Here is a 43,536-nt window from a genome sequence, read left to right as displayed (position 1 = left end):
TTTTACTCGGTACTTTTGACGCAGCGCGGGCCGCAGCGAGTCGATCGCTGCGGCCGCCTTCGCCTCCTGTGACGGGTCCCACATCGATGATCCAGTCGCTGTCGGCTGCCAACGGACATGTTGTGCCCCACCAGGACTACCGTATTGCCCGCATCGACGCGGAGTCGTGAAGCTGCTTGCCGGGCTTTTCCACATCGGGAGGATCCTGGCCAGTCATCGGCTCATCGAGGACGTAAAGCGTCCTGCCACGCTGCGCACGCTGGAATTCCGTTGCCAGCTTTACGCGCTGGCCTTCGCCGCCCGACGGGGCGGTCGCAGACTGGTCGAGCCTGATATATTCGAGGCCCATCTAGCGCAGAACTCCGAGCGCCCGACGGAGAGCCTTATCATCGCCAAACGAAGGCGTCGTCGACGGTCGGTTAGCCCCACGTCCCCGCTCTACGACCAATGTGTTAGTCCATTACGCTAGTGGCGGATGGGAACGAGCGCGTGCCGGTGGGATACTGGGTACACACCGAATCCTACCATGCGATACGAAAGACCGACATGACGTTCCGATCTGAAGGGCAAGGCGCTGCCGTCGTGTTCGGTGGCTCCCGCGGGATTGGCGCCGCGATCGCGCGGCAGCTCGCGGACGACGGCTTCGCCGTTGCGATTACCTACCTCGGCAGTGCGGACCAAGCCGCAGCCGTACGAGATTCAATCACAGCCGACGGGGGTCGGGCGATCGCCATCCGAGCCGACTCTCGCGATGTCTTTGCCGTCCGTGCGGCCATCGCCGCCGTTACTCTGGAGTTGGGTCCGCTCGACGTCGCCGTTGTGAACGCCGGAGCTTTGCGCCTGAACCCGATCGCCTCGTTTCCGCTGGAGGATTTCGATCTGTTGGTAAACGTCAATATCCGCGGCGTCTTCCTTGCCATCCAGTGCGCGATCCCCGTGCTTCGAGACGGCGGGCGTATCATCACCATCGGCAGTAACGCGGCGGTACGCAGTGGTTCTTCGGAGGGCAGTATCTACGCCATGACCAAGGCCGCGGTCGCCAAACTCATTGAAGGGCTCGCGATCGAACTGGCACCCCGTGGCATCACGGTCAATAACGTGCAACCGGGTCCGATCTCCACCGACATGACCGCCGGAGTTGCCGATCGCATCGTCGACAGAATTCCGCTGAGACGCATGGGTAAGCCGACCGAGATCGCGGCCTTGGTGTCGTATCTGGCGAGCAGCGATGCCGGTTACATGACGGGCGCGAGCTTGACGATCGACGGCGGGTTCGTCCTATGAGTGCGCTTCTGATAGTGGCGATGCAATCATCTCGCGAGTTTGACGTCGAGGGCATCCGCCATACGGGCGAGATCCGCAACGCTGCGCGCGCCCATCTTCTTGGTCATGATACCGCGGTGAATCTTGACCGTCACCTCGCTCACCTGTAGTCGAGCTGCGATCTGCTTGTTCATCAGCCCGGCCGCAACGAGGATGAACAGTTCGCGTTGACGAGGCGTCAGCGAATCGTGTCGCACTTGAAGATCGGCTACAGCACTCAGCGCATTGCGTCTCTCGCGGTCCTTCGTCAACGCCCGCGTGACCGCGTCCAGCATGTCCTGGTCTCGAAACGGCTTGGTGAGGAAATCGACCGCGCCGGCTTTCATCGCTCTCACCGACATCGGAATGTCCCCGTGCCCGGTCATGAACACGATCGGAACGTCGAGTCCGGCTTTGGTGAGCATGTCCTGAAAGTCGAGACCGCTTACGCCCGGCAGTCGGATGTCGAGGACGAGGCAGCACGGGACATCGGGAATTCCTGCCTCCAGGACCTGGGGCGCCGAACTGAACACTTTGACGTCAAGCTCCATCGACCGGAAAAGGTAGGTCAGCGCCACCCGCATCGATTCGTCATCATCGACCACAAGTACCAGCTGTCGCGCAGGAGAGCGGTCGCTCATTCCGCCGCTCGCGATAAGCCAATAGGCTCGCGCCGGGGCGCGTCAGAGCAACCATCGAGCGGTAGCGCGAACCAAAAAGTCGCCCCCGGGAGACCGGCATTGGTGGTCGCCCAGATTTGTCCCTGGTGCGCCTCGAGGATAGACCGGCAGATCGGCAATCCCATGCCGAATCCGTTTGGCTTGCTGCTCACGAACGGATCAAACAGATACTGGGCGTCGACGGGAATGCCGACGCCACTGTCCTCGACCGCGACGAGAGCGCGACGATGGCTGTCCAGCGAGGTTCTCACAAGGAGCACGCGGGGACGACCGGCAACCTGACGCATCGCCTCGATCGCGTTGACGAGGAGATTGAGGACGACCTGCTGCAGTTGCACACGATCCGCCATGACGGGCGGCACGTCAGCAAGATCGCACCGAAGTTGAATCCGGGCGCCGCGGAGTTCGTTCTGCAGGATGGATGCCGTTTCGGAAATAACGACGTCGAGGCGGACCGGTGCGCGTTCGGGGTCGGACTTGGTCATCAGCGCTCGGACACGCTGGATGACCGCGGCCGCCCGGTTGCCGTCCTTGACGATCCATTCGGCTGCGCCGCGCACGTCCTTCAGGTCCGGCGTGGCACGGTCGAGGAAGCGAAGGCATGCCTGGGCATTTGCGACGATCGCGGCGAGCGGTTGATTGACCTCGTGAGCGATGGTGGCGCTGATCTCGCCCAGCGTGGCGACACGCCCGGCATGCGCCAGCGCCGTCCGCGCGGCGTGCAAAGCCTCCTGCGCCTCCCGCGCGTCGGTGATGTCCATCAGCGCGCCGACGATTTCGCTCGCTCCGGCTTCGTGACTCACCCGGTGCGCGACTACCCTCAGGAGCTTGACGGAAGCGTTCGGCAGTAGCAGGCGGACTTCATAGTCCCAGGTTTCGGCGCCGTGCAAGGCGCGATCGAGCTCGCTGACCCATTTGCTGCGATCGTCGGGATGAATGCGCTCGAGCAGAAGGTCGGTCGTGAGCTCGATGCCATTTTCGACTTCGACGATCCTGTAGGCTTCTTCGGACCAGAAATGCTCGTCTGTCGCAGGATCCCAGGCGAAACTGGCGGTCTTGCTCAGAGACTGCGCCTCTGCGAGATAGATCTGGCTTCGTTGCAATGCGATTTCGGCGCGCTTGCGGTCCTCGATGTCGGTATTCGTGCCGTACCAACCCTCGATGTCGCCAGCCCGGTTGCGAAGCGGCTGCGACCGAAACAGAAACCAGCGGTAGATGCCGTCGAACCGACGCATCCGTGCTTCGACCTCGCCTCCCCGCTCCGTGGCGAGCATGTTTTCCCATTCGCTCTTCTACCTTTCCAGATCGTCCTCATGGATCACGTCCATCCATCGCCAGTCCCGCGCGCTATCGGGCGACAGGCCGGTATAGTCCAGCCAGCGCTGATTGAGATAGCGCGCAGCACCGTTCGGATCGGTGCGCCAGGCCAATGTCGGAATGGAGTCGAGGGTGAGCCGCAGCTCGCGCTCCGCAGCCGCGAGGCGCGCTTCCTTGTCGCGCAGCGCGTCCTCGGCGATCTTCCGGTCATCGATGTTGAACCCAATCGAAAACCACCGCACGATCCGGCCTTGGTCGTCGGTTAGCGGCGCCCGCCGGATGCTGAACCAATGGAAGGAGCCATCGGCGCTGCGGATCGGCGCTTCGGTGGCCATCGGCTTGCCGCTCGCCAAAGCCATGCGCCAAGCGGCGCGCTCTGGATCGTCAGAACGGAACAATTCGCCTCCGCGTTCTGCCGCCTCGGCCAAAGTCAAGCCCGTGTAATCGATCCATGTTTTGTTCACGAGGCTATGGACGCCATCGGGCCGATAGATCGACAGCATCGCGGGTATTGAATCGATCGTCAGTTGCAACTCCCGCTGTGCCTCGGCAGCTCGCCGCTCGCTGCTGCGCAGTTCCGCCTCGACGCGTCGTCGGGCGTCGACCGCTTTGCGGTGTGAATCGCATAGAAACGCAACGAACAGTGCCGCCACGACGAAGAACACCAGTTGCGGAATATCGCGCGCCTGGATCGCGAAGCTGCGCACCGGTGGAAGAAAGAAATAGTCGAATGCCAAGAGCGTTATGATGACGGATGTGACGGCGGCGGCCATTCCGCGACGCCAGGCTACGAACATCACGCCGCAGGAGAATAGCGATACCGGCGGAGCGACCGCAACGATACTCTGCAGGATGAAACCACCGCACACGGTGATGGCTACGACAAGGGTGGCGATGGTGCAATCGATGCCGAGTTTGGTCGCAACGGGTCGGATCAGCATTAGGTCGGATCCTTCCCACTTAATTCGGACCGCGTTGCAACACTAGCCCGATCTCGGAGAGCGCAACAAGATACAGCTTTCCGCCCGCCGCTTTCGTTCTTCATCGGAGGAAGGCAGGTGGGCGATACCGCCGTACTAGATGACTGGGCTCGGGCGGGTCAATGCGCCCAACGCGTGAAGACGTAATCGTGAGCCATTACCCGCGCTTCGTGGCAGGCGAAGCAGGTCCGATGCTGTTCCTCGTCGGCGGGCGCCCCGTCCACGAAGCGGCCAAACCCCCAGCCGCCCGTAGAGGCGTATTTCTTGGAATCCTTTACCATGACCTGCACGGTCGTTGCGTCGCCCGGCACCGAGGCCGGCTCGAATTCGTCCGATCTGACACGCTTCCAGGCCACCTTCACCAGCACCGAACCGTCCGGAAACGGCATTTGCCGCTTTCGATACGCATCAATGGCGGTGGCGTTGCCGACGACGGCGCGCAGTTCGTTCAGCGGTTCGGCTTCCTCGGCGGGCGCGATCAGTTGCCATTGTCGATATCCCTCGGGAAGCGTCACCCCGTAGATGGGCGATGGGTCGCCCATCGTCTTCGTCTCTGCTGCCAGAGCGACGAAGGCGATGGCGGACGCCGACGCCAAGAGGCCGACAAAAAGCCGTTTCATGCTGGGCCCATTCCGTTCTTACGCGCCGGTGGCGACGTCCATGATCGCCGCCGCGAACGCCTCAGGCGCCTCCTGGGGCAGATTGTGCCCGATGCCGCCGGCGATCAGCCTATGGGCGTACTTACCCAGAAATTTTTTCGCGTAACTCGACGGATCGGGGTGGGGCGCACCGTTGGCGTCGCCTTCGAGCGTGATCGTCGGTACCGAGATCGACGGCGCGGCGGCCAGGGCCCTCTCAAGATCGTGGTATTTCGCTTCACCATCGGCAAGTCCGAGACGCCAACGGTAATTGTGGATCGACACGGCGACGTGGTCCGGATTGTCGAACGCGACGGCCGATCGTTCGAAAGTGGCGTTATCGAACGTCCATTTCGGCGAGGCGATCTGCCAGATCAGCTTGGCGAATTCGCGACGGTATTTGTCGTAGCCCATCCGGCCACGCTCGGTGGCGAAGTAATACTGGTACCACCATTGCAATTCCGCCTTCGGCGGCAACGGGGTCTCGTTCGCCTTCTGACTGCCGATGAGGTAGCCACTGACCGACACCAGGCCGACGACGCGCTCCGGCCACTGCGCCGCCACGATATCGGCGGTCCGGGCGCCCCAGTCGAAGCCGCCGATGACGGCACGCGGGATTTTCAGCGCGTCCATCAGATCGACGACGTCGACCGCAAGCGCAGCCTGCTGCCCGTTCCTCGGCGTGTCATCGGAGATGAAACGTGTGGCGCCATATCCGCGCAAGTGGGAGACGATCACCCGGAAGCCCTTCCTGACCAGCGTCGGAACGACGTCGACGAATGCGTGAACGTCGTATGGCCAGCCATGCAGGAGAATCACGACGGGGCCCGTCTCCGGACCTGCATCGACATAGGCCACATTCAGCACGCCCGCGTCGGCATGCTTCAACGGCCCGAATGCGCCATTGTCGGAGGCTCCGCGCTGCGGGGCGACGGCCAGGCCAGCGGCCAGAACGGACCGGCTGAGGGAAGCGGCGGCGATCGTCGAGGCCGCAGCTTTCAGGATTTTCCGACGATCCACGTCGTGGACGAAAGACATGATGCACTCCTCGAAATGTATCCGGACAGTCCGCAATTTGCGCGACCGCGGCTGTCCCGAAAATTGTCCCGAAGTCTGTCCGACTACGCCTTTGGTATGAGTGTGCTGTCTCTAGGGTCAGTTGTCGGCAGTCACCGAGGACGGCTACCTCAAAGTCGAGCGCCTCAACGCGGCGAGTTTGAAGTTGGCCTCGTCAATTGGATAGCCCGGGAGGGACCTGAAATGTTCGCACCGTTATCCCGTCGCCGGTTCGTCGCCGGCGCGGCCTTGGCCGGGGTTGTCTCCGTAGCGCCGTCGATCGTTCGAGGGGAGACCGCCGTCGCTCATCGGCCATTCAAAGTCGCCGTTCCCGATACCGACATAGCGGAGATGAAGAGGCGCATTGCCGGCGCGCGCTGGTCGGATGCGGAGCCCGCCCCCGATGAGAGCCAAGGCGTGCGCCGGGAGACGCTGCAGCCGCTGATGGACTATTGGGCAGGCGCATACGATTGGCGGGTCGTCGAAGCCAAGCTGAATGCTTTGCCGATGTTCATGACCGAGATCGACGGTTTGGACATCCACTTCATGCACGTCCGCTCGCGCCACGATGATGCGATGCCTTTGATCCTGACGCACGGATGGCCGGGCTCCATCCTCGAATTCCTCCAGGTGATCCGACCGCTCACCGACCCGACCGCTCATGGCGGCACGGCAGCAGACGCCTTTCATCTCGTCATTCCGTCGATCCCAGGATTCGGCTTCTCCGCAAAGCCAACGAAGGTCGGCTGGGGTTCCGATCGGGTTGCTCGCGCCTGGTCGGCGCTCATGCTGCGGCTGGGCTACGGCCGTTACTGCAGTCAGGGGGGAGACTGCGGCTCGGTGATCTCTCAGAGAATGGCCTTGCAGTGTCCCCGGCCTCCTCGGCATTCATCTCAACATGCCGGCCGTGGTACCGGCGGACATAGCCAGGATTCTTGCGGCTGGCGACCCCGCACCGGCAGGGCTGTCCGCCGAGGAGCGCGGCGCTTTCGACCAGTTGCAGACGTTCTATCGCGATAGCGCAGCTTATGCGGCGATGATGAACACGAAGCCGCAGACGATAGGCTATTCATTGGTGGACTCGCCGGTCGGCATGGCCGCCTGGATGTATGAGAAGATCGCGCAGTGGACATATAGCGGCGGGAAGCCGGATCGCGTGCTTGGCCGCGACGCCATCCTCGACGACCTCTCACTCTATTGGCTCACCGGCACCGGCGCATCGCGCCGCTCGCATCTATTGGGAGGATCACTCCAACAATTTCAACGCGCGTGGCATCATCGAGAAACCGGTCGCCATAAGCGTGTTTCCTGGCGAGATATACCGCGCGCCGAAATCCTGGGCTGAACGTTGCTACACGAACCTGTTCTATTTCCGCGAAGTCGGCAACGGAGGGCACTTCGCCGCTTGGGAACAACCTTATCTATTCGCCGACGAGGTACGCGCAGCGACTCGCCTGTTGCGCTGAACCGAGCGGAAGCCGCAATACTGGGTCGGGGCTTGAAATTCGGAAGCCAGAGCGAACCAACGCATTGACGATTGGATCTTCGCATTCGCCAAGCTTCGAATGCGTTATCGATTGTGGTTCTGGGCGTGCGCATCTGCCCGGACATCTACAACTTGGGTAGCGCGCGCTGCGCGCCTTCCGGCAGTTGAACCGTCGCACGGTCGCCGGCCGAGACGCGCCCGCCCGTTCTGACGACGCCCAGCACGCCGCACCTGAACGGCGGTTCCGATTGGGGAGACGAGAGTACGTGGCGCTTCAGGCCGGCCTTGAACTTGTCGATCAGCACGCAGGGAGCGCGGAGGCCGGTCAGCTCCACGACGGCTTCGGGACCGAGCGAAATGCGGGTCTCGAGCGGGAGCGCCTCCAGGTCGAGTCCCGCCGTCGTGATGTTCTCACCAAGATCGCCCGGGCCGACCTCATAGCCGGCATCGTGCAGAAGTCCGAACAACTCTTCCGGGATCAGGTGCACCTGCCGGTTGTTGGCCAGCCTGGGATGCCGTCGTGCTATGTACCGATGCCGCACGAATTCGCCTGCGTGCGCGTCGCCTTCGACGCCGTGATTCCGAATCAGAGTGATGTGGCTCTGCACGGGCTTGCTGAACCGGTGGCGGAACTCCGCGGAAACGGCGGCGACGGTGCCGTATAGTTTGTTTTCGGAAGTCGCTTCAAACACGGGTCCCGTCACTTGGCCGCGCCGACCGTGTCGGCCATCCGGGCGCCGCGCGCTCCGAGTGGTTTCGGAGCGCCCGTGGTGGTATCCTTGGCAGTCTGATGTTCCATCTCCGCGTTAAGCTCTGCTCCGAGCAGGATCACGATGGCCGAGATCCACAGCCAGGTCATGAAGCCGATCACGGCCCCGAGCGAGCCGTAGGTCGCGTTGAACGTGCCGAAGCTCGACGCGTACCACGAGAACAGGCCGGATGCCGCGAGCCAGAGCATCGTGGCTGCAGCGCTGCCCCAGGTGATCCAGTGCCAGCGCGGCGCTTCGCGGCTGGGACCGAAGCGGTTGACGAACGAGATGGCGACGGCGAGTGCTACGAACATCGCGGGCCAGCGGGCGATCCGGACGAGCAGATCGGCGAAATTCGATAGGTATAGATAGTCGAGCACGACCGGCAACGCGACGACTGCCGTCAGCGCGGCCAGCACGAAGGCGATGCCGGCGATCGTGAAGGAAAGCGAGAGGGCGTTGAGCTTGACGAAGCTGCGCTTCTCCTGTTCGCCGTAGACGATGTTCAAGGTATCGAACAGCGCCTTCATGGCAGCGTTCGCGCTCCAGAGCGAGATGACGAGGCCGACGGCGAAGGTCATTCCAAGAGCCTGGTTGCCTTTCGACGCCACGCGCGTCAGCTGCTCCCGCGCGACGTCGATGGCGCCGCCGGGGACGAAGCCGGCGATGTCATCCAGATGCTTCGCGATCGCGCCGGGATCGGTGAAGATGCCGTAGATCGCGACGAGAGCGGCCAGTGCCGGGAAGATCGCGAGGATGCTGTAGTAGGTCATGCCGGCCGCCAGCGCCAGGATGCGGTGGTCGCCGATGTTGGCGTAGACCCGCCAGAGAATATCCTTCCAGCCTTTGGCCGGAATCTCGGCGGGCGATGTTGCCTGGCGGCCCCGGTCGCCGCCTTCCAACACGAGGCCGGCGGGCGACGTGTCCCGCTTCATGTCGGATTGAGGAAGATCCGCGGCGGGTCCGGACCTCTCGCTTTTCTCAGGCGGCACTAGGCGGTCCACCAGAAAAGCCGCCGCCAAAAGCCCGAGCGCCGCAGCGATGCTCCAGCCGTCCAGGCTGGAGCGCGGTCGGCGTCCGGTCGTTGCGTCGTCCATCTTTCCTCGCGAAGATCGCGTCACAGGCGGCTAACCCGCTCAGGCGGCCTTTTGGTTCACGCTGCGCAGCGCCATCGTGTTGAGCTTCTCGTCCGTCGCCTTCTCCTCGTCGAGGTTCTGCTGAAGCACCGATGCGCAGTCGTCGCGGCCGAGCATCTTCGCCCAGGCGATCAGCGTGCCGTAGCGGGTGATCTCATAGTGCTCGACGGCCTGGGCTGCCGCGATGAGCGCCGCGTCCAGAACCTGCTTGTCGTCGACGTCGCCGGCGACCTCGCGGGCTTCCTTCAGGATACCGTCGATCGCCGGGCAGTCGACGCCCTGGACCTCGACGCCGTGCATCTGGAAGACCTTCTCAAGCCGCGTGATCTGGCCCTTGGTCTCGGACAGGTGGGTCTGGAAGCCGTTCTTGAGGCCGGTGTCGGTCGCCTTCTCGATCATGTCGGGCAGGTTCTTCTCGATCTGCTGCTCCGCGTAGTAGATGTCCTTGAGCGTGTGGACGAACAGATCGTTGAGCGTCTTGATATCCTTCGTGAAAAATCCCATGGCGTCCTCCTGGATGGATTTCGCCCGACAACGAACGGTTTGGAATAGCGTTCCTGTGGCTGGAGCCTGACAGTTCACAGGCGCGGACGACGATGTCCTAATACAACGGAGCCGTCGTCGGCTTGGTCCGAGAGGTCTCACCCGCCGACTCCGATCGCGGATTTTGCAGCACAGGACGAGACCCGACAAGGTAGCGCCGATAAGGTTTGAGACCACGATGACCCAATCGCCGCGAATGACGCCGTAGACGATCCACAAGGCAAGACCGAGCGTCAGTGCCGTTAGCATGCCCAGCGAAAGATCTTTGGTCGATCCGCGCGGCCAAGCCTTCCGGACCTGAGGGACGTACGAAAGAGATGCGAGGAAAGCGGCCGCTGCGCCGATGTACGTAGAGAAGGCGTTCAAGGCGGGGCGCGTCTCCGGGTGAAGTGATACTCTGCCGTTCGGCCAGACTGGCGCGTGGTTATTTCGGCTCGATCTTCAGCTTGGGGTCAGTCGGCTGCACCTTTGCGCTCGCTTGAGCGGCGGCCGTCTGGGTCGTGGCAGCGGTGTCGGCGTGCACGGCCCCCGAACCCTTGTCGCCGGACCAATAAAACACGACGACGCCGGCTAAAACGAGCGTCCCGCCGACCGCCAGCCATCCGTTTTTCTTGTCGCGCATGTGGCCTCCGATCGCCGATCTAATGGAGAGACGCTTCCTTGGTTCCATGACAGTTCGATGAACTTGGAACCCACTCCGGCGTTACGATGGCAAGTGCAATTCGAACGGCGCGCGGGCGCCGCCGCGGACGAGGTTATGGCGGTACTGACGGTAAAGCCTACAAAAGAGGACGTGCTCATCGCGCGGACGGTGGCGCGCAATACCAATCATCGCGCCGAGGTGGTCTCGCGCGGGCTGACGTGGGGCGCCGACGAAAAGATCCTGCTGGCGCTGGCCGTCGTTGGTTGGGTCGCGTCCCGGGGGCGGTCCGAGCAGGTGCAGCGGGCCGGCAATCACGCCCTCCTCGTCACGGTCGCGACAGCACTTTTCCCGCACGGCCTAAAGGCGGTGTTCGATCAGACCCGGCCGGACCGCGAGACGGTGTTAGGCCATGTGCACGGCGTCTCGTTGTCGGGCAAGCGCGAGGATGCCTTCCCGTCCGGGCACGCGCTGCACATGGGAGCTCTCGCGTCAGCCGCAGCCACTCTGCCGCCCGGCCCGCGGCGAGCGGTCCGGACGCTTGCGGTCGGCCTCTCCCTGACGCGCATCGTCGTGCTGGCGCATTGGGCCAGCGACGTCGTCGCCGGCTTCGCGCTCGGCGCCGTCATCGAACGTCTGCTGCGTTTTTGGACCGGCTATCCGCTTCGCCGATCGAAGGAGGACGAACATGCCAATCCTTGAGGACGTGAAGGAGTACGTGCAGCGCGCGACCGGTCTCGGACGGCCGGGCAAGAAGGAAGCTCCTAACCTTGCGCGGCCGCGGAAGCCGCACGCGGTCCGGTTCAAGGACGACGGTCTCGTTCCGAACCACCCGCGCTGGCCGTTCGTGATCTACAAGGGCGTCGTCGAGTTTCCCGACGCCCACGATCCCGCGGCAGTCTTTGAAGACCTCTTCGAGGCCAATGGCTGGGGCGACTCCTGGCGCGACGGCATCTACGACTATGTGCACCATCACTCCCGTATCCATGAGGTGCTCGGCATCGCCCGGGGAAAGGGCCGGGTGCGCTTCGGCGGCAACAAGGGCCGTATCTATACCCTCAACGCCGGCGACGTCGCGATCCTGCCGGCGGGCACTGGCCACCAGTGCTTGTCGGCGGAGAGCGACTTCCTGGTGGTGGGCGCCTACCCACCCGTCGGCACTTACGACGAGTGTACGAAGCTCGAAGACCGGCCGCGCGCGCTGAAGACTATCCCCAAGGTGCGTCCGCCGCGCAAGGACCCGGTATACGGAGCGCAGGGACCGTTGCTCAAACTTTGGAAGAAGCCAAAGTGAGCGAATACGTCATCCGCTTCCTTGTCGGAGGCGTCGTCGTCTCGGCCTTCGCCATGCTCGGCGATCTGTTGCGGCCGAAGAGCTTCGCGGGCCTGTTCGGAGCGGCTCCGTCCGTCGCCCTAGCCACGCTTGGGATGGCGGTTAATGCGCACGGCACGAAGTATGCCGGGGTTCAGAGTTTCTCGATGATGGCCGGAGCCGTGGCGCTCGCGGCCTACAGCATCGTCGTCTGCCAGCTTCTGATCCGCGCCCGGCTGCGGGCGCTTCCGGCGACGGCTCTCGCACTGGTGGTCTGGTTCACGGTCGCTTTCGGTCTCTGGTCGATCGGCGGAGGCTCGTCATGACGGCCCCGATCGAAATCGCGACTTCGTCGCTGCGGGAGAGCCGATGGTATGAATATCTCGTCCGTTTCGTGCTCGGCGGCATGGCGACGGTCTTTACCGGCGTGATAGGTGACCGCTACGGTCCCTCGATCGGTGGCCTGTTCTTGGCGCTGCCCGCCATCTTCTGCGCCAGCGCGACACTCGTCGAGAAGCACGAAATCCGGCGGATGCGGGAGGCGGGCCTTTCCGGCGAACGCCGCGGACGCGAAGCAGCGGCGCTGGACGCCGCGGGCGCGGCGCTCGGCGCGCTGGGCATGTTCGCATTCGCCGCCGTGTTCTGGTCGTTAGTGGATTACAGCGTGGCAGGTGCATTCGCTGGCGCGTCGCTCGCTTGGTTGTCGACCTCGGTCGCGGCATGGTTCGGACGGCGCAAGTCAAGAATTGCTCGACGAATCCGATAACTTTCGCCTTTGGGATAAGCCTCGCGTATCGCCGCGGGTCATCCGGCCGTGTCAGTTTGGCGGAGCTTGCCCATTTCGGCGCGGTTTCGGCGGCAGAGCCTTGTTGTCCAGCCTCCATTCGGTTTTATGGAACCTACTCGCAGCGGGAACGATGTCCGAGGGCCACCTATTGTCCGTGCGAACGAACGGAAGGACCCGTACCATGGAATTGAATGGCAAGAAGATCGCCATCCTCGCCGCCAACGGCTTCGAACAGGCCGAACTCGAAGTGCCGCGGGACCGTCTCAAGAAGGTCGGCGCGACGGTCGACATCATTTCGCTGGCCGCGGGCGAGATCAAGGGCTGGGACAAGAAGGACTGGGGTCAGCCGGTGAAGGTCGACAAGACCCTCGACGAGGTTTCGGCGGACGACTACGACGCGATCGTCCTGCCTGGCGGTCAGATCAATCCCGACCTGCTCCGCGTCGAGCCGAAGGCACTGAAGTTCATCAAGGACATCTTTGACGCCAAGAAAGTCGTAGCCGCAGTTTGTCACGCGCCTTGGCTCCTGATCGAAGCCGGCATCGCGAAGGATCGTAAGATGACCTCGTTCAAATCCATCAAGACAGACGTGGTGAACGCCGGCGCCAAATGGGAGGATTCGCAGGTCGTCGTAGACCAGGGCGTGATCACGTCGCGCAACCCCGGCGACCTTGAAGCTTTCAGCGCAAAGATCATCGAGGAAGTCAAGGAAGGACGCCACACGAAGCGCAGCGCGGCCTGACCCATGAAAAGTAGCAAGATAGCGGGCGACGCGGGATCCGAAATTCGCGTCGTCGTTCTCGACTCCGGAGAAGAAGCCTTTTCGGCGCTCACGAAGTTCGCAAACGACGCGGGAGTCACCGCGGCGTCTCTGACGGCGATCGGCGCGTTCGAGAAGGCAACGATCGGATGGTTCGATTTCGAGAAGAAGACCTACAAGAAGATCGAAGTCGAGCAGCAGTGCGAGGTTCTCAGCGCGATCGGCGACGTTGCGATCGGGGACGACGGCGAGGCCAGCCTGCATGTCCACGTGGTCCTCGGGCTTGCCGACGGTTCGACAAGGGGCGGACACCTCATGGCCGGCTTCGTCCGGCCAACTCTCGAGGTGGTCATGACCGACACGCCGGCCCATCTGAGACGGAAAAAGAAGCCCGATCTCGGCATTGCGCTGATTGATCTCGAAGCTTCTTCGAGCACCGAAAAAAGTCCGTGATTTTTGCGAAATCGGCCGCGAAAAACCCCGCAAATGCGGGGTTTTTGTTCCGCTGAGGTAAGCCCACGCCTTCTCGGGCGGATTAATTGCCATCGCCATCGAACGCTCCGCGATGGCAAGCTCGCCACACACTCGCTGCCCGGCCCCCGCAGCTACATGCGCAGCAATTTCGGAACCACCCGGCGCTAACAAGCTTCTTCCCGGATGGATGCGAAAGCCAGGAAGACGAAAGAATACGCGTCCAACGCGCGTGACGGCTTCGTCCGCGTTAGGGGAGCACGGGAACACAATCTCAAGAACGTGTCGCTCGACATTCCCCGCAACGAACTCGTCGTCTTTACCGGAGTTTCCGGTTCCGGCAAGTCCTCGCTGGCATTCGGGACGTTGTATGCGGAAGCGCAGCGGCGTTATCTTGAATCGGTGTCGCCATACGCGCGCCGGCTATTCCACCAGATGCAGGTTCCCGATGTCGACGTCGTCGAGGGATTGCCGCCGGCCGTAGCCCTGCAGCAGCAACGCGGCTCCCCGACGACCAGGTCATCGGTTGGAAGCGTCACCACGCTGTCGAATTTGCTGCGGATGCTCTACTCGCGCGCTGGCGACTATCCGCGCGGCCAGTCATTGCTCTACGCGGAATCCTTCTCGCCCAACACGCCGGAAGGCGCCTGTCCCAATTGTCATGGCATCGGCCGGGTCCATCAGGTGGACGAACGGAGCCTGGTGCCCGACGACACGCTGACCATCCGGGAGCGAGCGGTGGCGGCCTGGCCGACTGCCTGGCAAGGCCAGAACCTCAGGGACATTTTGGTCACGCTGGGATACGACGTCGACAAGCCATGGCGCGAACTGCCGAAGAAGGATCGTGACTGGATTCTGTTCACGGAGGAGCAGCCGACCGTTCCGGTATATGCCGGATACACTCCCGCTGAAACGCGCAGAGCCCTGAAGAAAAAGGAAGAGCCGAGCTATATGGGCACCTTCACGGGGGCCCGGAAGTACGTTCTCCAGACGTATGCCAACACGCAAAGCGTCATGATGAAGCGCCGAGTGGCGCAGTTCCTGTCGGGCGACGACTGTCCGGTCTGCAAGGGAAAACGGCTCAAGCCGGAAGCGCTTTCCGTCAAGTTCGCCGGACTGGATATCTCCGAGATATCGCGCCTGCCGCTGAAGAAGCTGGATGATCTCGTCAAGCCGTACATCGAGCAAGCCGAGCAGGACGCGGCTCATCCCGAAAAGGCGCTCGTTGTGCAAAGGATCGTCGAAGACCTCGCAGGACGACTTGAGGTCCTGCTCGATCTCGGTTTGGGCTATCTCACGCTTGAGCGGAGCACGCCGACATTGTCTCCGGGTGAACTACAGCGGCTTCGGCTCGCGACGCAGGTCCGATCCAACCTGTTCGGCGTCGTCTATGTACTAGACGAGCCGTCGGCCGGCTTGCACCCGGCGGATACGGAGGCGCTGCTGCGGGCGCTGGAGCGTCTAAAGGCGGCGGGCAACTCCTTGTTCGTCGTCGAGCATGAACTTGACGTGGTGCGCAAGGCAGATTGGATCGTCGATGTCGGACCCGCGGCGGGAGATCAGGGCGGCGAGATACTTTACAGCGGTCGGCTCGCGGGTCTGGCCAATGTGGAGTCATCGCAGACACGGCGCTTCCTGTTCGGCGACATGGCAGAGCGGACGCAAGAGGTTCGCGAGCCGTCGAACTGGCTGAAGCTGCGGGGCGTGACGCGGAACAACCTCGACGGGCTGGACGCGGATATTCCTCTCGGCGTCCTTACCTGCGTGACCGGCGTCTCGGGGTCGGGGAAGTCCACTCTGATCAGTCAGTTTCTCGTCGAGGCCGTCGCGGAGCGGCTCGGCCAGCGCCGGGAAGCGGATCCGGAGGAAGGTGGGCTTGAAGAGGCCGTGCGGACGCTGGGCGGCGAGATCGCCGACGGTCTGGATCGGGTCAAGCGGCTAGTTGTCGTCGATCAGAAGCCAATCGGACGGACGCCGCGGTCCAATCTCGCGACCTACACCGGGCTGCTCGATCACGTGCGCAAGCTCTTCGCCGCGACCAAGCAGGCCCGCGCAAGGCGATACGACGCCGGCCGGTTTTCGTTCAACGTCGCGAAGGGACGCTGCGAGACGTGTGAGGGCGAGGGTTACGTGTGCGTCGAGCTCCTTTTCCTTCCCAGCGTCTATGCGCCCTGCCCCACCTGCAAGGGCGCTCGCTACAACGCGAAGACGCTCGAGATCAAGATTCGCGACAAGTCGATCGCAGACGTGCTGGCGATGACGGTTGACGCGGCCTTCGAGTTCTTCCAAGACGATGACGTGCTTTCCCGCTCGCTGGACGTACTGCGAGAGGTGGGCCTCGGCTACATCCGGCTAGGGCAGTCGGCGACTGAGCTCTCCGGCGGGGAGGCGCAGCGCGTCAAGCTCGCCACCGAACTCCAACGGGCGCAGCGCGGCGGGACGCTCTACGTTCTTGATGAACCGACGACCGGCCTGCATCCTTCCGACGTCCGGAAGCTGCACAGGCAGCTTCAAGGGCTCGTCGATGCCGGCAACACCGTCGTTCTGGTCGAGCACGACATGTCGGTCGCCGCAAACAGCGATTGGATCGTCGATGTGGGTCCCGGAGCAGGCGACGAAGGCGGCCGCATCGTAGCATCAGGACCGCCGAAGCGGGTTGCCGCATCCGGAAGTACGACAGCGACGTATCTGGCGAAGGCACTCTAACGGCAGGCCGAAGTCCGTGCAGGCGATGACGCGACATGGCCTTCGGCGGGCGGCGACATCAAGCGATGACGACGGCCATGTCGTTGCGGATTGCTCGCGTCTTGCCTGAAGGCGCCCTTGGGACCGAAACGACTGATCTGGACACGTCCGCTCGCCGCCACGGAACCCACCGCCCTCGCAAGCTTTAGCTATGCGCGCCACGGCCGAGGCTATTCAATGTTTCAAGGATTCATATTCGATGTGGAGGGAACGCTCGTCGACAACGTGCCGCAGAATCTCCGCAGCCTTCAGGACGCGCTCGAGAGGTCGGGATATCGCGTCCCGGTTCAGACGCTTCAGCTCTATTCGGGGCTCGACGGCGACCAGACATTGCAGCTTGCTGTTCCTGAGGCATCTCCAGGTGAGCGCCTGGCGATCCTGAACGACCAAGCCTGGATCTATGAACGCGACTATCTGCCGAGCGTGAAGCCGTTCGCGGGAGTTCGCGCTGCCTTCAGGATTCTCACCGAGCAAGGCGCTCGCGTCGCGCTCGCCACCGACTGCAAAGGTGTCGCTTTCAAGCGCTATATGGCGCTCCTGAATGCCGACGACTTCGTCGCCGCGACCGTTTGCGGCGATGACGTGGAGCATGGAAAGCCCGACCCACGCCTTGTGGGAAGAGCCTTGCGGAAGCTCGGTACCCCCGGCTCGCAGGCAGTCATGGTGGGGGATACGCCGTATGACGCCGAAGCCGGGCTCGAAGCCGGAACGAAGGTCGCCGCCGTTCTGACCGGAGGGTTCGCCGAGAGCGTACTCAGCCAAGCCGGCTGTTTTGCGGTGGCGCGGGACCTGAAAACGCTTCTTCCGAGCCTGCTTTTTGGGGAAAGCGGACCCGAGTTGCGCCAATCGGATTGGCTGCGAAGCGCCTAGCATCCGGCCGCCGGTCGCCATCGACGGATCGCAGGACGCACCCCTCACTCGCGCTCCGCCATAGGAACCGTCGGGCCACCGATCGGTTGTCGGCGGCCGCATGCCGAAAGGACGGTCATGGAAATCACGCTCATCGCCGAATTCGACACCCGCCGGGCCGCTGAACTCGCGGTAGAGCACGTCGTTCAGGAATGCGGCGTGCCGAGAAGCGACGTGTTCGTGCAGCCGACCGGGTCCGACAATACCGCGGGCAAACGCGTCGACGGCGCCGACGCGAAGTCCTCGCCAGAGCCCGACGAGGGCGGCAAGTTCGAAGGTACGATCGAGGTGTCGGTCGACTTCCATGGCGGCGACACGAAGCAGGTGACCGAGGCGCTCAAATCCGCCGGCGCCAAGACCGTCCGGACGAAGTGAGACGCGCCCATGTCCGAGTACCCCAAGCCGCCATATCCGAGCCAACGCCAGCCGATGCCTGGCTCGACCGCGAAGATGGATCCGCGTCCGGACCACGGTGAGACCAGCTACAAGGGCTCGGGTCGGCTTCAAGGCAAGCGCGCCATCGTCACCGGTGGTGATAGCGGCATCGGTCGTGCGGTCGCCATCGCCTTCGCCCGCGAGGGCGCGGACATCCTGATCGCCTATCTCGATGAGACTGAAGACGCGAGGGAAGTCGCCGACCTCATCGAGAAGGAGGGACGCAAGGCCGTCCTGGTAGAGGGCGACCTTCGTTCGGCCGACCACTGCCGTGCGGTCGTCGACCGCGCCCTGCGGGAATTCGGTGGCGTCGACATCCTCGTCAATAACGCCGCGCACCAGGCGACCTTCGCCGACATCGGCGACATCAGCGACGAGGAATGGCGCATGACGTTCGAGGTGAACATCCACGCGATGTTCTTTCTCGCTAAGGCGGCGGTCCCGCACATGAAGCCCGGCGGCGCGATCATCAACACGGCTTCCGTGAACGCCGACATGCCGAACCCGATCCTCCTGGCCTACGCGACGACGAAGGGGGCGATCCAGAACTTTACCGGCGGATTGGCGCAGATGCTGGCGGAGAGAGGGATCCGCGTAAGCGCAGTCGCTCCCGGTCCCATCTGGACGCCGGTCATTCCTTCGACGATGCCCGAGGAAGCCGTGAAGAACTTCGGCAAGCACGTGCCGCTCAAACGGGCCGGCCAACCGGCTGAGCTCGCCACGGCCTACGTGATGCTGGCCGATCCCCTTTCGAGCTATACCTCGGGCACCACCGTCGCGGTGACCGGAGGCAAGCCCTTCATCTAGGAAATGGCAGGGATCAGGCATCCAGTGACGCCGGACGGCCGCTACTTCGTCGTGAAGGGAAAGCTTTGGCGGCTCAGCGATCCCGCTATCGAACCAGGGGAGAGGGCCCGTCTGGTTCAGACGCTGGTGGACGCGCGCCGCGCGGTGAAGGACGCCAAGAGTACCCGGGATCGCGCTGCGGAGCTGGAAGCTCACCGACTGATCGATGAAGCAAAGCGCGCCCTCGGCGAGCGCGGCCCCGTGTGGTGGGACGACGGCGCGCCCGACCTCAACCGCCACGCTGTGAAGGGCACGCCATATGCCGATTGGTTCTCGAAGCAGCGATCGGGTTGATCCGCGGCACGCTTCTGGTCCGCGTTGCAGCGCCCTTCTCGGAAATCGGCCGAGGGCGCTGCGCGACGGAGGCGGCACCGCGAAATCTGATATTCGCCACAAATGGTGCCCACATCCCAGCCGAGCCAAGAACAGGGGCCGCCGCATGATCCGACATTCGCTCGATGTACTGCGTCAACGCTATGTCATTGAAAAAAGACCTCTTGAGGCGAGCGTCGAGGAGGTTTTGCGCGCCGACAGCCGGTCTGGGGCGCGTGCTATCCTGGCCTTGATCGACAAGCGGCGTTTCGAGAACCGGTCGGAGGGACAACGCCTTCGCAAGATGCTCCGCTTCGAGACGTCCCTCTGGGAGAGCGGTCTCCATGCCATTGCGGGCGTGGACGAGGCTGGAATGAGCCCGCTCGCCGGGCCCGTCTCGGCTGCCGCCGTGATCCTGAAGCCCGGCACGCGAATCGTCGGTATCGACGATTCGAAAAAGCTGGACGCTGCGGCCCGCGAGGAACTTGCGAAGGAGATCAAGGCGAAGGCTGCGTGTTGGAACGTTGCGTTCGTCGAAATCGAGGAAATCGACTCGATCAACATCTATTGGGCAGGTCTGCGGGCGATGCAGCGGGCGGTCCAGGGGTTGCGGGCGACGCCGCAACATTTGCTGATCGACGCGAAGCGGTTGAAGAAGATAGCCATCCCCCAGCAGGCGATCGTCAAAGGCGACGCCAAATCCGCCAGCATCGCCGCCGCTTCCATCCTTGCCAAAGTCGAGCGCGATGAGGTGATGCGCATGCTCGACGTGCGTCATCCCGGATACGGCTTCGCCGATCACAAGGGCTACCCGGTGCAGCCGCACTATGAGGCGCTCGCCAGGCTTGGCGCATGCGCGGCCCATCGACGGTCGTTCGGCCCCGTACGTCAGGCTCTCGGATTGCCGCCTCTTCCGCCGTGGCCCTCGGCTTCCGAGCGCTCTGCCGGCTGAAGCGTGCTCTCGGAGCCCTAGTTTCGCGACCGTGTCCTTTCCCGGATGACGTCCTTCGCCTTCTTATCGGTCCGAAGTCCGAGATAGACGGGTTGGCGCAGTTCCCCCTTGCTGGTCCATTCCGCGAACTTCACTTCGGCCACCAGCGACGGCCTGATCCAGGTCGTGGCCGCTTCGTCCTTCACCTTGTCCGGAAAAGGCGATTTTGACGCCTTCAACCTCATCATCTTCGCATGTAGTTTTCCCAGCGTCTCATGGCTGAAGCCGGTACCGACATGACCGATGTAGCGCCAGGCGCCGGCTTCCCTTACGGCCAGAACGAGCGCACCGAAATGGGGTCTCGTCCGTTTCGGCGCGGTGAAGCCCGCTATCACGACCTCCTGCCGCTGCGCCGTCTTGATCTTCAGCCAATCGGATGTTCGGCCACCCGACGCGTAGTGGCTGTCGGCACGCTTTGCCATGATGCCTTCAAGGCCTTTGCGCTCGGCCTCGGCGAAGAACTTCTTGCCGGTCGCCTTGCGATGTCGACTGAACGCGATCAACTGGTGGCGCGGCAGGATGGCCTTCAGGCGCTTCTTGCGTTCGAGCAGAGGCGAGCTTCGCAGATCCTCTCCGTTCTCGAACATGAGATCGAAGGCGCAGTACATGAGCTTCGCTTCGTGACGCAATGCGTTCTGGAGTAGCTGGAAGTGCGAGACCCCGTCCTTTCCGATGGCGACGAGTTCTCCATCGATCACGGCGTCGCTTTTGATGCCTTCGAGGGCCTTGGCAACCTCCGTGTAGGAGCGGCTTATGATCTTGCCGTTGCGGCTGTACAGCGCGACGCTGCCGCCCCGGATCTCCGCGATCATCCGGAAGCCGTCGTACTTGTCCTCGAATAACCAGTTGGTATCGTCGAATGGCGCGTCGGTTAGCGTTGCCAACATGGGCTGAAGGCGCTTCGGGAGGGTGGACTTGCGGTTCATGGGCGAGAGGACCGTCGGTCAGCAGGAGAAAGAGCCGGTGCGGGCGGAAGACCATCGGCCGGCCATCGCTCGATCATGAAACGCTCCTCGGAAAGTTAACTACAGCGATCGCCGGACGTTCCGGGAAGGGAACATACTGCAGTTCTGACGGTTTCATGCGCGCGGGCAATGAGGACACCGGAATGCGCAAGACTGCCGAGGGCCGAGTTCACAAGGTAACGGGATCCTTGAACATGGAAGCCGAGGCGGCTGCCTGGCTCACCAAACGGGCCGCGACGCCGGAAACCATCGCGGGAAAGGTGCCCGTCATCCGCATCCGCCGACGCTCCCGGGCAACGTCTTGGCCCGCTTCGTCGGTCAGCCGCCCGGTCGCGGCCGTCCCGCGTTAGCGAAATCGGCACAGCGCCGCCCATGACGGACAAGGCGAAGGAAGGCTCGAAGAAGTCCAGGACCGGCGAGCCTCGCCTGGTGACGGCCCGGACAGAGACTCAGAAGCCGCTACCGCTGGGTCCCGGCGCTCGCATGAACGCTCGGGTCGTTTTTGCGATCGTCCTGGTGGCACTCGGGCTATGGACGGCCGCAGGCTTTTTGCCGCCGCTGATTTGGGCGACAATACTCGCCGTCGCCCTCTGGCCGCTGTATCTGACGTTTGCGAAGCGCTTCATGGCCGGGCCGTCGCCGGCAGCCGCGTTGGTCTTCACGGTTCTGGTCGCGCTAATATTTATGACGCCGGTTTCGCTTGCGCTCTACACGGTCGCCCAGCAAAGCGACATGCTCTTGGACTGGCTCAAGCGGGCGCGCGAGGGCGGGGTGGACGTGCCGGACTGGGTCGCGCGCCTTCCCATCGCGGCCGAGTCGACGCAGCAATGGTGGCGCGCCAATCTTTCGGATCCGAAGGCCGCGACGGCCTGGCTGAAGACGCTCAGCGCCGACAACGTATCCAATCTCTTCACGACGTTCGGAGGCCAACTCGTACACCGGCTGTTCCTATTGTTCTTTTCGCTTTTGGCCTTGTACGCGCTGCTGTGCAGCGGTCGCACGGTCGCGGCCCGCGTGCTGGAGACGTGCGACCGTCTCTTCGGCGAAGCCGGAGAGGGTCTTGTGGAAAAGATGATGGACGCGACGCGCGCGACCGTGAACGGGACCGTGCTGGTGGCGGTCGGCGAGGGACTCGCGATCGGCGCATCCTACTTCGTCGCCGGCGTTCCGTATGCGCTGACGTTTTTGATCCTCACCACCGCGTTCGCGATGATCCCGTTCGGCGCATGGCTGGCGTTCACGGTTGCGGCGATCGTCACCATCTCCAACGGGGGCAGCGGGGTTGCCGCGGCCGGCGTCTTCGTCTGGGGCACGGTCATCATGCTCGCCGGGGATCATTTCGTATGGCCGACGCTGGTCGGCGGCTCGGCAAGGCTACCGTTCCTGCTCGCTTTCGTGGGCATCTTCGGCGGATTGGCGGCGTTCGGTTTGATCGGACTTTTCGTGGGGCCGGTCATCATGGCCGCGCTTCTTGCGATGTGGCGCGAATGGATATTTCGCCCGGAGTCCAAAGCGTGAGATCGCGATGACGAAGGCCCGCAAGCTAACTGGACAGCTTCGGCGACATCACACCCGGCGAAGAGGGCCTGCAGGACCATAGCTCATGAAGGCATCCACGCTTCGGCTCCCGCCAACCGGGTACTCGAACTAGAACCCCGCCGGGTAACTATGTCGATCGGCCGGCGGCCACATCATTAACAGCACGCACGATTTCTGCCGGGTGATAAGGCTGTTGGAGCACGATGCTTCCTGAGACCGGGCGCGGCGTCACTGGAGAGAACCCGGTAACGTAGATCACCGACAGGTCGGGATGATGTTCGCGACAGCGCTCGGCGATCTGCCAGCCGTCGACCTTTCCGGGGAGGCGGATGTCCGTGATGAGCACCTCTGGGACCTCCCGCCTGCACAAAGCTAACGCTTCTTCGCCGTCGGAAGCGGGAATAACGGTGTGGTCTTCCTCGCGCAACGCGTCGACCGCGAATTCCCTGATGAGCGGATCATCCTCGACGAGCAGTATACGCACCGCGGCCCTCAACGCGTTGATAAGATTGACGAACGTCAAACAGTCCAGCGTTTTGGCGGTTCCGAAAAAATTCACAAAAGTTAGGCGTGGTGAGCACGCGTGCGGCGGAGTTGGTCACGCACCAGCGGTCGCACCGAATCGTCCGAGACCTGAAGCTTGATGGCCGGTCGTCGCACGTCGACGCCGACGACCGCACCGAAAAAGTTCAGCTCGAGGCCCTCGACCCAGCCGGCCGTGACGCCGAGATAGCCGGCGAGCGAGACGAAGAAGCCCGTCCCGGAAGAAGTGATACCGAACCATCGTCCGTCGTAGGGAAAGTCCTTGCCGATCGCCGTGGGCGGCGGAACGGCCCGCGACTCGGGCACCGCGTCGAGAGCGGCATGAACGAACGTATTCGAGTTGGGCCCCGGCCAGGCGCTGTAGTCGCCGTAGGCCTTGAACCTGTAGTTCTCGATGACATGCCGGATTTTCGGGATGAGCGCTTCTGCCCGCTCTCCGTCGACCGCAACGACTGTGTCCGGGATCGCGCCAAACCATCGCCCGTCTGGCGCAAACCCGTTACTTCGGATCGGATCGCCCCACGCCGTGTAGTCGTATCGGCTGTAGCTACCGACACCCTTTTCCTTCACGACGATCCAGGTATGGATAGCGAAGATGCTGCGCCATCTCACGGTGCGGGCCGCGAAGACGCGGATCATCGCATCCGGATGCGCGCTCGCGGGCGGTAGCATTCCCGCGCCCGAACGGTCGGCCGTCTGCCAATCGCCCCGGCCGTCGCCGACCCAGAAATACCGGCCGCCGAAGCTGCGATCGGCACGAAGCCGAGGAGGAGAAATACTAGCAAAGATTTCTTCAATGGCGGGAACTGCGGATCATGAACGGTATATAGGAGGCGCCGTGCAAATAGCACGCATCGACATTTGGACGCGCGATACATAGATCCAGGCTATGGCGGCATCACGCGGCACCGCGAGCAAGAAGGTCAGTGCGGGCATCCTCGCGTACCGAAAGACATCCGAAACGGTCGAAGTCCTGTTGGTGCATCCCGGCGGACCATTTTGGCGCAACAAGGACGGCGGTGTCTGGACGATCCCGAAGGGCGAAATCGATCCGGGCGAGGATCCGGAGCAGGCGGCTCGGCGGGAGTTCGAGGAAGAACTTGGACCGGCGGCTTCGGTCGGGGCGTTGCGGGCTCTCGGCGAAATTCGGCAGAAAGGCGGGAAGCGCGTGGTCGCATTCGCGGGCGCGTCGGACTTCGATCCGCGGAGAATTTCGAGCAACATGTTTGAGATCGAGTGGCCCCCGCGCAGCGGCCGCCGCCAGCAATTTCCGGAGGTGGACCGGGCGGAATGGTTCGACATAGAAACCGCGCGCATCAAGGTGATACAGGGGCAAGTCGACCTTCTCGATCGGCTCCTCGAGGCGTTGTCGTAATGTGCGCTTCCGGCCGATCGATGCGATTCAAAGGTCTTCGCGCAGCCCCTTGAAGAACGGGTGCCGGACCGTTCCCTCCGCCGATTTCGTACGATACTCGATCTCGGCGAGCAGCTTAGGTTCGACCCATACGCCCTTGTGGGCGATGCGCTTGGCATACGGTTGAGTCTTCCGTACGAGCGGGTCCAGCCGACGGCGCAGTTCCGCAGTGGAAGCCTTGTCGAAACCATGATCGACCTTGCCCGCGTAGACCAGGTCCGGGCCCTTGCGCCGACCGACGTAAAGTCCATCCCACTTGCTGCCGTCGAGGGCGAAGCCGGCGATGGTCAGCGTCTCGCGCTGCGCGCGGTCTTCTTCACCCAGTTGTTGCCTCGGCCGCCGGTGTAGACGCTATCGCGAACCTTTGAGACCACACCCTCCAGACCGAGCTTGCAGGCGTGCGCGAACATGTCGGCGCCTTCGATCTCGAAGGACTCGCTGAACTGGATCTCGGTGCCGTCGATGAGCTTCTTGATCTCGGCCTTCCGCTGGAACAGGGACAGCTTACGCAGGTCGCGGCCGTTCAGGTACAGAAGGTCGAAGGCGACCAGCACGATCTTCTTCGACGAGCCCTTGAGCTCGTTCTGCAGCACCGAGAAATCCGTGGTCCCGTCGGCGGCCGGCACGACGATCTCGCCGTCGACGACCGCCGAGCTCGCCTTGATACGCCAGGCGTCGTGCGCGACCTTCTTAAAGCGGTTGGTCCAGTCGTGGCCGCGCCGGGTGAAGATCTTGACGGCTTCGTTGTGCAGGTGGACCTGGACGCGATAGCCGTCGAACTTGATTTCGTGAACCCACCGGCTCCCGGACGGCACCTTATCGATCGAGGATGCCAAGGCCGGCTCGATGAAGTGCGGAAACGGCGCCTTGACGCCGATGTCGGTCGCCTTCCTATGCGTAAACGCCACGAACGAACTCCACGCAACAAACAGGCGATTCAAAGTGGCACAGCCTGAATCGTTCCGGAACCCGCGAATCCTTTGTGACGTTGTCTCGACACGTTCAAAGATGGAGGAGCCGACATGGCGAAGGCAGCGAAGAAAACCGCCCGCGGGCACAAACAGGATCGGGCCCGGGTGGCAGGCGGTCAGAAGCACGAAGTCGCCTATGAGGCGAAGAAGAGCGGCCGCTCGGCATCCGCTGTGAAGAAGGCCGTCAAGAAGGTCGGCAATTCACGCAAGCGGGTCGAGAAGCGCCTCGGGCGCTGAAGCCTGCAACGGGCGCTGTAGAAAGACCGCCTTCAGACGCGGCTAGAAAACCGCGTGAAGGCGGTCAGCATCTGCTGCGGTAGGTCGACGTCGCGCAGATAGATCTCAGTCCTGAGGAAAGCGATCTCTTCGTCTAGCGCACTCTCGCGGACATCGACGTACCAGCTTTTCGGACGACCATCCGTGCCATCGCTCCAGCGGTAACCGCGCTTCTTCAACGAGTCCTTGAGCTCGAACGGCGACTGCTCCGCCCATGGCCGGACAGTCGGTTTGCGGGCGGTACCCAACAAGACGGCCAGCGCCGGCGCGCCGGCGGTCGGCAGGACGAAATCCAAAATCTCCAGCAGCGCGTGGCAGTCGTCGACCGCCTGGTGCGCGTGGTGGAAGTAGCCTGCACCATTCAGCAGATAGCCGAGCTTCGCACCGTCGAAGCCGTGTTGCCGACAGTCGACCTCGGCCGCGCTGCAGGCCCAGGCCTTTCTTTCGAAGACCGGCCAGTAGCGCTCCGCAAACTTCCTGTCGAAGGCGCTGTTGTGAGCGATGGTGATGACCACTTCGTCGTCCACGAACGCGTTCACGGTTGCCTCGTCGATCCTGTGGCCGGCGACCATCTCGTCTGCGATGCCGGTCAGCGCCGTGATCTCGGGCGGGATGGGGACGGAGGGCTCGTTGAAGGCGGAAAACGTGTCCCTGACGCCGACGATCCGTCCGTCAGGCGTGTAGTCGAATTTGACCATCCCAAGCTCGATGATCTCGTCCTTGCGATGATCGAGGCCGGTCGTCTCGGTGTCGAGCAGGACGGCAGTCCTAACCTTCTGCCCGGCGGCCGGCGTGTATGCCGCCCGCGGAAGCAGGCGCCGCAGCACCCGGTAATCAGGCGACTGACCCAGGACGCCGGCCAGGCGAGCCAGGTCCGTGGGATCCAGGAAATTCTCGTCTCGGAGGGGCTGCAGCAGGGCGTTCATCGGCCCCCAAGATACCGGCCAAGGCCGCCGCGAGGTATCCAAAAAACAAGCGATTCACGGTTTTTGGACCCATCCGGGCGCGCAGCGGGCAGTTGGCCAATTTTCCTGTTGGCGGGCCCGGAGCACGTCGGAACCGACGGGCTCCGATCGTCTTGAATCCAGTACCCCCACCCGGAGCACCGCGTACATGGCCCCCCGCGCCAACTGGAAAGGCTTCCTTCGACTATCCTTGGTCACCTGCCCGGTGGCGCTTTACCCGGCGACATCAGAGTCCGAGAAGATCTCGTTCAACCAGCTGAACCGAGCGACTGGTCACCGGATCAAGTACCTGAAGGTCGATGCCGACACCGGCGACGAGGTGCCCAACGAAGATATCGTCAAGGGCTACAAGGTCGACACCGATACGTTCATCGAGGTGACGAAGGAAGAACTCGAGAACGTCGCGCTGGAATCCACCCGGACCATCGAGATCGACGAATTCGTAGACCGCAGCGACATCGATCCGCGCTACCTCATCCGCCCCTATTACCTGCGTCCGGACGGCAAGGTCGGCCACGACGCGTTCGCCGTGATCCGCGAGACCATCCGCGAGATGGACAAGGTTGCGATCGGCCGCGTCGTGCTGACGAACCGCGAGCACATCATCGCGCTCGAGCCGCTCGACAAGGGTCTGGTGGGGACGCTGTTGCGTTACCCGTACGAAGTCCGGGATCCGAAGGAATATTTCGACGAGATTCAGGACGTGAAGGTGACGAAGGACATGCTGGACCTTGCCCGGCACATCGTCGAGCAGAAGGCCGGCAACTTCGAGCCCGACAAGTTCGAGGACCAGTACGAAACCGCTCTCGTCGACCTCATCAATCTGAGGCGCGCCGGCAAGCCGATCGTGCCGAAGGATCGGCCGAAGGGCGATAACGTCGTCGATCTGATGGAAGCGCTCCGCCGCAGCGTCGGCGACGCAAAGTCCGCCCCGGGACCTGCTGCGAAGAAGCCGGCCAAGAAGGCGACGAAGGCGATGGCTGGTCAGAAGGAAATGTTGATGCCGATCGCGGGCAAGAAGCCGGCCAAGCAGACGTCAGCGAAGAAGGCGCCGGCGAGGTCGCAGCGGAAGTCGGCGTGAAATATCCGGTGACCCCGGACGGTCGGTATTTCATCGTCCGCGGTCGCCTTTGGCGGATGGCGAACCCGGACCTCGATGAGGGCGAGCGCTAGGCTGGTGAGCCGGCTGATGGCGGCCCGGCGGGCCGTCCGACAGGCCTTGGCGCATGCCGACTCGGCGGCACGCGCCAAGGCCCACCGGGCCGTCGACCGTGCCAAGCGCGCGTTGGGCGAACGCGGCCCGGTTTGGTGGAAGGACGCGCACCGGACCTCAACCGCCACATGGCGAAGAACACGCCATATGCGAAATGGTACGGACAGATCGGGCGATCGCGCCCTGAAGGACCTGATGCTCAAGGCGGCCATTTTCGACATCGACGGGACTCTCATCGATTCGGTCGACCTGCCTGCGCTTGCCTGGCACGAAGCGATGGTCAAGTTCGGCCATGACGTGAGCTTCGCGCAGGCCCGAGGTCAGATCGGCAAGGGCGGCGACAAGCTGATTCCGCACTTCCTGACCGAAGAGGCGCCTAACCGCAATGCGAGCAAAACGAGGTAACGAGCGCACTGATGCAACGGCGCGTCTGAACGTCACTGATCAACGATTGCGAGCAATTGGTCATGCATCGCGTTTTTCAAGAATTTATTGACTCATTAGCGAGCGCTCACGATGACGCGGGCTTTTTGGTGACGATGACGGCTATTGCTAGCGCTCTCGAACTTTCATGTTTCGCCTATCTTGCACTCCCGGGCAGAATAGGAAAAAGGCCGCGACTCATATCAACCTATCCAACGGAGTGGACCGCGCACTATATGCGGAGCCGTTACGAGCTCATTGACCCGGGTCATCACTCAAGCCCTTCAGACGGCCGAACCGTTTCGATGGGGAATAGACACAGCGTCGAGTCGGAGCTCTACCGCCCAACAACAGCTTCTTGACGAAGCGGCTCAGTTCGGAACTCGAATCGGCTTTACGGTTCCCATTCATGATGGCCATGGCCCAGTGGCCGCGCTGACATTCGCGGCCAGCCAGCGCGACGCCATCTTCGGGAAGCGCGTGAAGTCACAGGCGCGAGTACTGCAACTTATGGCCATGTATTTTCATGCTCACGTGCGCCGCAAACTCACACATGAGCATAGGATCGCGGGGGTACTCTTGTCGCCGCGTGAACTCGAATGTTTGCAATGGGCCTCACAGGGTAAAACCGCCTGGGAAATTTGATGCATCCTCGGCATCGCCCGCAATACCGTGGCTTACTACCTGGACAATGCAAAGCAAAAGCCAGGCGTTCGGACGGTCGTGCAAGCGGTGGCGCGCATTGCCGCTGCGAACAAAGAAAAGCAAAATTAGGGCGCGCTCCCCCTACAATTACAGGTGATGCAATTAATCAGAAATCCCGCTTCAAAAGCGTTGAGAGACACGTTTGGGAGGGACCATGATCCAGCTAATAACTGCACCTGCATACGGAGAATTTTCCAACACGCTCGTGGAAATGTACCGGATGCGGCATCGGGTTTTTAAGGTCCGCATGGCGTGGGACGTTCAAACCAGTGGCGACATGGAGATGGATGATTTCGACGCACTGCATCCCGTCTACCTGACGCAAGTTTCGGAAAACGGCCTGGTTCAAGGCTCCGTTCGTCTCCTGCCCTCTCCCGGACCGACCATGCTTCGTGATACTTTCTCCGTACTTCTTGGAGGCCATCCCGCCCCCTCAACGCCTCTTGTCTGGGAAAGCAGCAGATTCGCAATCGACGTTCCCGTGCACGCCGCGAAAGGAGATCACGGCATAACTCGTGCTGCATACGAGCTGTTCGCCGGAATGATCGAGTTTGGGCTTTCGCGGCAGCTCACTGATATTGTTACCGTCACAGACGTCCGAATGGAAAGAATTCTTCGACGAGCCGGCTGGCCGCTTCGACGCATTGGCAATCCTGCCACGATCGGCAACACCGTGGCAGTCGCCGGTTACCTAGAGATCTCGACCGAGATCCTCGCAAACCTTCGCAAGGCCGGTGGTATTTCGACGCCGGTTCTCTGGACGCCAGTAATCTTTGCTGCCGCCTAGAAAGAACCACACGAAGATCCACACGGCCGAATGAGATGAAGGTCCCCGCCTCGATCGGACTTGCTGTCTTGCGATTTAGTACCGAGCCTTGAAAATGACAGAAACCGGGATCCGGACCGATCGGCGGAACGTAGCGAGAGCTATTGACCTGCAACAGCTTCGATTGGCTGTCGTCGCGTGTGACTGCGGAAGCTTTCGACGAGCAGCAGAAGCGCTTTCGATCAAGCACAACGTCCTCAGCCGTTCTATTGGTCAACTCGAGTATTTGGTCGGCGCTGCACTGTTCGATCGCTCAAGCGGTGGAATCAAGCCTACGCTCGCCGGCCGGCCGGTTCTGCGAATTGCGCGGTTGATCCTGGAACAGGTCGACATGCTCGTCGAAACCGGTAAATCCGGTGGTCGTGGCGAAACTGGCCATCTTGTCATTGGCTTCTACACGTCCATGTCCACCGGCAATTTGCGAGCGACGATAGGTGAGTTAAAGAAGCTGATCCCGCAACTCGAATTGGCGACGGTGGAACGCTCTCGCTCTCGTCTGATCACTGCCCTCCGTAACGGTACCGTTGATGTTGTTGTTAGCCCTGGACGTCTGCCTTCAAAGGACGCCAGATCACTATTGCTGTGGAGCGAACGCATTCTAATCTCGCTGCCCCAGGATCACTGGCTGGCTGCACGCGAAATCATCTATTGGACCGACTTGCGTAACGAAAAGATTCTTCTAAGCGAATATGATCCTGGACGAGAACTTGAAGATCTACTGATCTCGAAGCTCGTGCTGCCCGACGACCGCCCCAAGGTAGAGCGCCATGATGTAAGTCGTGGCATCATCAAGAGTCTGACGAGTATGGGCATGGGGCTTAGTCTGGTAATGGAATCGGATATTGGTGCAAGTTTCGCTAGCCTGGTGTACCGGGAGCTGCAGGACGGAGCGGGACCAAGCCGAGTAGACTTCCATGTTCATTGGCGCGATGACAATGAAAATCCCGCTCTGAAGCGTTTCCTGAACCTGTTAGCAGAACGCTACCCCTCGCCTCCGGCGGCTCTCGGGGAATGATTGGCTCGTCTCGCCTTTGCAAATCCGCGGTCCGTGGCCATAAAGCGCGCCAACATGAGTGCGATCAGCTTCACCGGATCGATGCGCTGCCCATTTTCGCGTGCCAAGGCCTCTGCATAGGCAACGAGATCTCGATGCACTGATGCTGGAAGCTCAGTGGTAACCTTCACCGGCTTGTCGTCGGGCAGTGCTCCTATTCTAAGCTTGGACATCCGCTTATCCTCCGTAGGGCGCAAGTAGGAGGTCGCGGTTGACGACAACGCGAACCGGGAAACCAGGTTCCACGGTCAGCGTGGGCTGGATGTTGAGACTGCGCCGAACCACCTGCTGCCCTGTCTGGTTCAGTGAGTCCGAGGCGCCGTGACGCAATGCCTGGATGATTGCGCTGTCGTTGCTGTTGGTGTCCGAGCCGGCACCCAGTTCGGTTCCCACGGCCAGAAACGTCGATAGTGCCGCAGCCTTGAATAGCTCACCCCAGTGATTGTCGACCTGGTCTTCGAGGCCGGCATATCCGGAGGTGTCAGCGCCAGGCTGCCGCTCGAGAACGATAGAACTTCCATTCGGCATGATCAGCCGGGTCCAGACGAGCAGGACGCGGGACTGGCCAAACGTGACCTGGCTATCGTAGATGCCGATCAGACGCGCTCCCTGAGGCACAAGGAGAAAGCGGCCGGTCGGCGTGTCAAAGACATTCTCGGTGACCTGCGCCGTAACCTGGCCTGGAAGGTCTGATCGCATTCCGGTGATCAGGGCTCCCGGAATCACCGTCCCGGCCTGCACGATGTACGGTGAAGCTGGCCTAGTGATGCGGTCGGGACTGACCGTGCGACGATCCACAGAAGCGCTCACGAAGGCAAGCTTGCGGTCCTGACCGTTCTGCGCAGACCCATCGTCCCCAGTGCTCGTTGCGTTCGGTGGCGCGACGCGGTCGTTTCCAACATTCGCAGCGGCGGACGGACGCATCTCTCGTCCATTGGACGAAGCGAACAAATGGCTGATACGGGCTGCCTCGGTCTCTTGGTCCCGCCGCTGCTGGTCCGGATCAGCACCGATCGTCGGCGACTGCCCTTGAGCAGCAAGGATTGGCCGACCAAGGTCCCCGGGGAGCGGCGGACCAAGCTGGGGGATTGGCTGGCGCGGAACGCCAGCATAGTCCTTCGGCAGCGTCGTAATACCGTCGGCAACATTGTGATGGTCGGTACTGTAAAGCTCATCGGCCGCCTGATTACGGGAGCGATTGTTCTGGAGTGACCACAGCACCGCTCCGCCGATAACAAGCAGGGCAGCTGCGCTCCCGCCGGCCAGGACCTTCCGCGATAACCGCGTCACACGCGGATGCTCCGCTCTCAAGCGGAAGATTTCGGACTGCACCCCTTGTGTCTCCGGCGGAAGTGCTTGCTCGTGATCGTTCTCATTCCGAGTGCTCATGACGACGGCCTCCCGTCGGTCCTGACAATCCTGACCTTCTGCTGGTGCTCACCGCCGAGCCGGAGTTCGGCAGCAGCAAACAGCCGATCGACGATCAACACGTTGCCGTAGGTGCGATAGTTGACGAGCTCGGTCTTGCCGTCCGGGCCGATGACAAAGAGCGGTGGCATCTCGCCTTGCGCGATCCCTTGCGGGAATTCGACGTAGACCTTGCGGCCATCGTCATACACGGCGAGCGGCCGCCAGGGAGGACTGTCCCCTTCGATGGCATAGCGGGAGATACGCTGCGCCGGATCGGGAAGAACAGGTTTCAGAGCGACTGAACGGGATCGTTCGCGCGCAGTTTCCGGATAAAACCAGGCAACAGATGGCATGTAAGAACGCTCGCGAGAACGTAGCTCCATAAGGTAGGTGCGCCTATCAGTATTGACAACAAGATTGGTCTCGATCGATGCGCGGGTCGGCTTGACTAAGATATGGACGCGCCGCGTATCGCCGTTTCCGCTCTCGGTATCGCCAACGACCCAGCGAACGGTATCTCCGGCCGCGATGGGCCCCGATCCCGTCAACCGCTCTCCTTCCTCGAGTGCGATATCCGTAATCTGCCCCGGTGCGGCGTAAATCTGATAGAGCGCCCCGGGACTGTAGGCGTAGATTTGCGCAGCGTTGAAATACCCGCGCTTGCGCGGTTCGACCCGGGCTGCGCTGTTTGCGGTCTCAACCCGGCTCACCGGTTCAGCATCTTCCTTCCCTCCCGACTTGCCGCCGAGAGCCGGCTTCCAGAGCGGCGGAATGTGAAGCGGCCGCGACCTGTCGTCCAACGCCGCTGGCGCCGCCGGTAGCGGCGGCACTTCAGCGTCATAGCTGATCTCTGTAGGAATATAGGTCGCGCACCCACCGAGAGCCGACGAGCAAAGCAAGAGCGCTAACAGACGTGCTTGCCTTGAGGACACGAACCGGGACCAAGCCGAGCTGCGCCTGTTCTGCGGGAAAGAACGATTCGAATGAACGTGATGCGTCGTGTTGGTCACTGGCTCAACTCCTTCGACCAGTTGATGGCGCGGACATAGACGCCAAGGGGGTTTTTGCGCAGGCGTTCGGCATCGCGCGGCGTCTCGATCACGATCGTGAGGATTGCAGTCCAGCGCTCCGTCGAACTCAGCGAGCCGTTCTCGTAACTGCGTTGAGTCCATGCGACCCGAAAGCTTTCCGACGACGCGCGAATGACGCTCGAGACGTCGACTGAGATTTGGGCCTTGCCCAGCTTGGCAAAGGGGTCATTGTTGCGCGCATAGTCGTTGAGCGCAGCGGCGCCACGATCGGTCGTAAAATCATAAGCACGGAGCCAGTTTTGGCGTAGAACGATGCCGTCGGCCGGTAGGCCTCTGACATCCTCGATGAAACGCGCCAGATGGTAGGCGATCTGCGCATCAGTGGGTTGATAGTCGATGTTGGCCGGCGCAACCCTTTGGGCCTGGCCGAGATGGTCCACTTCAACCACCCAGGGCGTGATCGAGCCTTGGCTCGATTGCCAAACAAGGCTCCCTGCGAGACCGGCTGATAACATCAAGCAGCTGAACGCCATCAAGCGCCAGTTCTTGGCCTGCACGCGGGCGGATCCAATGCGTTCGTCCCAAACCTGCGCTGCCTTTTGGTATGGCGTGATCGGCTCGGGCATACGCCCATAGTGTACGGAAGGTCGTTTGAACATCGATTATTGCCCCTGAGATCAAGTGATTGGTTTCGAGTTGTGCGGTGTATGCGTTTCAGTCACCCACGCAGCGAGTCGCGAAGGCGCAGTGGCTGAGTGTCAGCGCTCTCCTTCAGACAAATCGACGGAAGAGCCACCACCACCGTGATCACCTGAGCGGACTGCGTGGCTGACTGCCGACGCACCGTGCCGAACAGTCTCGGCACGCTTCATGCGCCGCGCCCAATCGGGCTGCCCTTCGACCGAAGTGCTCGCGCCCTGCGGGCCGGCTTCCGCACCTCCGCCAAGCGCAGCCGCTGCACGACGCAACGGGCTCATGGCAGGTGAGCTACCGGCCTCCGCGGCGCCAGCGAAGCCGCCGCTTCGATAGGCGGCTGATGCTGCGCTCATGGCGGCGCCGCCACTACGCGCTGCACCCGCAATCGCGCCGCTAGCGAGACCAGCACCGCCGGCGGCAAGTCCCGCGCCCGCCACAACGATGCCGCCAGCAGCAAGGCCTGTTCCAATTGCCGCCCCGGCGCCGAGCTGCGGTCCGCCTGACACAAGGCCGTTTGCAATACCCGGACCGAAGATACCGAGGCCCAGCAAGGAGAGCGCCGCAAGCACCAGCGTCATCGCGTCTTCAATGGTCGGCTGTGCGCCGCCAAAGCCCGTGGTGAATTGCGAGAACAGGGTCGAGCCGATGCCGACGATGACGGCAAGGACCAGAACTTTGATCCCTGACGATATAACGTTGCCCAACACCTGCTCCGCCGCAAAGGCTGTCTTGCCAAACAACCCAAAAGGGATGAGCACGAAGCCGGCCAGCGTTGTGAGCTTGAACTCGATTAGAGTGACAAAGAGCTGGATCGCCAGAATGAAGAAGGCGAGCAGGACCACGACCCATGCGAACAGGAGAACAACGATCTGGACGAAATTCTCGAAGAAGCTGATGTAGCCCATCAAGTTCGAGATCGAATCGAGTAGCGGTCGGCCGGCATCGAGTCCGACTTGGGCGATCTTACCCGGTCTGAGGAAGTCGGATGCGGACAGGCTTGCGCCCGATGCCTTCAGTCCAAGACCGGCAAAGCTCTCGAAGATGATGCGCGCCAGGCTGTTCCAGTTGCCGATGAGGTAGGCGAAGATCCCCACGAAGAGCGTCTTCTTGACGAGGCGCGCGATGATGTCTTCGTCAGTTCCCCAACTCCAGAACAACGCGGCGAGCGTGATGTCGATCGCAGCAAGGGTCGTTGCGAGATATCCAACATCGCTACCCAACAGCCCGAAGCCATTATCGATATAACGCGTGAACGTTTCCAGGAACTGGTCAATGATCCCCGTACCAGTCATGGCTTGTTCGCCTCGGGTGCCGCCAGGTTCGGATATCCCTGCGGGACTCGGCTTTGATCCTTTTGGGCAGGTATCGAGTTGGTTGAGTCATCGTGGCTGGGAGCTACGAGGCCGTCTTTCCTGCCGAGGAAGCGGCGCCGGTTTTCAGCCCAAATCTGCTGGCAGCGGCGAAAATCTGCCGTCTCCTCTGGAATGACGCCGCGGCAGTGTACGAGGTCGGCGTTGGCTGCATCGGTCCTCTGCTCCGCCTTCGGCGCCGCCCCAGATTCGTCGCGGCCACGCAGCTGAATCGTGCAGGCCGCGACGGCCACCAGGCCGATTGTCGTAAGCAGCGACAGCGCCTTGAATGCCCTTACATCGGTCATCAGTGGAACATCTGCACGTTGGAGGATTGATAGCCCTGCCCCGGTGTCAGGAACCGCCGAAGTTGTTCTCGTCCCTGATCCTGGGCCGCGGCGCGCTGAGCCGCCTCAAGGCTCTGTGCCCTGCCCTGCGCCGCGACGGCAGCCGTGAGATCGGCGAGTTGTTGCGCCTGAAGCGCAAGGATCTGATTGCCGGCTTGGGTTGCCTGCAGGGCGCCACTGGCACCCTGGCTCGACGTTACGAGCGCCGACGTCTGGATGCGATTGGTGTCGAGGTTGCCGACGACGCCGGCTTGGACGCGAAGCGCATCCTGCAAGGCGGCAACAGAATTCTGCCACCGCGATTGAGCGTTGGTGATTAGCGCGTGGCTGGACTGGCTCCCAGTGATCGGCGCATAGCTGGTCGAGAAAGCGCGATCGATCTGCTGGACGTCGTAGGCGATGCGCTGGGCCTGGGCCAGCAATTGTTGAGTCCGCTGGATCGATGATTGCAGTTGCTGCAGCGACGAATACGGCAGGTTTGCCAGATTCTTTGCCTGATTGATCAGCATCTGCGCTTCATTCTGCAATGAAGCGATCTGATTGTTGATCTGCTGCAGCTCCCGCGCAGCGGTCAGGACGTTCTGAACGTAGTTGTTGGGATCAAAGACGATCAGCGCCCGTGCGGGCATCGTGACGCCGAGCACCAGCGCGATGGTGCCGGCAGCCGCCAACAGGCCAAGACGCCTCATAGCGATTTCTCCAGATTGCCGAGATTGGGGATCAGATCGGTGGCCCAGGCTGCGCCACGGTGCTGGAGCCAGGCCGGCACAAAGCCGTCAGGTCCATGTTCGGCGTAGAGCTCCGCGATGGCAGTCTGGTCGGTCTTGGACGAGGCTGCGGTGAATGCGAGCGCAACTTCACCAAGGCCAAGTTCGAACATCCGGTTGCCGCGGCGGGACTGGCAGTAATAGTCACGTTTTGGCGTAGCCCGGCACAGAAGCTCGATCTGGCGGTCATTGAGCCCGAAGCGGCGGTAGATCGCAGTGATCTGCGGTTCGATCGCCCGCTCGTTCGGCAGCAACAAGCGCGTTGGGCAGCCTTCGATGATAGCCGGTGCAATCGCGGAGCCATCAATGTCCGAAAGCGACTGTGTGGCGAAGATGACGGACGCGTTCTTCTTCCGAAGCGTCTTCAGCCATTCCCGGAGTTGCCCCGCAAAATCCTCGTCATCGAGGGCAAGCCAACCTTCATCGACAATCAGGAGTGTCGGCCTGCCATCGAGACGATCACCAATACGATGGAAGAGGTACGCCAGCACGGCCGGCGCAGCACTCGTTCCGATCAAGCCTTCGGTCTCAAATGCCTGGACCGAGGCCTCGCCAAGACGTTCGAATTCGGCATCAAGCAAGTGCCCGGACGGACCGCCCAGGCAGTACGGTTGCAACGCGCGCTTCAGAGAGTTCGATTGGAGCAGGACGGACAGGCCAGTCAGGGTGCGCTCCTCCCTCGGCGCCGAAGCGAGAGATGTCAGCGCCGACCACAGATGATCCTTGACCTCCGGGGTGATCTCGACCTTCTCCCGAGCAAGTATTGCGCAGATCCATTCCGTGGCCCATCCGCGTTCGGAAGGATCGTCAATCCAGGCCAGCGGCTGCAGGGCGACGGGTTGTTCACCTCCGTCGGACAATGCGCCACCGAGATCATGCCAGTCACCGCCCATGGCAAGGGCGGCCGCCCGGATCGAACCACCGAAGTCAAACGCAAAGACCTGAGAGTTCGGATAACGTCTGAACTGTAGCGCCATCAGCGCGAGCAGCACTGACTTGCCAGCGCCTGTCGGTCCCACCACAAGGGTATGGCCGACGTCACCGACGTGGAGCGAAAACCGGAACGGCGTCGATCCCTCGGTCTTGCCGAACAGAAGCGGCGGCCCCTTGAAGTGAAGGTCCCGCGCCTCACCGGCCCACACGGCCGACATCGGGATCATGTGGGCGAGGTTGAGGGTCGACACCGGTGGCTGCCGCACATTGGCGTAGACGTGCCCCGGCAAACTGCCGAGCCAGGCTTCGACGGCGTTCACCGTCTCGATCATGCAGGTGAAATCGCGGCCCTGAATGACCTTCTCAATCAGCCTCAGCTTTTCATCGGCAGCACCGGGATCGCGGTCCCACACCGTGATGGTTGCAGTGACAAAGGCTTGTCCGATCTGGTCCGACCCCAGTTCCTGCAGCGCCGCGTCGGCGTCTATCGCCTTGTTGTGAGCGTCGGTATCGAGCAGCGTCGACGCCTCGTTCGTCATGACCTCCTTGAGGATGGCGCCGATGGATTTTCTCTTCGCAAACCACTGCCGACGAATCTTGGTCAGCAGCTTGGTGGCATCGGTCTTGTCGAGCATGATCGCTCGGGTCGACCAACGATAAGAGAATGGCAGGCGATTCAGATCATCCAGAACTCCCGGGGTCGTCGCGCCCGGAAAGCCGATAATCGTCAGAACCCGCAGGTTGGCTGCCCCCAGCATCGGCTCAAGCCCGCCGGTCAGCGGCTGGTCTGCCAACAGCGCATCGATGTACATCGGAATTTCGGGCAGGCGAACCCGATGACGCTTGGTCGAGATCGTTGAATGCAGGTAGGTCAGCGTGTCCTGATCATCGAGCCAGGCGCATTCCGGCATGAATCCTTCAACGAGCTGAAGCACACGATTGGTCTGGTCGATAAACCCGCGGATGACCTCGCGCGCGTCCGCTCCAACGGTCCGATCGCGCCCCTCGTAAAGCAGTCGCTCTGCCTTGGCGGCCCCTTCCTCTGGAGGCAGGTAGAGGAAGGTCAGGAAGTAGCTGGACTCATAATGGGCACCCGCCTCCTCGAACTGAGCCCTGCGTTCCGCGTCAACCAGTGCAGACGCGACATCCGGAAAGGAGTTTGCCGGGTAAGCACCCGCAAAATGGCGTTGCGCTTCAACGAAGACCGCCCAACCTGATCCCAGACGGCGCAGGGCGTTGTTCAAACGACCGGCGACACCGACGAGTTCGGCCGACACTGCGCTATCGAGGTCAGGTCCCCGGAACTTTGCTGTCCGCTGGAACGAACCGTCCTTGTTCAGGATGATTCCCTCGTCGACGAGAGCTGCCCAGGGCAGGAAGTCGGCAAGGCGCGCGTTGGAATGGCGATATTCGGCAAGATTCATCATGACAGAGGCCTCAAGTGTTGAGATGTGCGGGAATGCGCAGATGTCGGCGCACCACATCGACAAAGGCGGGATCGCGCTTGGCGGCCCAGACAGCGGCCATGTGGCCGATGAACCAGAGGACAAGCCCCGCAATCCAGAGCCGAAGTCCGAGCCCCAGGGCTGCCGCGAGCGTGCCGTTGACGATCGCAACCGACCGCGGCGCGCCGCCCATCAGGATTGGCTCAGTGAGCGCGCGGTGAACGGGCACGACAAAGCCTGTGACCGATTCATCCATCAGATCACCACGCCGCCGCCGAAAGAGAAGAACGACAGGAAGAAGCTCGAGGCGGCAAACGCGATCGACAGCCCGAAGACGATCTGGATCAGCCTGCGGAAGCCGCCCGACGAATCTCCGAACGCGAGGGTCAGCCCAGTCACAACGATGATGATGACGGCAATGATCTTGGCGACCGGCCCCTCCACCGACTGCAAGATCTGATTGAGCGGCTGCTCCCATGGCATATTCGAGCCAGCCGCCCATGCCGACGGGGCTGCCACAAGCACCGCGCCGAAGGCTGCCAACGATGCACCTCGAAGAAAGCGAAATTGCTGACGCATGTCAGTCTCCTGCTGATGATAGGTTGTAGTCACCGGCGGCCCCGAGCCCGGTGACGATGGCGAGTTCAGCGAGGCGACGGTCACCGCCCCGCCCCGCAAGCACAGCAACGAGGTTGATGGTCTCCGCGATCAGGGCGCGCGGAACCGTGATGACGGCCTCCTGGATGAGTTGCTCGAGCCGCCGCAGCGCGCCGACCGCGCTGCCCGCGTGGATAGTCCCGACGCCACCGGGATGACCGGTGCCCCAGGCCTTAAGCAGGTCGAGCGCTTCGGCACCGCGAACCTCGCCAACCGGAATGCGATCCGGACGCAATCGCAGCGATGAGCGAACCAGGTCGGAAAGCGTGGCCACGCCATCTTTGGTCCGCAAAGCTACAAGATTGGGCGCCTTGCACTGAAGTTCGCGCGTATCTTCGATCAGCACGACCCGATCGGAACTCTTTGCCACCTCGGCCAGGAGCGCATTCGTCAATGTTGTCTTGCCGGTCGCTGTCCCGCCGGCGACCAGAATGTTCTTCCGTGCGGCGACCGCGTTCTGCAGGATTTTGGCCTGCTCCGAGGTCATGATCCCCCTGCGGACGTAGTCGTCGAGCGTAAACACGGCGACGGCGGGCTTGCGGATCGCAAAGGCCGGTGCCGCGACGACCGGAGGCAACAGACCTTCGAAGCGCTCGCCGGTCCCGGGCAATTCGGCCGAGACCCGCGGCGAGCCGGCATGCACCTCCGCACCTACGTGGTGCGCTACCAGGCGAACAATGCGCTCGCCGTCCGCCGCCGACAGTGTTTCGCCTGTGTCGATCAGGCCATTCGACAACCGGTCGATCCACAACCGCCCATCTGGATTGAGCATCACCTCGATGATCGCTTGGTCTTCGAGGTAGCTGGCAATCGCAGAGCCAAGCGCGCTGCGCAGCATTCGCGCGCCGCGCGAACTTGCTTCCGATTGAATGGAATGGATTGCCACCTTTCGCCCCCCCACCGAACGAGGACGTCCAACGAGCGTCCTCATATGGGGATGATTAGAAAAGGCACCGATGGACCTGGCGCAACAAGCGGCTTCAGTGATCGTAGACTGGCGTAGAAAAAGAAAGACCGAGAACTGATGCCTGAGGCGTGCTCAATCGTATCGTGCTCGGCGAGCTACCGCTCACCACTCCGCATCGTCATCCGCGGGCAGGAGGATGACCAAATCCTCATACGACCCAACTGACACGACAGCGTAGGAAACATCAACCGGCTTGAAGAAGAGGATTGAACTCATCCATGAAGCGACGGATCGGCGCCAAGGCAGCGCGAACCAGACCAACGTCGCGATTTGCAGCGCTATGCTGAGACCAAACGCGACTTGATAGGCTCGGACGGGCCTATGCCCATCATTTGCGGACCATTGCTCCAGGATAAGCCCTGTCGAGTATTGCGCCAGAAATGCCCAACCGAAGTGCAAAACGTTCAAGGCACCATTGGCACGGCCGGCAAGCTCCGGCGGGAAGTAATCCGCTATCACCGCGAAGCTGACCACTGTAGCCGTTCCGACAATTGCGACAACCGACCAGGGCAGGATGGACGGCAAAGAGGCTCGCAGGATCAGGGACAACTCAGCCGCGATGAACAGCACCGCAACCATCGCTAACACCGCCTCCGCCCCGATTCCTCTCCGTTTGATGGAATGGACGGTCGTACCGAATAACCAGGCGCCAGCGCTCAATACGATGGACATAATAAAAAGCTGTCTGACGAGACTTGCGCGATCAAGCCCCTCCACGTCGGTCAACCACGGTGATGCCCACAATCCCTGCAGAGACCAGGCTGATCCGACGCACGTCGCCGACAACGGGGCCATTCGCCAGAAGCGACGATCGCCGAGAACGGAGCCAAGAGTGGCGCGCGCTGCTGATGGGACAATGCCTCGCTCAGGCACGACGGCATAGATGAGAATGGCCGTCGCACCGGTAGCGGCCGCCAGGACCTTAAAAAGTTGCCGCCAGCCTATCCAGGCGAGCAGGTGTTCGACGGGGCCCGTAGCAGTCACCGCTCCTAGCGATCCCAGCATGACCATGTAGCCGTTAAGCAAGGCGACACGCTCCTTGGGGAACCAGAGGACGATCGACTTCAGTCCTGCGGTCAACGCCGCAGCCACGCCAAGCCCGATCATTGCACGCGCGACCAGAAGCGACAGGAAGTCAGTCGATATCGCGAAGAGGCCGGCGCCTGCTGCGGCAAGCAAGAGCAGGACACTCTGGACGCGACGCGGACCAAAGCGATCCAACAATATACCGATGGGGATCTGAGCGGCCGCGAAAACAAGAAAATAGACCGACGTAAGCAACCCGAGGTCGGCAGTCCCAACCCCGGTATCCGAGCTGAGATGGTTGGCGATCATAGCATTGATCGTTCGAAACAGATAAGAGAGATAGTACCCAGCTACAAAAGGGAGAAAAACGCGCGCGATTCGACGCCATGCCGTTGAGACTTGCATGCTGGCCCCTTTGCTCTCAGCTCGCTCGAGCCGATAGCGCGTCCAGCTTTTGTCGGTTCGGCAAAATCGCCGCCATCGTAGACTAGCGCAGAAAAAGAAGGACCGGCGAATTGGTCTTTCTTCAGGGTTCAATCAGGTTTCTTCGGCCGGTTCCTGACGGCGGATATCTTCTGGTATTTCGCGCAGAAAGCTTTGCCCCTTCTGCAAACGGCGCCCGAGCGCCTCGACAAATCCTTCAAAGCGCTCCCGACCCTTTGCCTGCGCGGCCGCCTGCGCGTCGTTTGGTAGCGGCGGCGTGATCGTCAGCCAGAAACGAATGAAGAGGGCCAAGGTCTCGGCCGTCAGACCAACGTCACGCTCCAGTCGCTGCATCTGACGCGATAGCCGATCAAGGCGACGGGTAAACGCTGCCTCCCGCCTGTCCGCTCCGTCCGGTGATAGAAACGAAGCGACAGCCGCTTCCACGATCGCAGACCGGGAAAGCTTTCTGCGATCGGCGAGTTCCGAGATCTGTTTCAGAAGCTCTGGAGGGAAGTAGACGTTCATCCGGTCGCGCATATTGCCTCAAAGCTCCATGCCGTCATTCGGGTCCAGGACGACTTGACGGGCAACGCCGCGCATCTGCTGACGCATAAGTCGAGATTGGCGGACCGCGTCCTCGTCGTCGTCAAGTACAGCGGCAAATTCCTCGGCCGGCGTAGGCTCGTTTGTTTCCTTGACGATCGCGACGTGATCGGGGAGTTCCGCCTCACGACGGAGCCCGCTGTTAGCCGTGTCTTCCTCGGCCTCCGCGGCTTTGTCAGTTGGACTTCCGGTCGGCGTCGGCGTTCCGAGCGCTGACCATCCGTCCGTTCGCGATGATCGGCCGGCCTTCGCCGGATCGGGCGGCGGCAGAACCCGCTCGGTGAACCGCCGATCCTCGTAGTAGCGGGCCTTCTTCGCCCGGATCGGCGGCGTGCCCGCCACCATGACGAGTTCGTCCATCGGCGGAAGCTGCATGACTTCGCCGGGGGTCAGCAGCGGCCTTGCTGTCTCCTGGCGCGAGACCATCAGGTGTCCAAGCCATGGGTTCAACCTGTGCCCGGCGTAGTTCTTCATCGCCCGCATCTCGGTCGCCGTACCCAGCGCGTCGGATACCCGCTTGGCGGTCCGTTCGTCATTGGTCGCAAAGCTGACGCGGACGTGACAGTTGTCGAGGATCGCGTTGTTGGGTCCATAGGCCTTCTCAATCTGATTGAGCGATTGCGCGATCAGGAAACTCTTGATGCCGTATCCCGCCATGAAGGCGAGCGCGGACTCGAAGAAATCAAGCCGCCCAAGTGCCGGGAACTCGTCGAGCATCATCAGAACGCGATGGCGACGGTCGCGGGCGTGCAAGTCCTCGGTCAGGCGTCGGCCGATCTGGTTCAGCACCAGACGGATCAGCGGCTTGGTCCGAGAAATATCCGACGGCGGCACCACGAGGTAGAGCGTCGTAGGACTGGCATCGGAGATCAAGTCCGCGATCCGCCAGT

At 62.2% G+C, this 43,536-nt stretch carries 47 protein-coding genes and 6 pseudogenes; 23 read left to right on the top strand and 30 right to left on the bottom strand.

All coding sequences use genetic code 11. The features are described 5' to 3' along the window. Positions 1–136: 136 nt before the first annotated feature. Positions 137–349, bottom strand: a complete 213-nt coding sequence (locus QM712_RS29295; RefSeq protein ID WP_415026634.1) for a hypothetical protein — start codon at positions 347–349, stop codon at positions 137–139. A gap of 197 nt (positions 350–546) precedes the next feature. On the opposite strand from QM712_RS29295, the gene QM712_RS29290 reads away from it, so the two are divergent. Next, positions 547–1,284, top strand: a complete 738-nt coding sequence (locus QM712_RS29290) for an SDR family oxidoreductase (protein ID WP_415026633.1) — start codon at positions 547–549, stop codon at positions 1,282–1,284. 26 nt (positions 1,285–1,310) lie between these two features. Here QM712_RS29290 and QM712_RS29285 read toward each other — a convergent pair whose 3' ends face one another. The 5 genes from QM712_RS29285 to QM712_RS29265 form a co-directional block, all read right to left on the bottom strand. Then, a complete protein-coding gene (locus QM712_RS29285) occupies positions 1,311–1,943 on the bottom strand; it encodes a response regulator transcription factor (protein ID WP_415026632.1) in 633 nt (210 codons plus the stop codon). Then, positions 1,940–3,256 carry an ATP-binding protein gene (locus QM712_RS29280; RefSeq protein ID WP_415026631.1) on the bottom strand — a complete coding sequence of 439 codons (1,317 nt, stop codon included), beginning with the start codon at positions 3,254–3,256 and terminating at the stop codon, positions 1,940–1,942. Before QM712_RS29280 ends, QM712_RS29285 begins: the two co-directional genes overlap by 4 nt. Before the next feature lie 18 nt (positions 3,257–3,274). Then, complete coding sequence (locus tag QM712_RS29275) at positions 3,275–4,240, bottom strand: DUF4118 domain-containing protein (RefSeq protein WP_415026630.1); 966 nt, start codon at positions 4,238–4,240, stop codon at positions 3,275–3,277. Between the two features lie 158 nt (positions 4,241–4,398). Further along, positions 4,399–4,899 (bottom strand): cytochrome P460 family protein, encoded by a 501-nt coding sequence (locus QM712_RS29270; protein WP_415026629.1) that lies wholly within the window; start codon positions 4,897–4,899, stop codon positions 4,399–4,401. Positions 4,900–4,917: 18 nt separating this feature from the next. Then, positions 4,918–5,955: an alpha/beta fold hydrolase gene (locus tag QM712_RS29265; RefSeq protein ID WP_415026628.1), complete on the bottom strand. Its 1,038-nt coding sequence runs from the start codon at positions 5,953–5,955 to the stop codon at positions 4,918–4,920. A 222-nt stretch (positions 5,956–6,177) separates the two neighbouring features. Here QM712_RS29265 and QM712_RS29260 point away from each other — a divergent pair. Continuing rightward, a pseudogene (locus tag QM712_RS29260) lies at positions 6,178–7,439 on the top strand (epoxide hydrolase family protein). 145 nt (positions 7,440–7,584) lie between these two features. On the opposite strand, the gene QM712_RS29255 reads toward QM712_RS29260, so the two are convergent. The 5 genes and pseudogenes from QM712_RS29255 to QM712_RS29235 form a co-directional block, all read right to left on the bottom strand. Continuing rightward, a complete protein-coding gene (locus QM712_RS29255) occupies positions 7,585–8,151 on the bottom strand; it encodes an MOSC domain-containing protein (protein WP_415026627.1) in 567 nt (188 codons plus the stop codon). Positions 8,152–8,159: 8 nt separating this feature from the next. Next, complete coding sequence (locus QM712_RS29250) at positions 8,160–9,143, bottom strand: YihY/virulence factor BrkB family protein (RefSeq protein ID WP_415026626.1); 984 nt, start codon at positions 9,141–9,143, stop codon at positions 8,160–8,162. Positions 9,144–9,344: 201 nt separating this feature from the next. Beyond that, entirely contained in the window at positions 9,345–9,848 is a 504-nt protein-coding gene (locus tag QM712_RS29245; RefSeq protein ID WP_415026637.1) for a ferritin-like domain-containing protein, read from the bottom strand. 189 nt (positions 9,849–10,037) lie between these two features. Then, positions 10,038–10,253, bottom strand: a pseudogene (locus QM712_RS29240) (SemiSWEET family sugar transporter); the annotation flags it as partial. 58 nt (positions 10,254–10,311) lie between these two features. After that, a complete protein-coding gene (locus tag QM712_RS29235) occupies positions 10,312–10,509 on the bottom strand; it encodes a hypothetical protein (protein ID WP_415026625.1) in 198 nt (65 codons plus the stop codon). 135 nt (positions 10,510–10,644) lie between these two features. Between QM712_RS29235 and QM712_RS29230 the strand changes: the two genes are divergently transcribed. From QM712_RS29230 to QM712_RS29175, 12 genes are all read left to right on the top strand, one after another. Beyond that, on the top strand, positions 10,645–11,229 hold the full coding sequence (locus QM712_RS29230) for a phosphatase PAP2 family protein (protein ID WP_415026624.1): 585 nt from the start codon (positions 10,645–10,647) through the stop codon (positions 11,227–11,229). Continuing rightward, on the top strand, positions 11,216–11,821 hold the full coding sequence (locus QM712_RS29225) for a cupin (RefSeq protein ID WP_415026623.1): 606 nt from the start codon (positions 11,216–11,218) through the stop codon (positions 11,819–11,821). The genes QM712_RS29230 and QM712_RS29225 overlap by 14 nt, the downstream gene beginning before the upstream one ends. Beyond that, the gene (locus tag QM712_RS29220) at positions 11,818–12,165 is read left to right on the top strand and encodes a DUF3147 family protein (protein ID WP_415026622.1); all 348 of its coding nucleotides are present in this window, start codon (positions 11,818–11,820) and stop codon (positions 12,163–12,165) included. The genes QM712_RS29225 and QM712_RS29220 overlap by 4 nt, the downstream gene beginning before the upstream one ends. Further along, positions 12,162–12,605, top strand: a complete 444-nt coding sequence (locus tag QM712_RS29215) for a hypothetical protein (protein ID WP_415026621.1) — start codon at positions 12,162–12,164, stop codon at positions 12,603–12,605. The genes QM712_RS29220 and QM712_RS29215 overlap by 4 nt, the downstream gene beginning before the upstream one ends. 202 nt (positions 12,606–12,807) lie before the next feature. Further along, complete coding sequence (locus QM712_RS29210; protein WP_415026620.1) at positions 12,808–13,368, top strand: type 1 glutamine amidotransferase domain-containing protein; 561 nt, start codon at positions 12,808–12,810, stop codon at positions 13,366–13,368. Positions 13,369–13,371: 3 nt separating this feature from the next. Then, positions 13,372–13,839 (top strand): PPC domain-containing DNA-binding protein, encoded by a 468-nt coding sequence (locus QM712_RS29205; protein WP_415026619.1) that lies wholly within the window; start codon positions 13,372–13,374, stop codon positions 13,837–13,839. A 204-nt stretch (positions 13,840–14,043) separates the two neighbouring features. Further along, positions 14,044–16,563: an excinuclease ABC subunit UvrA gene (gene uvrA, locus QM712_RS29200; RefSeq protein WP_415026618.1), complete on the top strand. Its 2,520-nt coding sequence runs from the start codon at positions 14,044–14,046 to the stop codon at positions 16,561–16,563. Positions 16,564–16,680: 117 nt separating this feature from the next. After that, positions 16,681–17,472 (top strand): HAD family hydrolase, encoded by a 792-nt coding sequence (locus QM712_RS29195; RefSeq protein ID WP_415026617.1) that lies wholly within the window; start codon positions 16,681–16,683, stop codon positions 17,470–17,472. Positions 17,473–17,589: 117 nt separating this feature from the next. After that, positions 17,590–17,886: a hypothetical protein gene (locus QM712_RS29190; RefSeq protein WP_415026616.1), complete on the top strand. Its 297-nt coding sequence runs from the start codon at positions 17,590–17,592 to the stop codon at positions 17,884–17,886. 9 nt (positions 17,887–17,895) lie between these two features. Then, complete coding sequence (locus tag QM712_RS29185; RefSeq protein WP_415026615.1) at positions 17,896–18,753, top strand: glucose 1-dehydrogenase; 858 nt, start codon at positions 17,896–17,898, stop codon at positions 18,751–18,753. Between the two features lie 12 nt (positions 18,754–18,765). Further along, positions 18,766–19,086: a hypothetical protein gene (locus tag QM712_RS29180; RefSeq protein ID WP_415026636.1), complete on the top strand. Its 321-nt coding sequence runs from the start codon at positions 18,766–18,768 to the stop codon at positions 19,084–19,086. A gap of 145 nt (positions 19,087–19,231) precedes the next feature. Next, the gene (locus QM712_RS29175; protein WP_415026614.1) at positions 19,232–20,056 is read left to right on the top strand and encodes a ribonuclease HII; all 825 of its coding nucleotides are present in this window, start codon (positions 19,232–19,234) and stop codon (positions 20,054–20,056) included. Between the two features lie 17 nt (positions 20,057–20,073). Here the strand turns inward: QM712_RS29175 and ligD (QM712_RS29170) are convergent, their stop codons facing one another. Next, positions 20,074–21,021 (bottom strand): non-homologous end-joining DNA ligase, encoded by a 948-nt coding sequence (gene ligD, locus QM712_RS29170; protein ID WP_415026613.1) that lies wholly within the window; start codon positions 21,019–21,021, stop codon positions 20,074–20,076. 522 nt (positions 21,022–21,543) lie between these two features. Between ligD (QM712_RS29170) and QM712_RS29165 the strand changes: the two genes are divergently transcribed. Then, positions 21,544–22,578, top strand: a complete 1,035-nt coding sequence (locus QM712_RS29165; RefSeq protein WP_415026612.1) for an AI-2E family transporter — start codon at positions 21,544–21,546, stop codon at positions 22,576–22,578. A gap of 148 nt (positions 22,579–22,726) precedes the next feature. Here QM712_RS29165 and QM712_RS29160 read toward each other — a convergent pair whose 3' ends face one another. Beyond that, the gene (locus QM712_RS29160) at positions 22,727–23,158 is read right to left on the bottom strand and encodes a response regulator transcription factor (protein ID WP_415026611.1); all 432 of its coding nucleotides are present in this window, start codon (positions 23,156–23,158) and stop codon (positions 22,727–22,729) included. A gap of 39 nt (positions 23,159–23,197) precedes the next feature. Beyond that, a pseudogene (locus QM712_RS29155) lies at positions 23,198–23,927 on the bottom strand (DUF3750 domain-containing protein). A gap of 104 nt (positions 23,928–24,031) precedes the next feature. Here QM712_RS29155 and QM712_RS29150 point away from each other — a divergent pair. After that, positions 24,032–24,517, top strand: a complete 486-nt coding sequence (locus QM712_RS29150; RefSeq protein ID WP_415026610.1) for an NUDIX domain-containing protein — start codon at positions 24,032–24,034, stop codon at positions 24,515–24,517. 27 nt (positions 24,518–24,544) lie between these two features. On the opposite strand, the pseudogene ligD (QM712_RS29145) reads toward QM712_RS29150, so the two are convergent. Beyond that, positions 24,545–25,464 (bottom strand): annotated as a pseudogene (gene ligD / locus QM712_RS29145) (non-homologous end-joining DNA ligase). A gap of 114 nt (positions 25,465–25,578) precedes the next feature. Between ligD (QM712_RS29145) and QM712_RS29140 the strand changes: the two are divergent. After that, positions 25,579–25,764, top strand: coding sequence for a DUF3606 domain-containing protein (locus QM712_RS29140; protein ID WP_415026609.1), 186 nt, complete (start codon positions 25,579–25,581; stop codon positions 25,762–25,764). A gap of 32 nt (positions 25,765–25,796) precedes the next feature. On the opposite strand, the gene QM712_RS29135 is transcribed toward QM712_RS29140, so the two are convergent. Then, positions 25,797–26,729, bottom strand: a complete 933-nt coding sequence (locus QM712_RS29135; RefSeq protein ID WP_415026608.1) for a 3'-5' exonuclease — start codon at positions 26,727–26,729, stop codon at positions 25,797–25,799. A 187-nt stretch (positions 26,730–26,916) separates the two neighbouring features. Here QM712_RS29135 and QM712_RS29130 point away from each other — a divergent pair, with 187 nt between their 5' ends. The 6 genes and pseudogenes from QM712_RS29130 (at position 26,917) to QM712_RS29105 (ending at position 30,950) form a co-directional block, all read left to right on the top strand. Next, on the top strand, positions 26,917–27,849 hold the full coding sequence (locus QM712_RS29130) for a Ku protein (protein ID WP_415026607.1): 933 nt from the start codon (positions 26,917–26,919) through the stop codon (positions 27,847–27,849). Between the two features lie 56 nt (positions 27,850–27,905). After that, a pseudogene (locus QM712_RS29125) lies at positions 27,906–28,151 on the top strand (hypothetical protein); the annotation flags it as partial. Positions 28,152–28,257: 106 nt separating this feature from the next. Then, entirely contained in the window at positions 28,258–28,386 is a 129-nt protein-coding gene (locus tag QM712_RS29120; protein ID WP_415026606.1) for a hypothetical protein, read from the top strand. A 62-nt stretch (positions 28,387–28,448) separates the two neighbouring features. Continuing rightward, positions 28,449–29,178: pseudogene (locus tag QM712_RS29115) on the top strand (helix-turn-helix transcriptional regulator). An 85-nt stretch (positions 29,179–29,263) separates the two neighbouring features. Next, the gene (locus tag QM712_RS29110) at positions 29,264–29,896 is read left to right on the top strand and encodes an acyl-homoserine-lactone synthase (RefSeq protein ID WP_415026605.1); all 633 of its coding nucleotides are present in this window, start codon (positions 29,264–29,266) and stop codon (positions 29,894–29,896) included. A gap of 94 nt (positions 29,897–29,990) precedes the next feature. Next, positions 29,991–30,950, top strand: a complete 960-nt coding sequence (locus QM712_RS29105) for a LysR family transcriptional regulator (RefSeq protein WP_415026604.1) — start codon at positions 29,991–29,993, stop codon at positions 30,948–30,950. Here the strand turns inward: QM712_RS29105 and QM712_RS29100 are convergent. The 14 genes from QM712_RS29100 to QM712_RS29035 all read right to left on the bottom strand — a co-directional run. Beyond that, a complete protein-coding gene (locus QM712_RS29100; RefSeq protein ID WP_415026603.1) occupies positions 30,917–31,162 on the bottom strand; it encodes a DUF2274 domain-containing protein in 246 nt (81 codons plus the stop codon). The genes QM712_RS29105 and QM712_RS29100 overlap by 34 nt on opposite strands. Positions 31,163–31,166: 4 nt before the next feature. Beyond that, a complete protein-coding gene (locus QM712_RS29095) occupies positions 31,167–32,378 on the bottom strand; it encodes a TrbI/VirB10 family protein (protein WP_415026602.1) in 1,212 nt (403 codons plus the stop codon). Continuing rightward, positions 32,375–33,409, bottom strand: coding sequence for a P-type conjugative transfer protein TrbG (trbG, locus tag QM712_RS29090; protein WP_415026601.1), 1,035 nt, complete (start codon positions 33,407–33,409; stop codon positions 32,375–32,377). The genes QM712_RS29095 and trbG overlap by 4 nt, the downstream gene beginning before the upstream one ends. After that, positions 33,406–34,089, bottom strand: coding sequence for a conjugal transfer protein TrbF (trbF, locus tag QM712_RS29085; protein ID WP_415026600.1), 684 nt, complete (start codon positions 34,087–34,089; stop codon positions 33,406–33,408). Before trbF ends, trbG begins: the two co-directional genes overlap by 4 nt. 99 nt (positions 34,090–34,188) lie before the next feature. Next, a complete protein-coding gene (trbL, locus tag QM712_RS29080; protein WP_415026599.1) occupies positions 34,189–35,418 on the bottom strand; it encodes a P-type conjugative transfer protein TrbL in 1,230 nt (409 codons plus the stop codon). After that, positions 35,415–35,783, bottom strand: coding sequence for a putative entry exclusion protein TrbK-alt (gene trbK-alt, locus QM712_RS29075; RefSeq protein ID WP_415026598.1), 369 nt, complete (start codon positions 35,781–35,783; stop codon positions 35,415–35,417). Before trbK-alt ends, trbL begins: the two co-directional genes overlap by 4 nt. Next, positions 35,783–36,511, bottom strand: a complete 729-nt coding sequence (gene trbJ / locus QM712_RS29070) for a P-type conjugative transfer protein TrbJ (RefSeq protein ID WP_415026597.1) — start codon at positions 36,509–36,511, stop codon at positions 35,783–35,785. The genes trbK-alt and trbJ overlap by 1 nt, the downstream gene beginning before the upstream one ends. Further along, a complete protein-coding gene (gene trbE / locus QM712_RS29065) occupies positions 36,508–38,949 on the bottom strand; it encodes a conjugal transfer protein TrbE (RefSeq protein WP_415026596.1) in 2,442 nt (813 codons plus the stop codon). Before trbE ends, trbJ begins: the two co-directional genes overlap by 4 nt. Before the next feature lie 10 nt (positions 38,950–38,959). Beyond that, positions 38,960–39,223, bottom strand: coding sequence for a VirB3 family type IV secretion system protein (locus QM712_RS29060; RefSeq protein WP_415026595.1), 264 nt, complete (start codon positions 39,221–39,223; stop codon positions 38,960–38,962). Then, positions 39,223–39,546 carry a TrbC/VirB2 family protein gene (locus tag QM712_RS29055; protein ID WP_415026594.1) on the bottom strand — a complete coding sequence of 108 codons (324 nt, stop codon included), beginning with the start codon at positions 39,544–39,546 and terminating at the stop codon, positions 39,223–39,225. The genes QM712_RS29060 and QM712_RS29055 overlap by 1 nt, the downstream gene beginning before the upstream one ends. A gap of 1 nt (position 39,547) precedes the next feature. Next, positions 39,548–40,462, bottom strand: a complete 915-nt coding sequence (gene trbB / locus QM712_RS29050) for a P-type conjugative transfer ATPase TrbB (protein ID WP_415026635.1) — start codon at positions 40,460–40,462, stop codon at positions 39,548–39,550. 231 nt (positions 40,463–40,693) lie between these two features. After that, positions 40,694–42,022 (bottom strand): MFS transporter, encoded by a 1,329-nt coding sequence (locus QM712_RS29045; RefSeq protein WP_415026593.1) that lies wholly within the window; start codon positions 42,020–42,022, stop codon positions 40,694–40,696. Positions 42,023–42,154: 132 nt separating this feature from the next. After that, complete coding sequence (locus QM712_RS29040) at positions 42,155–42,580, bottom strand: CopG family transcriptional regulator (RefSeq protein ID WP_415026592.1); 426 nt, start codon at positions 42,578–42,580, stop codon at positions 42,155–42,157. 6 nt (positions 42,581–42,586) lie between these two features. Then, positions 42,587–43,536 (bottom strand): type IV secretory system conjugative DNA transfer family protein (locus QM712_RS29035; protein WP_415026591.1); only part of this gene is annotated, 950 nt, incomplete at its 5' end.

Origin of the sequence: Bradyrhizobium sp., from assembly GCF_047605465.1 — a bacterium.
Taxonomy (GTDB): domain Bacteria; phylum Pseudomonadota; class Alphaproteobacteria; order Rhizobiales; family Xanthobacteraceae; genus Bradyrhizobium.
The sequence above is the reverse complement of the archived record's forward strand: the minus strand, read 5'-3'. Positions and strand labels throughout refer to the sequence as shown.

What these genes read in the sequence shown, in the direction of transcription:
- QM712_RS29295 (WP_415026634.1), bottom strand. Translation starts at nt 349, where the DNA reads ATGGGCCTCGAATATATCAGGCTCGACCAGTCTGCGACCGCCCCGTCG.
- QM712_RS29290 (WP_415026633.1), top strand. Translation starts at nt 547, where the DNA reads ATGACGTTCCGATCTGAAGGGCAAGGCGCTGCCGTCGTGTTCGGTGGC.
- QM712_RS29285 (WP_415026632.1), bottom strand. Translation starts at nt 1,943, where the DNA reads ATGAGCGACCGCTCTCCTGCGCGACAGCTGGTACTTGTGGTCGATGAT.
- QM712_RS29280 (WP_415026631.1), bottom strand. Translation starts at nt 3,256, where the DNA reads ATGCTCGCCACGGAGCGGGGAGGCGAGGTCGAAGCACGGATGCGTCGG.
- QM712_RS29275 (WP_415026630.1), bottom strand. Translation starts at nt 4,240, where the DNA reads ATGCTGATCCGACCCGTTGCGACCAAACTCGGCATCGATTGCACCATC.
- QM712_RS29270 (WP_415026629.1), bottom strand. Translation starts at nt 4,899, where the DNA reads ATGAAACGGCTTTTTGTCGGCCTCTTGGCGTCGGCGTCCGCCATCGCC.
- QM712_RS29265 (WP_415026628.1), bottom strand. Translation starts at nt 5,955, where the DNA reads ATGTCTTTCGTCCACGACGTGGATCGTCGGAAAATCCTGAAAGCTGCG.
- QM712_RS29250 (WP_415026626.1), bottom strand. Translation starts at nt 9,143, where the DNA reads ATGAAGCGGGACACGTCGCCCGCCGGCCTCGTGTTGGAAGGCGGCGAC.
- QM712_RS29245 (WP_415026637.1), bottom strand. Translation starts at nt 9,848, where the DNA reads ATGGGATTTTTCACGAAGGATATCAAGACGCTCAACGATCTGTTCGTC.
- QM712_RS29235 (WP_415026625.1), bottom strand. Translation starts at nt 10,509, where the DNA reads ATGCGCGACAAGAAAAACGGATGGCTGGCGGTCGGCGGGACGCTCGTT.
- QM712_RS29230 (WP_415026624.1), top strand. Translation starts at nt 10,645, where the DNA reads ATGGCGGTACTGACGGTAAAGCCTACAAAAGAGGACGTGCTCATCGCG.
- QM712_RS29225 (WP_415026623.1), top strand. Translation starts at nt 11,216, where the DNA reads ATGCCAATCCTTGAGGACGTGAAGGAGTACGTGCAGCGCGCGACCGGT.
- QM712_RS29215 (WP_415026621.1), top strand. Translation starts at nt 12,162, where the DNA reads ATGACGGCCCCGATCGAAATCGCGACTTCGTCGCTGCGGGAGAGCCGA.
- QM712_RS29210 (WP_415026620.1), top strand. Translation starts at nt 12,808, where the DNA reads ATGGAATTGAATGGCAAGAAGATCGCCATCCTCGCCGCCAACGGCTTC.
- QM712_RS29205 (WP_415026619.1), top strand. Translation starts at nt 13,372, where the DNA reads ATGAAAAGTAGCAAGATAGCGGGCGACGCGGGATCCGAAATTCGCGTC.
- uvrA (WP_415026618.1), top strand. Translation starts at nt 14,044, where the DNA reads ATGGATGCGAAAGCCAGGAAGACGAAAGAATACGCGTCCAACGCGCGT.
- QM712_RS29190 (WP_415026616.1), top strand. Translation starts at nt 17,590, where the DNA reads ATGGAAATCACGCTCATCGCCGAATTCGACACCCGCCGGGCCGCTGAA.
- QM712_RS29185 (WP_415026615.1), top strand. Translation starts at nt 17,896, where the DNA reads ATGTCCGAGTACCCCAAGCCGCCATATCCGAGCCAACGCCAGCCGATG.
- QM712_RS29175 (WP_415026614.1), top strand. Translation starts at nt 19,232, where the DNA reads ATGATCCGACATTCGCTCGATGTACTGCGTCAACGCTATGTCATTGAA.
- ligD (WP_415026613.1), bottom strand. Translation starts at nt 21,021, where the DNA reads ATGAACCGCAAGTCCACCCTCCCGAAGCGCCTTCAGCCCATGTTGGCA.
- QM712_RS29165 (WP_415026612.1), top strand. Translation starts at nt 21,544, where the DNA reads ATGAACGCTCGGGTCGTTTTTGCGATCGTCCTGGTGGCACTCGGGCTA.
- QM712_RS29150 (WP_415026610.1), top strand. Translation starts at nt 24,032, where the DNA reads ATGGCGGCATCACGCGGCACCGCGAGCAAGAAGGTCAGTGCGGGCATC.
- QM712_RS29140 (WP_415026609.1), top strand. Translation starts at nt 25,579, where the DNA reads ATGGCGAAGGCAGCGAAGAAAACCGCCCGCGGGCACAAACAGGATCGG.
- QM712_RS29135 (WP_415026608.1), bottom strand. Translation starts at nt 26,729, where the DNA reads ATGAACGCCCTGCTGCAGCCCCTCCGAGACGAGAATTTCCTGGATCCC.
- QM712_RS29130 (WP_415026607.1), top strand. Translation starts at nt 26,917, where the DNA reads ATGGCCCCCCGCGCCAACTGGAAAGGCTTCCTTCGACTATCCTTGGTC.
- QM712_RS29120 (WP_415026606.1), top strand. Translation starts at nt 28,258, where the DNA reads ATGGTCAAGTTCGGCCATGACGTGAGCTTCGCGCAGGCCCGAGGTCAG.
- QM712_RS29110 (WP_415026605.1), top strand. Translation starts at nt 29,264, where the DNA reads ATGATCCAGCTAATAACTGCACCTGCATACGGAGAATTTTCCAACACG.
- QM712_RS29105 (WP_415026604.1), top strand. Translation starts at nt 29,991, where the DNA reads ATGACAGAAACCGGGATCCGGACCGATCGGCGGAACGTAGCGAGAGCT.
- QM712_RS29100 (WP_415026603.1), bottom strand. Translation starts at nt 31,162, where the DNA reads ATGTCCAAGCTTAGAATAGGAGCACTGCCCGACGACAAGCCGGTGAAG.
- QM712_RS29095 (WP_415026602.1), bottom strand. Translation starts at nt 32,378, where the DNA reads ATGAGCACTCGGAATGAGAACGATCACGAGCAAGCACTTCCGCCGGAG.
- trbF (WP_415026600.1), bottom strand. Translation starts at nt 34,089, where the DNA reads ATGTTCAAACGACCTTCCGTACACTATGGGCGTATGCCCGAGCCGATC.
- trbL (WP_415026599.1), bottom strand. Translation starts at nt 35,418, where the DNA reads ATGACTGGTACGGGGATCATTGACCAGTTCCTGGAAACGTTCACGCGT.
- trbK-alt (WP_415026598.1), bottom strand. Translation starts at nt 35,783, where the DNA reads ATGACCGATGTAAGGGCATTCAAGGCGCTGTCGCTGCTTACGACAATC.
- trbJ (WP_415026597.1), bottom strand. Translation starts at nt 36,511, where the DNA reads ATGAGGCGTCTTGGCCTGTTGGCGGCTGCCGGCACCATCGCGCTGGTG.
- trbE (WP_415026596.1), bottom strand. Translation starts at nt 38,949, where the DNA reads ATGATGAATCTTGCCGAATATCGCCATTCCAACGCGCGCCTTGCCGAC.
- QM712_RS29060 (WP_415026595.1), bottom strand. Translation starts at nt 39,223, where the DNA reads ATGGATGAATCGGTCACAGGCTTTGTCGTGCCCGTTCACCGCGCGCTC.
- QM712_RS29055 (WP_415026594.1), bottom strand. Translation starts at nt 39,546, where the DNA reads ATGCGTCAGCAATTTCGCTTTCTTCGAGGTGCATCGTTGGCAGCCTTC.
- trbB (WP_415026635.1), bottom strand. Translation starts at nt 40,462, where the DNA reads ATGCTGCGCAGCGCGCTTGGCTCTGCGATTGCCAGCTACCTCGAAGAC.
- QM712_RS29045 (WP_415026593.1), bottom strand. Translation starts at nt 42,022, where the DNA reads ATGCAAGTCTCAACGGCATGGCGTCGAATCGCGCGCGTTTTTCTCCCT.
- QM712_RS29040 (WP_415026592.1), bottom strand. Translation starts at nt 42,580, where the DNA reads ATGCGCGACCGGATGAACGTCTACTTCCCTCCAGAGCTTCTGAAACAG.